The sequence below is a fragment of the Streptomyces ipomoeae 91-03 genome, from assembly GCF_000317595.1.
Taxonomy (GTDB): Bacteria; Actinomycetota; Actinomycetes; order Streptomycetales; family Streptomycetaceae; genus Streptomyces; species Streptomyces ipomoeae.
In genome coordinates this window covers 1-46,913 of the sequence record NZ_AEJC01000271.1, presented here as the reverse complement: position 1 = coordinate 46,913, position 46,913 = coordinate 1, and the positions used below count along the sequence as shown (strand labels likewise).

The 46,913-nt window shown below is 69.5% G+C and carries 33 protein-coding genes, 3 tRNA genes and 2 pseudogenes; 21 read left to right on the top strand and 17 right to left on the bottom strand.

Annotation, left to right across the window (positions count from 1 at the left end):
• Window positions 1–395 precede the first annotated feature (395 nt).
• Window positions 396–2,576, bottom strand: coding sequence for a molybdopterin oxidoreductase family protein (locus STRIP9103_RS17900; protein WP_009314034.1), 2,181 nt, complete (start codon window positions 2,574–2,576; stop codon window positions 396–398).
• 378 nt (window positions 2,577–2,954) lie between these two features.
• Between STRIP9103_RS17900 and STRIP9103_RS17895 the strand changes: the two genes are divergently transcribed.
• A complete protein-coding gene (locus STRIP9103_RS17895; protein ID WP_234022228.1) occupies window positions 2,955–3,455 on the top strand; it encodes a hypothetical protein in 501 nt (166 codons plus the stop codon).
• Window positions 3,456–3,494: 39 nt separating this feature from the next.
• Here STRIP9103_RS17895 and STRIP9103_RS17890 read toward each other — a convergent pair whose 3' ends face one another.
• Window positions 3,495–4,106, bottom strand: coding sequence for a SanA/YdcF family protein (locus tag STRIP9103_RS17890; RefSeq protein ID WP_319285615.1), 612 nt, complete (start codon window positions 4,104–4,106; stop codon window positions 3,495–3,497).
• A 397-nt stretch (window positions 4,107–4,503) separates the two neighbouring features.
• Here STRIP9103_RS17890 and STRIP9103_RS17885 point away from each other — a divergent pair, with 397 nt between their 5' ends.
• From STRIP9103_RS17885 to dnaG, 4 genes are all read left to right on the top strand, one after another.
• Complete coding sequence (locus STRIP9103_RS17885) at window positions 4,504–5,367, top strand: sirohydrochlorin chelatase (protein ID WP_009314000.1); 864 nt, start codon at window positions 4,504–4,506, stop codon at window positions 5,365–5,367.
• Between the two features lie 144 nt (window positions 5,368–5,511).
• Entirely contained in the window at window positions 5,512–6,828 is a 1,317-nt protein-coding gene (locus tag STRIP9103_RS17880; protein WP_009314037.1) for a deoxyguanosinetriphosphate triphosphohydrolase, read from the top strand.
• 104 nt (window positions 6,829–6,932) lie between these two features.
• Entirely contained in the window at window positions 6,933–8,198 is a 1,266-nt protein-coding gene (locus STRIP9103_RS17875) for an NAD(P)/FAD-dependent oxidoreductase (RefSeq protein ID WP_009314002.1), read from the top strand.
• 149 nt (window positions 8,199–8,347) lie between these two features.
• A complete protein-coding gene (gene dnaG, locus STRIP9103_RS17870) occupies window positions 8,348–10,249 on the top strand; it encodes a DNA primase (protein WP_009313989.1) in 1,902 nt (633 codons plus the stop codon).
• Here dnaG and STRIP9103_RS17865 read toward each other — a convergent pair.
• Together STRIP9103_RS17865 and STRIP9103_RS17860 are read right to left on the bottom strand one after the other, a co-directional pair.
• Window positions 10,220–11,236 (bottom strand): nucleotidyl transferase AbiEii/AbiGii toxin family protein, encoded by a 1,017-nt coding sequence (locus STRIP9103_RS17865; protein WP_048820482.1) that lies wholly within the window; start codon window positions 11,234–11,236, stop codon window positions 10,220–10,222. The genes dnaG and STRIP9103_RS17865 overlap by 30 nt on opposite strands.
• Entirely contained in the window at window positions 11,233–11,859 is a 627-nt protein-coding gene (locus STRIP9103_RS17860; RefSeq protein ID WP_199790548.1) for a hypothetical protein, read from the bottom strand. The genes STRIP9103_RS17865 and STRIP9103_RS17860 overlap by 4 nt, the downstream gene beginning before the upstream one ends.
• 139 nt (window positions 11,860–11,998) lie before the next feature.
• On the opposite strand from STRIP9103_RS17860, the gene STRIP9103_RS17855 reads away from it, so the two are divergent.
• Window positions 11,999–13,366, top strand: a complete 1,368-nt coding sequence (locus STRIP9103_RS17855; protein ID WP_048820481.1) for an RNA polymerase sigma factor — start codon at window positions 11,999–12,001, stop codon at window positions 13,364–13,366.
• Between the two features lie 356 nt (window positions 13,367–13,722).
• On the opposite strand, the gene STRIP9103_RS17850 is transcribed toward STRIP9103_RS17855, so the two are convergent.
• The 4 genes from STRIP9103_RS17850 to STRIP9103_RS17835 all read right to left on the bottom strand — a co-directional run bounded on the left by STRIP9103_RS17850 (window position 13,723) and on the right by STRIP9103_RS17835 (window position 19,449).
• Window positions 13,723–15,660, bottom strand: a complete 1,938-nt coding sequence (locus STRIP9103_RS17850) for an ABC transporter ATP-binding protein (protein ID WP_009314004.1) — start codon at window positions 15,658–15,660, stop codon at window positions 13,723–13,725.
• The gene (locus STRIP9103_RS17845) at window positions 15,660–17,393 is read right to left on the bottom strand and encodes an ABC transporter ATP-binding protein (RefSeq protein ID WP_009314001.1); all 1,734 of its coding nucleotides are present in this window, start codon (window positions 17,391–17,393) and stop codon (window positions 15,660–15,662) included. Before STRIP9103_RS17845 ends, STRIP9103_RS17850 begins: the two co-directional genes overlap by 1 nt.
• A gap of 226 nt (window positions 17,394–17,619) precedes the next feature.
• The gene (locus STRIP9103_RS17840; protein ID WP_009313988.1) at window positions 17,620–19,074 is read right to left on the bottom strand and encodes an FGGY family carbohydrate kinase; all 1,455 of its coding nucleotides are present in this window, start codon (window positions 19,072–19,074) and stop codon (window positions 17,620–17,622) included.
• Window positions 19,075–19,143: 69 nt separating this feature from the next.
• Window positions 19,144–19,449 carry a hypothetical protein gene (locus STRIP9103_RS17835; RefSeq protein ID WP_009314019.1) on the bottom strand — a complete coding sequence of 102 codons (306 nt, stop codon included), beginning with the start codon at window positions 19,447–19,449 and terminating at the stop codon, window positions 19,144–19,146.
• Between the two features lie 175 nt (window positions 19,450–19,624).
• On the opposite strand from STRIP9103_RS17835, the gene STRIP9103_RS17830 reads away from it, so the two are divergent.
• From STRIP9103_RS17830 to STRIP9103_RS53120, 5 genes and pseudogenes are all read left to right on the top strand, one after another.
• Window positions 19,625–19,697, top strand: a tRNA-Asn gene (locus STRIP9103_RS17830).
• A 5-nt stretch (window positions 19,698–19,702) separates the two neighbouring features.
• Window positions 19,703–19,775, top strand: a tRNA-Asn gene (locus tag STRIP9103_RS17825).
• 178 nt (window positions 19,776–19,953) lie between these two features.
• Window positions 19,954–20,030 (top strand) — tRNA-Ile (locus STRIP9103_RS17820).
• 233 nt (window positions 20,031–20,263) lie between these two features.
• Window positions 20,264–20,449, top strand: a complete 186-nt coding sequence (locus STRIP9103_RS17815) for a type II toxin-antitoxin system VapB family antitoxin (protein WP_234022229.1) — start codon at window positions 20,264–20,266, stop codon at window positions 20,447–20,449.
• Window positions 20,446–20,672: pseudogene (locus STRIP9103_RS53120) on the top strand (PIN domain-containing protein); the annotation flags it as partial. The gene STRIP9103_RS17815 and the pseudogene STRIP9103_RS53120, both read left to right, overlap by 4 nt.
• 147 nt (window positions 20,673–20,819) lie before the next feature.
• On the opposite strand, the gene STRIP9103_RS17810 reads toward STRIP9103_RS53120, so the two are convergent.
• Complete coding sequence (locus tag STRIP9103_RS17810) at window positions 20,820–23,234, bottom strand: ATP-binding SpoIIE family protein phosphatase (protein WP_009314033.1); 2,415 nt, start codon at window positions 23,232–23,234, stop codon at window positions 20,820–20,822.
• Window positions 23,235–23,595: 361 nt separating this feature from the next.
• Here STRIP9103_RS17810 and STRIP9103_RS17805 point away from each other — a divergent pair, with 361 nt between their 5' ends.
• From STRIP9103_RS17805 to STRIP9103_RS17795, 3 genes are all read left to right on the top strand, one after another.
• A complete protein-coding gene (locus STRIP9103_RS17805; protein ID WP_009313994.1) occupies window positions 23,596–25,080 on the top strand; it encodes an APC family permease in 1,485 nt (494 codons plus the stop codon).
• Window positions 25,081–25,807: 727 nt separating this feature from the next.
• Window positions 25,808–26,068, top strand: a complete 261-nt coding sequence (locus tag STRIP9103_RS49965; protein WP_141586526.1) for a hypothetical protein — start codon at window positions 25,808–25,810, stop codon at window positions 26,066–26,068.
• Window positions 26,069–26,205: 137 nt separating this feature from the next.
• A complete protein-coding gene (locus STRIP9103_RS17795) occupies window positions 26,206–27,270 on the top strand; it encodes a LacI family DNA-binding transcriptional regulator (protein ID WP_048820479.1) in 1,065 nt (354 codons plus the stop codon).
• On the opposite strand, the gene STRIP9103_RS17790 is transcribed toward STRIP9103_RS17795, so the two are convergent.
• From STRIP9103_RS17790 to STRIP9103_RS17775, 4 genes and pseudogenes are all read right to left on the bottom strand, one after another.
• Window positions 27,233–28,630: a glycoside hydrolase family 32 protein gene (locus tag STRIP9103_RS17790; RefSeq protein WP_009314022.1), complete on the bottom strand. Its 1,398-nt coding sequence runs from the start codon at window positions 28,628–28,630 to the stop codon at window positions 27,233–27,235. The genes STRIP9103_RS17795 and STRIP9103_RS17790 overlap by 38 nt on opposite strands.
• A 5-nt stretch (window positions 28,631–28,635) precedes the next feature.
• Window positions 28,636–29,496: pseudogene (locus STRIP9103_RS17785) on the bottom strand (carbohydrate ABC transporter permease).
• Window positions 29,497–29,549: 53 nt separating this feature from the next.
• Window positions 29,550–30,533: a carbohydrate ABC transporter permease gene (locus tag STRIP9103_RS17780; RefSeq protein WP_009313991.1), complete on the bottom strand. Its 984-nt coding sequence runs from the start codon at window positions 30,531–30,533 to the stop codon at window positions 29,550–29,552.
• Window positions 30,530–31,939 (bottom strand): extracellular solute-binding protein, encoded by a 1,410-nt coding sequence (locus tag STRIP9103_RS17775; protein WP_009314017.1) that lies wholly within the window; start codon window positions 31,937–31,939, stop codon window positions 30,530–30,532. Before STRIP9103_RS17775 ends, STRIP9103_RS17780 begins: the two co-directional genes overlap by 4 nt.
• A gap of 296 nt (window positions 31,940–32,235) precedes the next feature.
• Between STRIP9103_RS17775 and STRIP9103_RS17770 the strand changes: the two genes are divergently transcribed.
• Window positions 32,236–33,729, top strand: a complete 1,494-nt coding sequence (locus STRIP9103_RS17770) for a glycoside hydrolase family 32 protein (protein ID WP_408995609.1) — start codon at window positions 32,236–32,238, stop codon at window positions 33,727–33,729.
• Window positions 33,730–34,272: 543 nt separating this feature from the next.
• On the opposite strand, the gene STRIP9103_RS45230 is transcribed toward STRIP9103_RS17770, so the two are convergent.
• A complete protein-coding gene (locus tag STRIP9103_RS45230) occupies window positions 34,273–35,394 on the bottom strand; it encodes a tyrosine-type recombinase/integrase (RefSeq protein WP_009313995.1) in 1,122 nt (373 codons plus the stop codon).
• On the opposite strand from STRIP9103_RS45230, the gene STRIP9103_RS17760 reads away from it, so the two are divergent.
• The 6 genes from STRIP9103_RS17760 to STRIP9103_RS17730 all read left to right on the top strand — a co-directional run bounded on the left by STRIP9103_RS17760 (window position 35,382) and on the right by STRIP9103_RS17730 (window position 43,484).
• A complete protein-coding gene (locus STRIP9103_RS17760) occupies window positions 35,382–36,611 on the top strand; it encodes a hypothetical protein (protein ID WP_009314036.1) in 1,230 nt (409 codons plus the stop codon). The genes STRIP9103_RS45230 and STRIP9103_RS17760 overlap by 13 nt on opposite strands.
• 81 nt (window positions 36,612–36,692) lie before the next feature.
• On the top strand, window positions 36,693–37,895 hold the full coding sequence (locus tag STRIP9103_RS17755) for a cytochrome P450 family protein (protein ID WP_009314028.1): 1,203 nt from the start codon (window positions 36,693–36,695) through the stop codon (window positions 37,893–37,895).
• A gap of 522 nt (window positions 37,896–38,417) precedes the next feature.
• On the top strand, window positions 38,418–38,723 hold the full coding sequence (locus STRIP9103_RS49960) for an ATP-binding protein (protein ID WP_141586534.1): 306 nt from the start codon (window positions 38,418–38,420) through the stop codon (window positions 38,721–38,723).
• Complete coding sequence (locus STRIP9103_RS17745; RefSeq protein WP_048820476.1) at window positions 38,713–39,516, top strand: response regulator transcription factor; 804 nt, start codon at window positions 38,713–38,715, stop codon at window positions 39,514–39,516. Before STRIP9103_RS49960 ends, STRIP9103_RS17745 begins: the two co-directional genes overlap by 11 nt.
• 630 nt (window positions 39,517–40,146) lie before the next feature.
• Window positions 40,147–41,184 carry a LacI family DNA-binding transcriptional regulator gene (locus tag STRIP9103_RS17740; protein WP_009314018.1) on the top strand — a complete coding sequence of 346 codons (1,038 nt, stop codon included), beginning with the start codon at window positions 40,147–40,149 and terminating at the stop codon, window positions 41,182–41,184.
• A 1,202-nt stretch (window positions 41,185–42,386) separates the two neighbouring features.
• Entirely contained in the window at window positions 42,387–43,484 is a 1,098-nt protein-coding gene (locus tag STRIP9103_RS17730) for a M4 family metallopeptidase (RefSeq protein ID WP_048820475.1), read from the top strand.
• Between the two features lie 334 nt (window positions 43,485–43,818).
• Here STRIP9103_RS17730 and STRIP9103_RS17725 read toward each other — a convergent pair whose 3' ends face one another.
• From STRIP9103_RS17725 to STRIP9103_RS17715, 3 genes are all read right to left on the bottom strand, one after another.
• Entirely contained in the window at window positions 43,819–44,232 is a 414-nt protein-coding gene (locus STRIP9103_RS17725) for a PIN domain nuclease (protein ID WP_009314031.1), read from the bottom strand.
• Window positions 44,229–44,492, bottom strand: coding sequence for a type II toxin-antitoxin system VapB family antitoxin (locus STRIP9103_RS17720; protein WP_009314038.1), 264 nt, complete (start codon window positions 44,490–44,492; stop codon window positions 44,229–44,231). Before STRIP9103_RS17720 ends, STRIP9103_RS17725 begins: the two co-directional genes overlap by 4 nt.
• A gap of 24 nt (window positions 44,493–44,516) precedes the next feature.
• The coding region (locus STRIP9103_RS17715) for a hypothetical protein (RefSeq protein ID WP_009313992.1) at window positions 44,517–46,913 on the bottom strand (2,397 nt) is incomplete at its 5' end.

Genomic DNA, 46,913 nt, shown 5'->3' with positions numbered 1-46,913 from the left:
CCGACCCACAACGCACCCGCAGGCGAACAGCGGCGCAGCCGCTACTACTAGGGGCGCGAGGCTCTGCCATATGCGGCTCCGTCGCGCGGACGCGACAAGCCACGAACCCACCCGCACCCGCCCCACCCCAGAACCCCCCGACCCACCGAAGGCACCCCGGCCAAACCGCCGGAGGCACCCGGCACCTGGCGACGGGCTGACGCACCGGCACGGCCCGCCCCCCCATGCCCCCCAGGCGAACAGCGGCGCAGCCGCTACCAAAGGGGGCCGCAAGGCTCTGACATATGCGGCTCCGTCGCGCGGACGCGACAAGCCACGAACCCACCCGCACCCGCCCCACCCCAGAACCCCCCGACCCACCGAAGGCACCCCGGCCGAACCGCCGGAGGCACCCGTCACTCGCCAACCGCCTCCACCCGCACCGCACAAGCCTTGAACTCCGGCATCCGAGACGTGGGATCAAGCGCAGGATTCGTCAACGTGTTGGCACGCCCCTCACCCGGCCAGTGAAACGGCATGAACACGGTGTCCGGCCGAATCGCCGTAGTGATCCGCGCGGGTGCCACCGCCCGGCCCCGCCGGGAGACCACGGCGACCGGATCCCCCTCAGCCGCCCCCACCCGCTCGGCCAACCGCGGATGCAACTCCACGAACGGCCCAGGCGCCGCCGCGTTCAACTCATCCACCCGCCGAGTCTGCGCCCCCGACTGGTACTGCGACACCACCCGCCCGGTCGTCAGCAACACCGGATACTCCTCATCCGGCTCCTCGGCCACCCCCCGATGCGACACGGCGACAAACCGCGCCCGCCCATCCTCCGTGGCAAACCGATCGAAGAACAGCCGAGGCGTCCCGGGGTGAACCCCCTCCACAACAGCCCCGTCACCAGACGCCGACCCGCCGCCAGACGACGCCCCGTCACCAGGCGCCGCCCCGTCACCGCCCGCCCCCGCCGGACAAGGCCAGAACACCCCGTTCTCCTCGACCAACCGCCGATACGTGATCCCCGAGTAGTCGGCCACCCCACCCGCACTGGCCCGCCGCAACTCCTCGAAGACCTCCTCGGGATCGGTGGCGAACCCCTTCTCGACACCCAGCCGAGCGGCCAGCTCATGCATGACTTCGAGGTCACTACGAACCCCCTCCGGAGGAGTGATCGCGCGCCGCCGCAGCAGCACCCGCCCCTCCAGATTGGTCGTGGTCCCCGTCTCCTCCGCCCACTGGGTCACCGGCAGCACGACATCGGCGAGCTCCGCCGTCTCCGACAACACGACATCGCACACAGCGAGAAAGTCCAGCGACCTGATCCGCTCCTCGACATGCGCGGCCCGCGGCGCCGACACGACGGGGTTGGACGCCATCAACAACAGCGCCCGGATGTCCGTACCCAACGCGTCCAGCAACTCGTACGCACTCCGCCCGGGCCCCGGCAGCGAGTCGGGGTCGACCCCCCACACCTCGGCGACGTGCCGCCGCGCCTCGGGGTCGACGAGCTTGCGGTACCCGGGCAATTGGTCGGCCTTCTGCCCGTGCTCACGCCCACCCTGCCCGTTGCCCTGCCCGGTGAGGCACCCGTACCCGGACAACGGCCGCCCGGCCCGCCCGGTCGCCAGGGTCAGATTGATCCAGGCGCTGACCGTGTCCGTGCCCTTGGACTGCTGCTCGGGCCCGCGCGCGGTGAGCACCATCGCGTTCTCCGGCTCACAGAACATCTGTACGGCCGCCCGGAGCTCGGGAACGGACACCCCCGTGATCCGCTCCACGTACTCGGGCCAGTGCGCCATGGCCGCGGCCCGAGTCTCCTCCCACCCGACCGTACGTTCCTGGATGTACGCCTCGTCCGTACGCCCTTCCGCGACGACGAGATGCAACAGCCCGAGCGCCAGCGCGAGATCGGTCCCGGGCCGAGGCGCCAGATGCAGATCCGCCTGCTCGGCGGTGCGCGTCCGACGCGGATCGACGACGATCAACTTGCCGCCGTTCTCCCGCAGTTCGGTCAGGTACCGCAAAGCGGGAGGCATGGTCTCCGCCAGGTTGGACCCCACCAACAGCACACACCCGGTCTTCGGGATGTCCTCCAGCGGAAACGGCAGCCCCCGGTCCAGCCCGAAGGCCTTGATCCCGGCGGCAGCCGCGGAGGACATGCAGAAGCGCCCGTTGTAGTCGATCTGCGAGGTGCCGAGCACGACCCGCGCGAACTTGCCGAGGGCGTACGCCTTCTCGTTCGTCAGCCCACCGCCGCCGAACACACCGCACGCGTCCGGACCATGTTCCGTACGCGTGCGGGTGAGCCCTTCGGCGATCCGGTCGAGCGCCTCGTCCCAGGAGGCGGGCTCCAGGACACCGGCCCGCCGGACCAGCGGCGTGGTCAGCCGCACCCGGGACGACAGCACGGCCGGCGCGGTACGCCCCTTGCCGCACAGCGCGCCCCGGTTCACCGGAAAGTCCGTACGCTCCGAGACCACGACGACATCGGCCCCTTCGGCCCCGTCGGCCCCCTCTGTGGCGGGCGTCAGGTTCATCCCGCACTGCAGAGCGCAGTACGGGCAGTGCGTGGGCGTGGCGGAGTTCGGCATACCGCTCAGCGTGCGTCGACCGTGTTACGCCCCGGAACGCACCCCGTTACACGACCGGGACGGGGACCTCCCGCCGCGGCCGACGCCGACGTGAGGACCGAAGCCGCCGGGGCCACCCGACCCACCCGACCCACCCGCGCGGCTCAAGCCGTGAGGATCCCGCTCCCGCTCCCAACGGTGAACGAACGTCTCACCGATGTCCCGATTCTGTCACCGTCCCCGGCCGTCGAAGCGCTTACCGTCCCCCCGTTCGTTCGTGCGTGCTAAGAACTACGGGCGTCACTGACATGGGGGTCCGTGAGCCCCCATGGAGCGCACGTCCTGTCATGTGGCCCATGAGGGGCCGTAGGGGGAAGAGGTACCACCATCGTGAACCGTATGCGCACCACCGTCGCAGTCCTGGGTGCCGCCGGCGCTCTGACCGCCGCCCAGCTGGGCCTCGCCGGCGCCGCGTCCGCGTCGACCGTGTCCTCGCAGGCCACCGCCAACTGCCCGATCAAGATCACCTACCTGACGAAGTTCTACGTCGACCAGAACAACTGGGTGACCAACGGCGGTCTCAAGTTCGGTCTGAAGAACTCCAGCAAGAAGCAGACGTTCAAGGACGTCAGCCTCAAGGTGCAGAACACCAAGAACCTCCGCTTCGGCAAGGCGACCGTGACGACCAAGCCGATCGGCCGGATCACCCAGAAGACGAACCAGACCGTCAAGATCGCCGCCAAGACGCTGAAGCCGGGCAAGAGCGCGGCCTTCAAGGTCAGCACGCACATGCTGCGGACCGACAAGTACGAGGTGAAGTTCACCGTGTACGGCAAGACCGCGAGCGGCAAGAAGTGGGGCTGCGCCGTGGACCAGGGCACGTGGGGCACCGTCCACTAAGGACCCATCGCCTCCACGAACCACAAGGCTCCCAACGCGTCAGCGGCCCGAGGCGAGCGCCCGCTCGACCCCCGGTTCCTCCGGCCCGAGGAACCGGGGGTCCGGCTCGAACAGGGCGTCGAGGGAGGCCTTGCCCGCGGCGAACAGCTCGCGTGTGGCGCCGTAGTACCAGGTCGCGTCGTGCCGGTCCTGCACCCCGACGCCGTACGACTCGACGCCGGCCTCCTGGCACAGCGCGACCGCCCGCCGTATGTGGAAGGCCTGGCTGATGAGCACCGCGCGGTCGACGCCGAAGATCTTCTTGGCTCGGACGCAGGAGTCCCAGGTGTCGAACCCGGCGTAGTCGCTCACTATCTGCCGGTCGGGCACCCCGTGCTCGGTGAGATAGGCGCGCATCGCGTCCGGCTCGTCGTACTCCTCACGGCTGTTGTCCCCGGTGACCAGTACGACGTCTATCCGGCCCGTCCGGTACAGCTCCACGGCCGCGTCCAGTCGCCGCGCGAGATACGGCGACGGCTCGCCCTGCCACAGCCCCGCGCCGAAGACCACGGCGACATCGCTGCGCGGCACATCGGCGGTCGTCCGCAGCCGCCCGTCGGCGGCGGTGAACATCCACGTCGCGGGCAGCAGCCCCAGCACACACAGCAACATGACCACCTGCACACCCCGCCGCCGCCCCGCACGCGTACGAGGCAGCCGGGGCAGCCGGACGAAACGCCTGAACCGGCGCACCCTGCTCCCCGCCTCACCCGCTCCCCGCTTCACCGCGCTCCCCACCCCACGCTGATCCCCCGCTCTCCGGACCGTTCGCCGCCCGCCATGTGTCCTGGGTGTTTCCGATGGGCTCGACAGCGCCCGTCTTCCCGACCAACGAAGACGTCGTACGCGGTGATCCGGTTCACCCGACAGCGTGATCAGTCTCACTCGACCAGGTCGAAACCGCAGGTCACGTAGGTTCACACCCCTCCAGGGCCCACCGTGATCCCCTGGAAAAGGCCCGTGATTCCAGTGCAACGGGGACGCAACCTCCCCCCGGCACCATCGATTCATGACGGCGACGACGAGCAAGTCGAACGCGGACCTCGACAGTACGGCGCACATCATGAACCGGATCACCGACCAGCTGGCCAGCCAGCTCAGCCTCGTCTCGCTCAACGGGACCCGGCGCCCCACCCCGCCCGAGCTCGTTCTCGTGGCGCACGGCAGCCGCGACCCGCGCGCGCTGGCCACCGTAAGCGCCCTCATGGACCGTGTCCGCGAGCAGCGCCCCGGTCTGTCCGTGCGTCTCGGCCACATCGAGCTGAACGAGCCCCTGCTCCCCGACACCCTCGCCGATCTCGGCGACCGGGAGGCCGTCCTCGTCCCGCTGCTCCTCAGCCGGGGCTACCACATCAAGCAGGACATCCCCGAGATGGCCGCCGTGTCGCAGGCCCGCACCCGCGTGGCCGCCCCCCTCGGCCCGCATCCCCTCCTCGTGGACACCCTGCACACCCGTCTCGTCGAGGCCGGCTGGCGCACCCGTATGACCGAGGCCGAGCGCCGCACCAGCGCGGTGGTCCTGGCCGCCGCCGGCTCCCGCGACCCCGAGGCCGCCGTCGACGCGGGCCACACCGCTCGCCTCCTCTCCACCCGTCTGGGCGTCCCCGTCCTCAACGCCTACGCCTCGGCCGCCACCCCCACGGTCCGGGAAGCCGTACGCGCCCTGCGCGCGAAGGGCCGCCACCGAGTGGCAGTGGCCTCCTACTTCACGGCCCCCGGCCGCTTCGCCACGGAGTGCGCGGAGGCGGCCCCGTGGATGGCCGCGGCCCCCTTGGGTGCCCACGAGTCGATGGCCCGCCTGGTGCTGCACCGCTACGACGAGGCCCTGACGACCCCGGAGATGACAAAGGAACGAGCTCTGGCAACGGCGTAGGTCACCTTGTGGCCGGAGGGGAACGGCTTCGCCGTAAGGGGCGCGGGGCTGCGACCGGCCACAACGAACCCGCACTCGCCCGATTCACGAACCCGGCAGACGCGTAGGCACCCATTTGTCACCCCCTCCGCTTACTGTCGAGACATGGAAGGCACCGCACTCGCCCCTCACGAGAACCACACCCCACCCTCCGGCTACGACCCCACGTCAGTGGCCCGCTGGGCCCCAGAGCCCGACAAGCGTCCGGGCCGCACCGCCTTCCAACGCGACCGCGCCCGCGTACTGCACTCGGCGGCCCTGAGAAGACTCGCCGGCAAAACCCAAGTGGTGACGCCGGGCACCCGGAACCAGGCCTGGGACGCCAGCCCCCGCACCCGGCTGACGCACTCCCTCGAATGCGCCCAGGTCGGCCGGGAGCTGGGCGCGGTACTCGGCTGTGACCCGGACCTGGTGGAGGCCGCCTGCCTCTCCCACGACCTCGGCCACCCCCCGTTCGGCCACAACGGCGAACAGGCCCTGAACGAATTCGCCGAGGACTGCGGCGGTTTCGAGGGCAACGCCCAGTCCCTGAGGCTCCTCACCCGCATCGAACCCAAGCGCTTCGTACGGTCCCCGGAGTCGGACGACCTCATGAGCGTCGGCCTGAACCTCACCCGCGCGACCCTGGACGCCGCCACCAAGTACCCCTGGCCCCGAGGCGTCCACCCCACCGACCCCAAGTCGCCCAAGTTCGGCGTGTACGAGGACGACCGCCCGGTCTTCGACTGGGTCAGACAGGGTGCCCCCGACGGCCGTACGACCTTCGAGGCGCAGGTCATGGACTGGTCCGACGACGTGGCGTACTCGGTGCACGACGTCGAGGACGGCCTGCACGCGGGCCATATCGACCCCAACTGCCTGCACGCGGAGCCGGAACGGCAGGAGGTGTTCGCGGTGGCGCGCGGCCGGTATGTGCCGGCCGACACCGACCCCGCCGAACTCGCCGAGGCCCTTGACCGCCTCCTCGACCAGGAGTGGTGGCCGCACGGCTATGACGGAACGGCCGTCGCGCAGGCCCGGCTGAAGGACGCCACCAGCCAACTCATCGGCCGCTTCTGCCTGGCCGCCGAGGCCGCCACCCGAGAGGCATACGGCGGCGGACGCCTCACCCGGTACGGCGCCGCACTCGTCGTCCCGCGCGGGACGCGCCTGGAGTGCGCGGTCCTCAAGGCGGTCGCCGACCGGTATGTGATGCAGCGCGCCGAGCAGGAGCGGCTCCGCGCCGACCAGCGGATCGTCGTCGCCGAACTCGCCGAGGCGCTGACCGCCCGCGCGCCCGAAGGCCTCGAACCGCAGTTCCGCGCGCTGTTCGACGTGGCCCTGGACGACCGTGCCCGTAAGCGCGTGATCGTCGACCAGATCGCCTCCCTCACCGACATCTCGGCCCGCACTCTGCACGCGAGACTGATGGGGCGGAAGTGACAAATACGTGACCCTGCGTGGCCTGATCGGGTCACTACCTCTTCCCGCATCACGCTCTGTGCGGGACGCTCGCATGTGGACGCACCCTTAAGAGGAGGCATCAAGTGGTCGACGCGGATCAGACATTCGTCATCGTCGGAGGCGGTCTCGCCGGCGCGAAGGCGGCCGAGACTCTCCGAGTGGAGGGCTTCACCGGCCGCGTGATACTGATCAGCGACGAACGCGACCACCCGTACGAGCGTCCCCCGCTCTCCAAGGGCTATCTGCTCGGCAAGGAGGAGCGCGACAGCGTCTTCGTCCATGAACCGGGCTGGTACGCGCGCAACGACATCGAGCTGCACCTGGGCCAGACCGTCGACGCGATCGACCGCACGGCGAAGACCGTCCGCTTCGGCGACGACGGCACCCTCGTCCACTACGACAAGCTGCTGCTCACGACCGGCGCGGAACCGCGCCGCCTGGACATCCCGGGTACGGGTCTCGCCGGCGTCCACCATCTGCGTCGTCTCGCCCACGCCGAGCGCCTCAAGGGCGTCCTCGCCGCCCTCGGCCGGGACAACGGCCATCTCGTCATCGCGGGCGCCGGCTGGATCGGCCTGGAGGTCGCGGCGGCGGCCCGCGAGTACGGCGCGGAGGTCACCGTCGTGGAGCCGGAACCGACACCGCTGCACGGCGTGCTCGGCCCCGAGCTGGGCAACCTCTTCGCCGAGCTGCACCGCGAGCGCGGCGTCCGCTTCCGCTTCGGCGCGAAGCTCACCGAGATCGTCGGCCAGGACGGCATGGTGCTCGCGGCCCGCACCGACACGGGGGAGGAGCACCCCGCGCACGACGTCCTCGCGGCGATCGGGGCGGCGCCCCGGGTCGGCCTCGCCGAAGCCGCGGGGCTGGAGCTGGCCGACCGGTCACAGGGCGGCGGCATCGTGGTGGACGCCCAGCTCCGTACGTCCGACCCCGCCATCTACGCGGCCGGTGATGTCGTGTCCTTCCCCCACGCCCTCTTCGACACCCGGCTGCGGGTGGAGCACTGGGCCAACGCGCTCAACGGCGGGCCGGCCGCGGCGCGCGCGATGCTCGGGCGGGACATCACGTACGACCGGGTGCCGTACTTCTTCTCCGACCAGTACGACATGGGGATGGAGTACTCGGGATGGGCGCCGCCCGGGTCGTACGACCAGGTGGTGATCCGGGGGGACGCCGGGAAGCGGGAGTTCATCGCGTTCTGGGTGCGTCAGGGGCGAGTGCTCGCCGGGATGAACGTGAATGTGTGGGACGTCACGGAGACGATTCAGAAGCTGATCAGGTCTCGGGCGGCTGTGGACGTGGAGGCGCTTTCGAGCCCGCAGGTGCCGTTGGAGAGCCTGGTCGCCTAAGGGGTCGCCTGCTTGGGATGCCGGGCGGCTGCGGGCCGTGTGTGGCCGGCCGTGCCCACGCGGCGGAGCCGCATGAGGTCACGCCCGCGCCCCTTCAGGGGCGCTCCTGCGGCCCCATGGCTGTCGGTCCGTCCCCGTAGAATCACCGCGTGGCAGGACGGATCAACGACGAGGACGTGAAGGCGGTACGGGACGCGGTCCCGATCGACGCCGTGGTGTCCGAGTACCTCCAGCTGCGTAGCGCGGGCGGGGGGAACCTGAAGGGGCTGTGTCCCTTCCACGACGAGAAGTCGCCATCCTTCCAGGTCAGCCCGAGCAAGGGGCTCTTCCACTGCTTCGGCTGCCAGGAGGGCGGCGACACCATCACGTTCGTGATGAAGATCGACCACCTCTCCTTCTCGGAGGCGGTCGAGCGCCTGGCCGCCCAGGCCGGGATCACCCTGCGCTACGAGGAGGGCGGGTACAACCCCTCCCACCAGCGCGGCGAGCGGATCCGGCTGGTCGAGGCGCACAAGCTCGCCGCCGAGTGGTACGCGGAGCAGCTGGCCGTCAGCCCCGAGGCCGACACCGGCCGGATCTTCCTCGCCGAGCGCGGCTTCGACCAGGCGGCGGCCGTCCACTTCGGCGTCGGTTACAGCCCCCAGGGCTGGGACCACCTCACCCGCTACCTCCGCGGCAAGGGCTTCACCGACAAGGAACTGCTCCTCTCCGGCCTCTCCCAGGAGGGCCGCCGAGGCCCCATCGACCGCTTCCGGGGCCGTCTGATGTGGCCGATCCGCGACATCGCGGGAGACGTCGTCGGCTTCGGCGCCCGCAAGCTCTACGAGGCGGACAACGGACCGAAGTACCTGAACACCCCCGACACGGCGATCTACCGGAAGTCCCAGGTCCTGTACGGCATCGACCTCGCCAAGCAGCACATCGCCAAGACCAGCCGGGCCGTCGTCGTCGAGGGTTACACGGACGTCATGGCCTGCCACCTCGCCGGGGTGACGACGGCCATCGCGACCTGCGGTACGGCCTTCGGCGGCGAGCACATCAAGATCCTTCGCCGGCTGCTGATGGACAACGGCTCGGCGCGGGTGATCTTCACCTTCGACGGCGACGCGGCCGGCCAGAAGGCGGCCCTGCGCGCCTTCGAGGACGACCAGAAGTTCGCCGCCGAGACATACATCGCGATCGCGCCGGACGGCATGGACCCCTGCGAGCTGCGCCTGGCCAAGGGCGACGAGGCGGTCGCGGAGCTGGTCGAACCCCGTACGCCGCTCTTCGAGTTCGCCCTCCGCCAGATCGTCGTCCGCTACGACCTGGAGACCCCCGCCGGGCGCGCCGCCGCCCTGGACGAGGCCGCGCCGATCGTGGCCCGCATCAAGAACAGCGGTGCCCAGCACGAGGTCGCCGTGCAGCTCGCCGGCATGCTCGGCATCCTCGACACCCAGTTCGTCGTCAAGCGCGTCGCCCAGCTCGCCCGCTGGGCCCGCGAGCGCGGCGGCAAGGGTCCCGCGCCGGCCCCACAGCGCCCCGCACAGCCGTACGAGTCCTCGCCCCGGCCCCCGTCCGGCCCGGCCCTCAACCTCCGCAACCCGGTCTACGCCACCGAGCGCGAACTCCTCAAACTCGCCCTCCAGCGACCCGAGTTGGTCGCCCCCGCGTTCGACGCGTACGGGGTCGACGAGTTCACCGCCGCCCCGTACGCGGCCGTACGCCAGACGATCATCGAGGCGGGCGGCGTCGAGTACGGCGCCCAGGACCCGCAGGAATACCTGATCCGGGTCCGCGAGGCCGCGCCGGACGACGTGGTGCGGGCCATGGTGACCGAGCTGGCCGTCGAGCCCATCATGCGCAGGACGGTCGACGAGGAGTACGCGGGCGCCCAACTGGTCACCGTCCGCCGTCGGGCCGTCGAACGCCGGGTGCGCGACGTCCAGAGCAGCTTCACCCGCCTCACCACCCACGGCGACCCGGCCCAACTGGCCGCCGTGCAGAACGAGTTGTGGGTCCTCCAGCAGTACGACCAGGCGCTACGGGAGCACGGGCCCGCCGCCCTCTGAGCGCTGCTCGAACGTCGGCGTCACCGCCCGCACCAGCCGCTCCGCGAACTCCCGCTCGTCGTCGGCGAACTGCGGGTACTCCACGACGAAGTGGTTCCACTCGACGTACCCGACCCCCTCGACCACGTCCTCCAGCAGCACGTTCTCGCGGTACGGGTAGGGCCACTCGCCCGACAGCCGGAACACCTCGTGCAGCAGCTCGTAGGGGAGTGGATGGCGCTCGGCGAGGAGGACGGCGTCGTAGAGGTCCTTGCCCTGCGCGTACGTGTCGTTGATGATCCACATCAGCTTCCAGGCGAGCGAGAGCGCCGGTGTGGCCGCCTGCACGATCGCCCCTCCCGGCAGCTCCACCGGCTCCGGCTCCTCGGGCAGCTTCTCGTTGAAGACGAAGTCGAGCTGGACATGGCCACCGGGCAGACCCGGCGCGGACCACGGCAGCACCATGCGCCGGCCCGGCACCCGCTCATAGGTCCAGATGTCCTCCACGACCGCCCCCGCCGCGGAGATCCCCAGCTGCGGCCCGTGCGCGGACGCCAGGGCCTCGGCGGCCGTCGCGATCCCGTCGAGCATCCGGGCCGTCCGCTCGTCGTCGATCGCCCAGGTATGCGGTACGACGACGAAGTCCAGGTCACCGGGCTCGCGGGCGGCGTCCGGGAACCACGTCGACATCAGCACGCTGCCGCGCAGCACCAGCGCGTCCACCCACGGGGAGTCGGCGATCGCGGCCAGGACCAGATGCAGCGCCCGGCGCCTGGCCGTGCGCCAGGCGTCGCCGCGCGCCGGGTCGGTGAAGGCGGGGTCGGTGGCCCGGTAGGCGTTCTCGTAGTGCTTCAGCGCCGGGTCGAAGACCGGCCGCTGCACCACGTCGTCGCCCGGCACGGGACGCAGTGTCCGCGGCAGCTTCTCCGCCGCGCGGATCTCGTCGTCCAGCGGCTCCTTGGGGATCTCCGCGCTCGCCCAGCCGAAGCCGTCCCATCGCCCGCTCATCCCCGTACCCCCCGTGTCACCGTTTCCTCGATCCATCCGTCGTCCACCGACTCGTCGCTGTCATGGAGCACGAACTCCCGTTCCACAGCCACCACGTGAAGCCCGTCCAGCTCTGCCAGCAACTCCTCCAGCGCCCGCCCCGCCCCCGTCGCGTCCACGCCGCGGCACCGCTGCGTCACGAACCGCTCGTGCCGTCCGCCGCCCCGGATCCGCCGCGCGTTCCAGGACAGATGCGCGCCGTGCGGGACCACGCGGGAGGCCAGCGCGCCGAGGTCGGTGTCCGCGTCGAGCAGCAGCTTCACATGGTGCTCGAAGTACTGTCCGCCGCCGCAGGGCCCGTCCGGCACCTCCGGAGCCCACGGCGTCGACTCGATCTTGACCCGCACCGGCTCGAAGCCGTCCTCCCGCAGCCGTGCCGCCACCTGCCGCGCTCGCGCCGCTTCATGGGCGTACGACGGGGAGCCGGCCAGGGTGAGCATCGGCTGGGTGCGCATCCGGCCCCGGGCCAGCTCGATATGGGTGAGCTTGAGGCCGACCGCGTCCGCCCAGCGGAAGAGTCGTTCCGACTCGGCGGCGTCGGCGCAGCGGACGGTCACATGGGTTTCGTACAGAGAAGCGGACACCAGCGGATCGTGCCAGATCACCTCGGACCCGGGCACGTGGGTTTCCGCCCGCACATCACCCGCTGGTCACGGACCGGACGCAAAAAGTCACCGCACGCCCCTCGTGGCGGCTGTGTGTCGTACTCCACACTGGGTTCCGGTGCCTGAGTCCTCGGAGCGCGGCCGACCCGTCCCCCATGGGTCCGAGATCCCCGCGGTTCCGCTCGATGAGTACGGGATGGACGGCGGAGAGGCCGCCCGTGCCATCCCCGACATACCGCTGCCGTACGCCTCAGCAGCGACATTCCTGGAGGTCGCCCCCGTGCAGACCCAGACCCTCATACAGAACGACATCAGTACCGCCATCAGTACCGACGGCGCGGAGCCGGACGCGGAGACCGACGTCATCACCGCGGTGCCCGCCCAGAGCCGCGCCGCGCACCACCCCGAGGCGGCGCCGGACGGCCGGCCCGACCTCGACGAGCCGCCGCCGGCCGTGGTGGAGGACGCGGTGGTCGACGCCGCGGTGGTCGAGGACGTCGCGGTGGACGCCATCGAGACCGTCGAGCCGCCCGAGTCGGCGGAGGCGCCGCGGAGCCGCGCCGCCGACACCAGCGGTCCCTCGTCCGACCTGTTCCGTCAGTACCTCCGCGAGATCGGCCGTATCCCGCTGCTCACCGCCGCCGAGGAGGTCGAGCTCGCCCGGCGCGTCGAGGCCGGCCTGTTCGCCGAGGAGAAGCTGAGCAACACCCCCGACCTGGACAGCGAGTTGGCCCTCGACCTGGACCGCCTGGTGGTCATGGGCCGCATGGCCAAGCGCCGCCTCATCGAGGCGAACCTACGGCTCGTGGTGTCCGTGGCCAAGCGGTACGTCGGCCGCGGCCTGACCATGCTGGACCTGGTCCAGGAGGGAAACCTGGGCCTCATCCGAGCCGTGGAGAAATTCGACTACGCCCGTGGCTACAAGTTCTCCACCTACGCCACCTGGTGGATCCGCCAGGCCATGTCCCGCGCCCTCGCCGACCAGGCCCGCACGATCCGCGTCCCCGTCCACGTGGTCGAGCTGATCAACCGGGTCGTCCGCGTCCAACGCCGCATGCTCCAGGAACGCGGCCACGAACCCACCCCGGAGGAGGTGGCCGCCCACCTCGACCTGCTCCCCGAGCGCGTCAGCGAGGTCCTCCGCCTCGCCCAGGAACCGGTCTCGCTCCATGCCCCGGTCGGCGAGGAGGACGATGTGGCCCTCGGCGACCTGATCGAGGACGGCGACGCCGCGAGCCCCGTGGAGTCGGCGGCGTTCCTGCTGTTGCGCGAACACCTGGAAGCGGTCCTGTCGACCCTCGGCGAACGCGAACGCAAGGTGGTCCAACTCCGCTACGGCCTCGCCGACGGCCGCCCCCGCACCCTGGAGGAAATAGGCCGCATCTTCGGCGTCACCCGGGAACGCATAAGGCAGATCGAGTCCAAAACCCTCAACAAACTGAGGGACCACGCCTTCGCAGACCAACTGAGGGGCTACCTGGACTGAGACCCCGCCACCCCTTCGACCCCGCGGCGCCTTCGACCCTGCGGCGCCTTCGACCCTGCGGCGCCTCAGAATTCGGTCGAATCGGTGCGTTGGCGACCGCGGGTGGGTGGGGGCTGGTCGAGCAGTTCCCCGCGCCCCTGAAGACACGGCCCTTCGGGCCGATGAAAAGCGGGGCGCAGCCCCTGCTTTTCAGGGGCGCGGGGAACTGCGCGAGCAACCACATGCAACCCGCACCCGCCTCACAACCCCAACCTCCCGAGTTCTGGGGCGCAGCGGGGTCGAAGGGGCGCAGTCCCTGGATGGGGGAGGGACGGGTAGGGGCGGCGGGGGCGAAAAGGCCCCGCGCACCCCCGCCCTCAGTCCACCTCAGCCACAGCCTCCGCGAACTGCGCCTTGTACAGCCGCGCATAAGCCCCATCCGCAGCCAGCAACTCCGCGTGTCCCCCCTGCTCCACGATCGCCCCGTTCTCCATCACCAAAATCGTGTCCGCATCCCGGATCGTCGACAACCGATGCGCGATCACGAACGACGTCCGCCCATGCGCGAGCTTCGCCATGGCCTTCTGGATCAGCACCTCCGTCCGGGTGTCAACGGAACTCGTCGCCTCGTCCAGCACCAGGATCACCGGATCCGACAGGAACGCCCGAGCGATGGTGATCAGCTGCTTCTCACCGGCACTGACCCCGGTCCCCTCGTCGTCGATCACGGTGTCGTACCCGTCCGGCAGCGTCCGGATGAACCGATCCGCGTGCGCCGCCCGGGCCGCCTCCTCGATCTCCCCCCGGGTGACCTTGCGCGCGGTGGACGCCCCGTAAGCGATGTTCTCGGCGATGGTCCCCCCGAACAGCCAGGTGTCCTGAAGCACCATTCCGATCCCGTCCCGGAGCTCGTCACGGGACATGGAGGCGATGTCGACCCCGTCCAGGGTGATACGCCCACCGGTGACCTCGTAGAACCGCATCAGCAAATTGACCAGGGTCGTCTTCCCGGCCCCCGTCGGCCCCACGATCGCCACCGTGTGCCCGGGCTCGACCACCAGCGAGAGGTCCTCGATGAGCGGCTTCTCCGGCTCGTACCGGAAGGACACGCCCTCCAGCGCCACCCGCCCGCGCAGTTCCTCCGGCCGCACTCCGGGCACGGGGTCGGCCTCCTGCTCGTCCGCGTCCAGCAGTTCGAAGATCCGCTCGGCGGAGGCGACACCGGACTGCACGAGGTTCGCCATGGACGCCACCTGCGTGAGCGGCATCGAGAACTGCCGCGAGTACTGGATGAAGGCCTGCACGTCGCCGATCGACAGCGCGCCCGACGCGACCCGCAGCCCGCCCACCACGGCCACCAGCACATAGTTGATGTTCGACACGAAGAACATCAGCGGCTGCATGATCCCGCTGTTGAACTGGGCCTTGAACCCGGCCTCGTACAGCCGCTCGTTCTCCTCGGCGAACTGCTTCGCCGACTCCTCCTGCCGCCCGAACACCTTGACGAGGGTGTGCCCGGTGTACATCTCCTCGATATGGGCGTTGAGCTTGCCGGTGGTCCGCCACTGCGCGACGAAGTGCGGCTGCGACCGCTTGCCCACGCGGGTGGCCACCAGGAACGACACCGGTACGGTCACCAGCGCGACCAGCGCCAGCAGCGGCGACACCCAGAACATCATCACCAGTACGCCGATGATGGTGAGCAGCGAGTTGATGAGCTGCCCCATCGACTGCTGCAACGTCTGCCCGATGTTGTCGATGTCGTTGGTGGCCCGGCTCAGTACCTCACCCCGCTGCCGCCGGTCGAAGTACGACAGCGGCAGCCGCGACAGCTTGGCCTGGAGCTCCTCGCGCATCCGGAACATGGTCAGGTTGATGGCCCGGTTGGAGAGCCGGGTGGCCGCCGCCATCAGCAGCCCCGCGGCCAGGAAGATGCCGAGGGCAACCAGCAGCACGCCGCCGACGGCCCCGAAATCGATGCCCTCGCCGGGGGTGAAGTCGGTGCCGGACAGCATGTCGGCGACGCCGCCGTCCCCGCGCTCCCGCAGCCCCTCCAGCACCTGGGCCTTGGTCTGGCCCGCCGGCATCTGCCGCCCGACGACCCCGGCGAACACCAGGTCGGTCGCCTTGCCGAGGATCCATGGCCCCAGCACCGAAAGCTCGACGCTGAGCACCGCGCACGCGATCATCGCGTACATGGTGAACCGCTCGGGCCTGAACTGCGCGAGCAGCCGTTTCCCGGACCCCTTGAAGTCCATGGAGTGCTGATCAGGACCGCCTCTGGCCCCCGCCATCCGTGCCAACGGCCCGGCCATCAGGCTGCCTCCGCTTCCGTGAGCTGGGAGAGAACGATCTCCCGATAGGTCTCGTTGTCCGCCATCAGCTCGTGGTGGCGCCCGGTGCCGACGACCCGCCCCTCGTCGAGGACCACGATCCGGTCGGCGTCCCGGATGGTCGCCACCCGCTGGGCGACGATCACGACGGTCGCCTCGGCGGTCTCCAGCGAGAGTGCCCCCCGCAGTGCGGCGTCGGTGGCGTAGTCGAGCGCGGAGAAGGAGTCGTCGAACAGATAGATCTCCGGCCGCTGCACCAGCGTCCGCGCGATCGCGAGCCGCTGCCGCTGCCCGCCCGACACATTGGTGCCGCCCTGCGCGATGGGGGCGTTGAGCCCGCCCTCCAGCCGCTCGACGAAGTCCTTGGCCTGCGCCACCTCCAGCGCGTGCCACAGCTCCTCGTCGGTGGCGTCCGGATTGCCGTACCGCAGGTTCGTCGCGACGGTCCCCGAGAAGAGGTACGGCTTCTGCGGCACCAGCCCCACGGTTCTGGCGAGCAGCTGCGGATCGAGCGTGCGTACGTCGACGCCGTCCACCAGCACCTCACCCTCGGTGACGTCGAACAGCCGGGGCACCAGCCCGAGCAGAGTCGACTTTCCGCTTCCCGTGGACCCGATGACGGCGGTCGTCTCACCCGGCCGCGCCGCGACGTCGATCGACTTGAGCACCGGCTCCTCGGCCCCCGGATAACGGAACCCGGCACCCCGGATCTCCAGGAACCCACGCCGCCGCAGCTCCCGTACGGGCGCGACGGGCGGCTCGACACTGGTCTCGGTGTCGAGCACCTCCTGGATGCGCTCGGCGCACACCTCCGCGCGCGGCATCATCATGAACATGAAGGTGGCCATCATCACAGCCATCACGATCTGCATGAGATAGGCCAGGAACGCGGTCAGCGCCCCGATCTCCATCCCGCCGCTGTCGATCCGATGCGCCCCGAACCACACCACCGCGATCGACGAGACGTTGATGACCGTCATCACGATCGGGAACATCAGCGCCAGCATCCGCCCGGTCCCCAGCGACATCTCCGTGAGGTCGGCGTTCGCCTTCCGGAACCGGTCCTTCTCGTAGTCGTCCTTCACAAAGGCCCGGATGACCCGATTGCCGGTGATCTGCTCGCGCAGCACCCGGTTCACCGTGTCGAGCCGCTCCTGCATGCTCCGGAACAGAGGGCGCAACCGGCGCACGATCAGGCTGACGGAAATCCCGAGCACCGGTACAACGGCAAGGAGCACCCCCGACAACGGCACATCGAGCCCGAGCGCCAGCACGATGCCGCCCACGCACATGATCGGCGCCGACACCACCAGGGTGAACGTCATCAGCACCAGCATCTGCACCTGCTGCACATCGTTCGTCGTCCGCGTGATCAGCGACGGCGCCCCGAAGTGACCGACCTCACGCGCCGAGAACGACTGCACCCGGTCGAACACGGCTGCCCGGATGTCCCGGCCGACCGCCGATGCCGTACGGGCGCCGTAGTACACCGCGCCGATGTTGCAGACGACCTGCACCAACGAGATGCCGACCATCAGCGCCCCGAAGGACAGGATGTAGCCCGTGTCACCCTTCACCACACCCTGATCGATGATGTCCGCGTTCAGCGTGGGCAGGTAGAGCGTGGCGCACGTCTGCACGAACTGCAGCAGCACCAACAGGGCGATGGGTTTCTTGTACGGACGAAGATGACTTCGCAACAGACGTATGAGCACGCGAGCTCTCTCGGATTCGACGACGAGTGACGGGATGCACCAGCACCCATCGTCGGACACTCCACCCGCGTTACCTCAACCGAATTAGCCCAACAGGCTTAGGAGCCATGGACGCACCCCCACACCGCCGAGGCGCGGGGAACCGCGCGACCAGCCACGATGAGCCCCCACCCGCACGACGACACAAGCCCGGCAGACGAGAAGGCGATTCATACCCCCCGCTTACCTAGGAACGAAACGCCCCAGGGTGAGTCTGCTCACGAACGGCGACATACTGCTGCCGAACCGCCTGCCCCACGGCCAACTCGTCCCCCGGCTCCAACACCTGCCCGACCGCCCCCGGCCACATCGGCGGCGTACGAGGATCAAGCGTCCCCTGAGTCACCCCCAACGCCCACGCGGCCTGTCGAGCGGCACCCACGGCCGCGTAGTCCGCCGGCTGAGGCACGACGACCTGCACCCCGAACAGCGCGGGCGCAGCCGCCTGCACCGCGGGCAGCTCCGCCGCCGCCCCGAGCAGAAAGATCCGCCGTACGTCGACGCCCCGCCCCCGCAGCACGTCCAGCGCGTCGGCGAGCCCGCACAGCATCCCCTCGAACGCGGCGCGAGCCAGATGCTCCGGCCTCATGGACTCGCGACGCAACCCGGCCAGCGTCCCCGCCGTATGCGGCAGGTTCGGCGTCCGCTCGCCCTCCAGATACGGCAGCATCACCAGCCCGTGGGAGCCCGGCGTCGACTTCATCGCCAGCTCGGACAGCCCCTCCAGATCGGGCATGCTCAGCAGCTCGGCGGCCCCCCGCAGGGTGCGTACCGCGTTGAGCGTGGTGACGACCGGCAGATGCATACCCGTCGCATCCGCGAGGGACGTGATCATCCCGGTGGAGTCGACGAGCGCCTCGTTGTGGACGGCCATGACGGACCCGGAGGCCCCCAGCGACACCACCGCGTCACCGAGCCCGATGCCGAGCCCGAAGGCGGCGGCCATGGTCTCCCCGGTGCCGGCGGAGATGAGGAGCCCCTCCGGCGTCGTACCGGCGGCGTCCGAGGGCCCCAGCACCTCGGGCAGCATGACCTGGTGCCCGAGGGCCATCTCGACGAGATCGGTCCGGTACTGCCCGGTCGCCGCGTTCCAGTACCCGGTCCCCGAGGCCCCGCCCCGGTCCGTCGTCCTCCTGACCGGCCGCCCCAGCAACTGCCACACCAACCAGTCGTGGGCCTGCATGAGCACAGCCGTCCGCATCGCGGCATCCGGTTCCGTACGGCTCATCCAGCGCAGCTTGGTCACCGGCTGCGCCGCCCCCGGCACGCACCCCACGGCCTGCGCCCAGGCGCCCCGCCCGCCGAGCGCGTCGATGAGGTCGGCCGCCGCGACCTGGGCCCGCTTGTCACCGCCGACCATCGCCGGGCGCACGGTGTTGCCCTGTGCGTCCAGCGCGATCAGCCCGTTCTGCTGGGAGGAGACGCCGATCGCCTGCACGCCTTCGAGCAGCCCGCCGCCGGCCGCCTCGCCCAGGGACAGCAGCCACGCCTGCGGATCGACGTCACAGGGGCGCCCCCCGCCCTCCGTCGGCTCCAGCGGGTGCGGGGCATACCCCTGCCTGAGCACGGCCCCTGTGTCCGAGTCACAGACGACAATGCGCGTAAAATCGGGCGAACTATCCAGCCCGGCGACTATCCCCATGGCAGAAATTCTGCCCCACGGGAAGAGGTGGGAGTGCCGCGCGACGACCCCGCCGCCGCGACCGCGGACCTATGTGTCGCTGGTCCCCCAGTCGTCCGCGCCCTTGCCGTTCACATTGCGTTCGCGCAGTGAACGGACCCGCCCGGCGACCGAGTCCGGCACCCGGTCCCCGACCTTCTCGCTGACCACGTGGTACGCCTTGCCCGCGAACACCCGGCCCTGCTGGGCGGCGGACTCCGCGGTGTTGCGCACGGCCGGGTTCTGGGCGACCTGCCGGGCCGACTTCTTCAGCTGTTCGTAGCGCTCCCGCCCGGCCCGTGTTCCCAGTACGTAACCCAGGGCCAGTCCGGCAAAGAACGTGAGTCGATAGCGCATGGGCGGCCACCCTTCCTTGCGTCTGTGTCGGTCCTTGCGGCGCCCTCGGTGGGCGTCGGGCGTGGAGGGATACCGATTGGCGGAGCACCCCTCAGCTTGCGCTAATGTATGTGTCGCAGCGAACGCACGCCCCCTGGCGAATGCCCAGTTAGGTACGTTCGATGCAACGAGGCATTCCTCCGTAGCTCAATTGGCAGAGCAGCCGGCTGTTAACCGGCAGGTTACTGGTTCGAGTCCAGTCGGGGGAGCTCGGTCCTCCGTAGCTCAATTGGCAGAGCAGCCGGCTGTTAACCGGCAGGTTACTGGTTCGAGTCCAGTCGGGGGAGCAGCCTGAACGAGGACCCCGTCGGGGTCCTTTTTCATGTCCGGGGGGAACCGCGGGGGCAGCGGCGTAGTCCTCAAGGTCAAGAAGCGCACGCGAAGGCCGACCATCCGAAGCAGGAGATCGTATGAGCGGCTATGCTGCGGCAGACGGCGCGCACAAATGTGCGCGACGCGCCGTACGGGGCGGTAGCTCAGCCGGTTAGAGCAGCGGACTCATAATCCGTCGGCCGTGGGTTCGAGTCCCACCCGCCCCACCACTCGCTACGCGAGAAGAAACCTTCTGACCAGCAGCTTGGCTGGCGGGTAAGCGGGTTGAGGGACGCTGGCAGCGTGTCTCGGTGGGCATCTTCATGATCGACAGGGCGGATTCGGACGCAGGTTCCGATCAAGTCGGGCATGGGGTTCATGGGGTGATTCGCGTGGGGATGCGATGGCCCCGCCGAGGAAGCCTGTGTCGGAAACGGTCGACGACGAGGCGCTGGCCGAGGCCATGCGGCTCATGGGTGCCACGACGAAGAAGGAGACCGTCAACGCGGCTCTTCGGGACTACGTGGCGCGGATCAAGCGGCTTGAGGCCGCAGAGAAGCTGGCCGCGCGAGGTTCGCGTGGCGAGTTCGAGAAGGCCGCAGCGGCGCGTGACGCCGAGAAGCGTGCCCGACGCGAGGCCTTCGAGTGATCACGTATCTGGTGGACACCTCGGCTCTGTGGCACCTGTTCCGCACCCCAGGCGCGCTGCGTCCCTGGGAGGGACACATCGCCGCCGGAGTATTCCACCTCTGCGAGCCGGCACGAGCCGAATTCCTCTACTCGGCGACCAGCCCGTCTCATCGAGTTGAGTCGACACCGCCCAGTACAAACTGACCCAGCGGGGCCGGCATCGGGCGGCTGGAGCGATTGATGACGGTCTGGCCGCTCGGGGTTGCGGTGGGTGCGGTCCTTGCCCGGGCCGAGGCGTCTGGTCAGTAGGCCTGGGAAGAGGTGGTGGACGCGTCGGCCGCCGTCGCTTCCGCCGCCGTCGCGCGACCGGCAGCCGTCGTCCCGCTCGCTCACGGACCGTTCAGGCGGCTTCCGGGCGACTCTGGGACGGGGGGGGCCGAACCGAGCCGGACCTCGGTCCAGATTGTCTTTCCGTCGCGGGTGTAGCGCGTGCCCCAGCGGGCCGTCAGCTGGGCGACGAGGTACAGGCCCCGGCCGCCTTCGTCGTCCAGTCCGGCCCGCCGCAGGTGCGGAGACGTGTGACCGCTGTCGGAGACCTCGCAGATCAGGACGCGGTTGCCGTCGCGCAGCAGCCTCAGGCACAGCGGAGCGCCGCCGTACCGGATCGCGTTGGTCACCAGTTCGCTGACGATCAACTCCACGACGAAACCGACCTCGTCGAGATCCCAGGCGGAGAGCTGCCGCAGACACAGTGCCCGGGCCCGGGCCACCTCTGCCGGCTCGGCGGGGATGGTCCACGCGGCCATGCTGTCCTTGGTCAGCGCCTGGACCCGGACGAGCAGTAGTGTGGCGTCGTCCTGCGCCCGGTCGCGGCTACGCCGGTCGGCGATGGCCTGGCAGGCCTCCGCCGGCGTGATGCCGCGGCGTTGCAGCACACGGCACAGATCGGCCACACCGGCCTCGATGTCCCCGTACTCGTCGTTGACGAGCCCGTCGGTGAACAGGGCGAGCATGCTGCCAGGAGCAAGCCGGACCTCCGCGGACTCGAACGGCAGGTCGGCGATGCCGAGCGGCGGACCGACGGGCACCGCCACGTGGTGCGCGCTCCCGTCCGGCGCGACGACCACCGGGGTGAGATGGCCGGCGCTCGCCGTCGAGCAGACCTGGGAGGCCGGGTCGTACACGGCGTACAGGCATCGCGTACCCAGCGCCGGGTCCTCCGCCGGGTCGCCGTCCTCGGGATGGATGCCGATCCGGGCTTGGGCGACCAGGTCGTCGAGCCGGGTCAGCAGTTCGCCCGGGTCGAGATCGAGTGCCGCCAGGGCTCGGACCGTGGTCCGCAGACGACCCATGGTCGCCGTCGCTCGCAGTCCGTGGCCGGCCACGTCACCGACGACCAGGCCGACCCGGGCCCCGGACAGCGGGACCACGTCGTACCAGTCGCCGCCGACACCGGCCTGTCCGGCCGCCGGCTCATAGTGGTGGGCGATGCCCACGCTGGCCGGCTGGGGGAGTCGGTGGGGCAGGAGGGCGTGCTGCAGCGCCAGCGCGGTGGCGTGCTCACGTGCGAAGCGCCATGCGTTGGTGATGCACACCGCCGCACGGGAGACCAGTTCGCCCGCCAGGTCGCGGTCCTCCGGGGCGAACGGATCCCGCGGGGCCAGCCGTGTGAACGTCGCCCGGCCGAGCAGCGTGTCCCCGGACCGCAAGCTCAGGACCAGCCGGCGTTGACCTTCCGTCGGCCCTGACGCGTACTGCGGAACGGGAGTGTCGACGTCGGCGGTGTCGCGCTGCGCGACACACCGCAGTGGTGCGGGCTGGGCGGCGGGGCCGGCCGGAAGGTCCTCGCCGAGCAGGACGGAGTCCGCGAGCTCGACCCTGACCTCGTCGGCGAAGCCGGGCACCACCACCTCCGCCAGTTCCTGGGCCGTGCGCGTGGCGTCCAGCGTCCTGCCGATGCTGCTGGCCCGGCTCAGCAGGGCCAGCCGCTGCCGGGCCTCGTAGCGGGAGGTGATGTCGAAGGCGGCCTCACAGACCCCGAGCGGATGGCCGTCGGAGTCCTCCAGACGAAAGTACGAGTTGGACCAGACGCGCTGGTGAGCGGGGTCCGCCGGGGTGGGGCTGCGGTAGTGGAGATCGGTCACCGGGGTGCTGGTCCGGAAGACCTCGGCGATCACGTCCTCCAGCGGACCTAGGTACCCTGGTGTGATGACCTCCCCCTGGGGCAGCAGGTCGCTGACGTACCGGCCCTGAGTCTGTGCCGGTGTGAAACCTATCTGCTCCTGCTGGGCGCCGTTGATCCAGGCCACACGCGCGTCGGGCCCGTAGACCGTCAGGATGATCGACGACCGTGTGACGAGGCCGTCCAGCACCGACTGGGCCGTCATCCAGTGCTGGAGACGGTCGGCGGGAATCAGCAGCACCAGCCAGAGCGCGCCGAGGTCGCGGTGGTCCAGCCGGCTCACCCGCAGGGCTGTGGGCACGGTGCCGCCGTCGCGACGGCGCAGGTTCCGGATCTCGGTGTGACCGGGCTGCCGGGCGCGATCCGCCGACAGGCCCCCGTCCTGCGGCACCAGGCCGATCAGACCGGGGACGTTGCCGTCGGATTCGAGGGCGTCCACGTCCGCGAGCAGTTCGCGGGCGGAGCGGCCCAGGACCTCGGCGGCGGAGAAGCCGAACTGTTGCTCCGCCGAAGTGTTCCAGCCGACGACAGTCTCCCGGTGGTCCAGTACCGCGATGGCCGCCGTGACCGTATCGAAGGGATTGTCGTGTGCGAACTGCGCCGCTGGGACGAGTGCTGTCATGGAGGCCTGCCAGGGGTGGGTGTCCCTGGCAGCCAGGCTACCCCCGGCGCCTGGCATGCGCTGCGAGGCGCCGGGCTGCCGGTCGGACAGTCTCCGTCACTTCCCGCGCATATCGCACGGCTCACGGATCACGGCCCGGATCCCGGCACTGGAGGGTTCCTCCGGTCGGCCCACACGGTCGCTGGTCGCTGTTCTCGCACGCTCGCGGGCATCACCGTCGGCAAAACGTTCCGCGGTTCCCGTGCGGCGGCCGACATCGAGATCGCCGCAATCGTCGGCCGAACGTGGTCGGCTCCGTCCGTTCGATTTAACATGAGAACCAGAAGGACGCTGCCATGAGAAGCAACTCAAGGTCATTAAGGTGAAACGTCGGCTTCCGTGGTCGGTGACCGGCGGCGCCAGCAGTGAGTCCCGCGCGCTTTCGGGCCACATGGGCACCAGAGCCCTCACCCTGACCGTTCTCGCGTTCTCGGCCCCGATCTCGGTGGTGAGCGCCTACCTCCCCTACAGCATCTCCTTCGGGGGGAAGGGCGCGGCTTTCGCCTTCGCCGCCGCGACGGTCGTCCTGCTGTTCTTCGCCGTCGGTTACGTGACCATGGCCAGGCACGTGCCCAAGCCCGGTGATTTCTACTCCTTCATCAGCACCGGACTCGGCAAGGTCGTCGGACTGGGTGCGGGCCTCCTGGCCGTCACCACCTATGTGGTGCTGCTCGCCGGCGTCTACGCCCAACTCGGCGTCACGGTCCAGAACCTCATCGTCAGCCTCGACGGACCGAACACCCCCTGGCTGGTGTGGACGGTTCTGGGGTGGGCCGTCGTGAGCGTCCTGGGCTACCTGCACATCGAACTGTCGGCGAAGATCCTCTCGATCGCCATGGTCGTCGAAGTCGTGGTGGTCATGACGTACGACGTGGCGGTGCTCATCGCTGGTGGTGGTGGTCCGGACGGGCTCACGGCACGGCCGCTGAGCCCCTTCGAGTTCACCAGGGGCGACGTGGGTGTCGCGATACTCTTCGCCATCCTGCTCTTTCTCGGCTTCGAAGCCACCGCCCTGTTCCGCGACGAGGTCCGCAACCCGAACAAGACCATCCCGCGGGCGACCTACACCGCGGTCGTCTTCGTCGGCCTCCTGTACCTCCTGTCCTGTTACGCGCTCATGTCGGCGTACGGGGCGAAGGCCGTCAGCGTGGCCACGAACGCGCCGACGACGATGTTCCCCGACTCGATCGGGCACTATGTCGCTCCCGCCTTCACCCAGCTGTCCTATCTCTTCGTGACCACGTCGGTCCTGGCCGCGCTGCTCGCCATCCACAACGTGGTGGCGCGGTACGTCCACAACCTGAGCTGCGACAGGGCGCTCCCCGGGTATCTGGCGGACGTTCACCGCCGGCACGGTTCACCGCATCGCGCCTCCACGCTGGCCGCGATCGTCACCGCTGTCGTACTGCTCGCCTTCGTGGTCGCCGGCAGCCAGGGGCCGTCGCTCTACGCCGAGCTGACCGGTCTCGGGGCGGCCGGCATCCTGCTCCTGATGACCATGGTGAGTCTGGCGGTCATCGTCTGGTTCGGCCGCACCGGTGTCCCGGCCGGGGAGAACTGGTTCAAGGTGTTTCTCGCTCCCGGTATCGCCGCGGCCTCACTGGGCGGCACGGTCTTCCTGGCGCTGACCCACTTCGAGCTCATCGTCGGCGGGGCGCCGGGCCAGAACCTGTGGCTCGTGGGTATTCCGCTGGTCGGCTTGTGCGTGGGGATCGCCCTCGCCCTGTACTTCCGGTCGCGGCGCCGGCACGTCTACGACCGGCTCGGCAGAGCCGACCGGGGCATCGACCTCACCGACGAGACCTGACCGAGCCACCGTCCTGCGCCGGGCGCCGCCCGCCTGCGCCGGTTTGACCACCGCCTCGCGCAGTTCGTCGGCGGTCATCGGGCTCCGGACCCTACGGGACAAGGTGGTCGACGGCTCGGCCCCGCTCATCGACGCCGACGCCGACGCCGACGCCGAGCCCGCGCTCGACCTGGCAGCGACGGGCCGGTCCGGAAGATCGGGACCCTGCGCAAGCGGCTCGTCTGAACCTGCACCGCACACGTTCGCGCCGCTACCGGTCGGCCGTCACGGACGGCGGCGCTGAGAGTTCGGCCAGGGGCATCGCAGATCCGCCGTTGACCAGCCGCTCCCCACCGTTCCGCCGGCGGCAGGTCAGCACAAGCCACCGTATCCCGTCGAGGTCTGCCGATCGGCAGAGGTGACAGGCCCGTTCGGCAGATACAGGTGGCGCGGAATGCCCCCCATTCTGCTGCTCAACAGATCTAACGCGCCCGCGGCGGTCAACGCCGTGCCGGTGCGACCGCGTCAGGACCGTCACGGACTTGACCGGTCTGCGCCGAACATGAGTCCGCGACTCGTGGTCCGGCAGCGCAAGCAGGAGGCCCGTGGCGACCTCGGGCGTATCAAGAACCAGCGTTGGAGGTTTCATAGCTCGGTGGTGAACGATGTGCGGCCGGCGATCGTATCCCGCATCGTGCGGGAGGCTCAGGCTCTGGCGTCTCCGGGCGCGCGACCGATGGAACGGGTCGTGCGGGAGACAGGGCTGCTCGGCTTGGTCGCGCTGGTCACATGGGTCTCGGTCACACAGTGGATCAGTTCTGAACTGGTGACGCCCCGGCTGGTGATGGGCAAGGACCGCGCGCTGACCCTTGACGCCCGCACCGCCAAGCCCGTCCGCGTCACCGCGCCCGACGCACGGGCACGTCTGCGCAGCGCGCAGATGCTCACACGACTGAGGGGCAGGCTGCGGGTCACACACTGCGCGACCGAGACATCACGGTCTCGGTGAGCGGCCCCGGCGTGCTGCAAGGACCTACGTCTCGGCTTTCCCTGGAGGCTCCCATAACCACCACCGAGACGAACGGGAGTGGCGACGTCGCCACGGGTAGGCTTTGTCCGATCAGGCAAACTCGGCGGGGACGAGGCATGGGCGGGGTCGAGAAGGCGCGGGGTGGCGGGGCTGAGCGGGCGACCTCGCGGGATGTCGCCCGGCTTGCCGGGGTGTCGCACACGGCCGTGTCCTTCGTCTTCAACGGGCGTGCCGAGGGCAACCTCTCCGCCGAGACGCAGGAGAAGATCCGCAAGGCAGCCACACAGCTCGGCTACCGGCCGAACGCGGTCGCCCGTGGCCTGCGCCGACGTCGTACCGCCGTGATCGGTCTGGTGACGGACGAGATCGCCACATCGCCGTTTGCCGGGCGGCTGCTGCGCGGGGCTATGGACATGGCGTGGAACAGTGAGCATCTGGTGCTCACCGTCGACTCCGGGCAGGACCCCGTCGCCGAGGACGCGGCCGTCGCCGAACTGCTCGACCGGAGGGTCGACGGGATCATCTACGCCGCGCTGTCGTTGCGCCGCGCCCGAGTCCCGGAAGGGCTGCACCGCACGTTCGCCGTGCTTGCCAACTGCCTTCCCGAGGACGGCTCTCTCCCCGCCGTCATCCCCGCCGAGCGGGCCGGTGGCCGCAGTGCCGCGCGCGTGCTCCTCGACGCGGGCCACCGCCGTGTCGCCCTGGTGGGTGGCCTGGACGACATCGCGACCGCGGAGCGGCTGCGCGGCTTCCGGGACGCGCTGCGAGCGGTGGGGCTGACCGCCGAGAAGGACTGGATCATGCGGACGGGAGGGGAGATCGCCGCAGGGTACGAGGGAGCGTTGCGGTTGCTGGACCGTGTTCCCGCCGACCGGCGGCCCACGGGGATCGTCTGTTACAACGACCGGGTCGCCGCCGGCGTCCTCCACGCCGCCGCGCGCCTGGGCCTCGACGTGCCCGCCGATCTGTCCGTCGTCGGTTACGACGACCAGGAGCACATGGCCGCTTTCCTCAGCCCGCCCCTCACCACGGTCGCTCTGCCCCATCGCGCGATGGGAGAGGCGGCCGCCCGCCTGCTCCTGGACGCCATCGACAGCGGGACCGCGCCGTCCGTCACCACCCGGCGGCTGGAGTGTCCCGTCGTCATGCGGGGCTCGGTGGGACCAGCGCCCAGCCCGTGACCTCGACGTCCGTCCCCGACACGGCCAGCTCCGCGACGTCGTCGCCGCGTCGGTACACCCGTTCCGTGGCCATCGCCCGGTCGCCCGCGAACAGCTCCAGCAGGGAGCCGTCCACGAGGATCCGTACGGTGAGGGTCTCGCCCGGCGAGGTCGGCAGGACCAGGGGGGCCGTGCCGTCCGGGCGGGCGCGTGGCCAGGCCGTGCGGTCCAGGGTCACCGCGCCGGACGCCGGGTCGAGTCGCACGGTCAGTTCGGCTCCGGACGCGGCCCGCAACAGACTCAGCGTCGCCGCCGACCGGGCGGTCACCAGCAGGTCGTAGGAGAGGGGGAGCGGTCGATGCGGTCCGGGTGTGGCCGTGAACGGGACGGCCGCTCGGAGTAGTTCGAGCTCCGCGGCCGGTACGACCCGCAGTGTGCCGTCCTCGTGGGTGTCCATCACGCGTGGTGCCGTGAGAACTCCGGACCAGCCCGCGCGGTCCACCTCCTCGCGAGGGCGTGACTCCCAGGACCAGCCCCAGAGCAGGGCGCGGCCGGACTCCGTGTCGTGGAGGACGGAGGGGGCGTAGAAGTCACGGCCGAGGTCCAGGGGACCACCCGTACCGGCCACGAACCCCAATCCACCGTCCCCCTTTTCTACCAGACGCCCTGTGAGGTACGCGGTGCTCAGCGGGTCGCCGTCCCACAGTGCCACCGCCAGCACCCAGTCGCCCCCGGGTGTCTCCCACAGTTGCGGGCACTCCCAGCCGATCGCCCGCGTACCGAAGGCGCGGGCCGCCGCCGCGTCCCGGCCGTCCAGCAGGACCCCGGCGAACCGCCACGCGTACAGGTCCTCACAGTCGTACACCAGGACGGACGGGGTGCCGTCGGCGTGGCCGGCGCCCACCAGCGCCCAGCGGCGTCCGGCGAAGCGGAAGACGAACGGGTCTCGGAACATCGTCACGTCCAGTCCGGCCGGCGGGCCGGCGACCACCGGCACCGGGAGTTGCTTCCATTCCTGAAGGCCGTCGTCCTCGGCCACGGCGAGACAGATCGCGCTCAGGCCCCGGTGGTCGTGGTCGATCCCGGAGTACACCGCTGTCGGTACCCCACCGTCATCCACCACGCAGCCGGACCAGCAGCCCGCCTCGTCCGGGCCGCCGGGCGTCGGCCGCAGGGCGATCCCGTGGTCGTCCCAGTGGGCGAGGTCGGGGCTGGAGGCGTGGCCCCAGTGGACGTTCGCGTGGACGGGGGCGTCGGGGTTGTGCTGGTAGAAGAGGTGGTATCGACCGCCCCAGCGGAACGGCCCGTTCGGGTCGTTCATCCAGTTGGCCGACGGGCGGACCCTGAAGCACGGGCTGTGGGCGTCGGTCGACCGGCTCACGGAACTCAACGATTGACTCCTGCGGAGGTGATGCCCTCGCGCAGAGGGCGCTGGCCGACGACGAACACGACGACGGCGGGGAGCATGGAGAGGACGACCCCGGCCAGGACGACGGAGATCGAGCCGGTGCCGAGGTTGCCCTGGAGGGAGACCAGGCCCAGGGGCAGCGTGAGGTTCTCGGTGGAGGTCTCGAGGATCAGCGGCCGGAAGAACTCGTTCCAGTGATAGTTGAAAGCCAGTACGCCGACGATGGCGAGGCCGGGGGCCGCCAAGGGGGCGTACACGGACCGGAAGACGCGCCACGGGCCCGCGCCGTCGATCATCGCCGCCTCGCCCAGGTCCTTCGGCATGCCCAGGAAGTACTGGCGCATCAGGAAGGTGCCGAAGGCCGTCGGGAAGGCCGGGACGATGAGGCCGAGCAGGGTGTCGGTCAGACCCATCGTCTTCAGTTCCAGGAAGACCGGGACGATCGTGACCTGCAGGGGCACCATCATCGTGGCCAGGACCAGCGCGAACAGCGGCTTTTTGAAGCGGAATTCGAGGCGGGCGAAGGCATAGCCCGCCAGCCCTGCGGTGATCATCTGACCGACCGCGATCAGCGCGGTCACCAAGGTGGAGTTCAGTGTGTAAAGTCACACGTCGATCTGGTCGAACACCCCGCGGTAGGCATCGACGGTGGGGTCCGCCGGGATGATCCTCGGCGGCAGGTCGAAGGACTCCGCCGGCGTGCGCAGTGACGTCGACACCGTCCAGATGACCGGGCCGAGCGTCAACAGGGCGCACAACGCCAGGCCGGCGATCCGGGCCCAGGGCGCCAGACCGTGCCGTACACGCGACACGGTGGGGCTCGTGCGGGAACCAGGCATCGAATCCGATGCCGAACCCGAGAGGGAACTCGTACTCATCTGACTCACCCGGCTCACTGGTAGTGGACGTAACGCCGGCTGAGCCGGAACTGGAGTGCGGTGACCGCCATGATCAGGACGAAGAGCAGGACGCCCACGGCGGACGCCTCGCCGAAGCGGAGCTGCTCGAAGGCCGTCTCGTAGATGACCATCACGACTGTGCGGGTGGAGTCGCCGGGCCCGCCGGCCGTGAGGACGTACGGCTGCTCGAAGACCTGGAGGGCGTTGATGATGCCGACCACGGACGCCACCAGCAGCGTGGGCGACAGCAGAGGCAGGGTGATGGCGAGGTGCTTGCGAACCCCGCTCGCGCCGTCCAGCGAAGCCGCCTCGTGCACCTCCTTCGGGATGTTGTTCAGCCCGCCGACGAACAGCAGGAACGAGAAGCCGAACTGCTGCCAGACGTACGCCAGGACCACGGCCGCCATCGCCCCGTTCTCCGAGGTCAGCCACGGGACCGAGGGGATACCGACGGTGCCGAGGAGCCAGTTCACGGGACCGAAGTCCTGGTTGAACAGGTACTTCATCACCACCGAGATGGACGCGGCGGACAGCACCAGCGGGAAGAAGAACGCCGAACGGAACACGGACCGAAGCCACTTGGGCATCCGGCCGTTCACCGTGATCGCCAGCACGAGCGCGATCAGCAGCTGCAGCGTGACCGCGAGCACCATGAAGACGAGCGTGTTGCGGAAGGAGACGAGGACCGTCGAGTCGGTGAGGATTTCGCGGTAGTTGGCCGCTCCGGCCCAGCGCGGGTCCTCGATCACGTCCCACTGGAAGAGGCTGAGGACGACCGAGCCGACGATCGGTACGACCGTGAAGACGACGATGCCGACGACGGTGGGCGCGAGGAGCAGTACGGCGAGCAGGCGGGCGCCCCGGGTGCGGGTGGTGGTGGCTGTGGACTCGGACGCCTCACGAGTCTGACGGGCCCTGCGGCTCTTGCGGGTACGGGCGGACTCCGGTCGTACGGGCCTGATCTCAGTGTTCGTCACACTCCACGCTCCATTGCCTTCTCCAGGTCCCCCTGCAGCCGACGCAGCGCGGGACGCACCGCGCCGGGGCTCGCGAGGGCGGTTCCGGTGTGCTTGATCAGCAGCTGCTCGACCTCGTTGACCTGCGGCGGGGCCGGGATCGGCCCGGTGGTGGGGATCTTGTCGAGGGTGTCGTAGAAGACCTGCCAGTGGGCCGGGCCGGTCTCCCGGTAGCGGGCCGCGTCGACCATGGAGCGGCGGGCCGGAGTGGTCTGGTTGGCTGCGAAGAGCTGGGTCATCACATCTTTGCGGGCGGTGTACTTGATGAACTCCCAGGCCTCGTCCCGCATCTTCGAGGTGCGCAGCAGCGCGTACCCGGCGGCGCCGAACTGGTGACGTCGCGTACGCCAGCGCGGGAAGTACCGGACGTCGTATTCGGTCGGTTTCATGCCCGCCTGATGCAAGCCGCCCGCCCAGAAGCCGCCCGCGGGTGTGACACCGACGCGGCCGGTGGAGAACACGCCGACGAGGTTCCGGCCGTCGCCGCCCTCGGGCCGGGTGCACAGGTCCTCCTGGATGAGGGAGGAGAGGTAGTCGTAGACCTCCACGACGCGGTCGGAGTCGGCCTGGGGTGTTGTCCACCGATAACCGCCGCCCCGGCCGCGCCGCTCCGCCTCGGGATAGAAGGAGTTCCAGAGCCAGTCGCCCCCGGGAGCCTTGGACTCGGTGAGGAGGTTGGTGCCGTTGGCGAAGAGCCAGGGGACCACTCCGCCCCACAGACGGTTGGTCCAGAAGTACGGGGTGAACCGGGATCCGTTGCTGCGTTTCATCGCACGGAGCAGCGCCGTGAAGTCGTCGCGGGTCCAGTCGTCGTCGGGGAGGTCGGCGCCCGCGCGTTCGAGGACCCGGTTGTTGAGGTAGATGTCGGCCGCGTTGAACTCGACCGGCAGCTGGTAGAGGCTTCCCTCGTACATCATCGACTCGACCAGCGAGGGATGGACGTCGGCGAAGTACTCGCGCAGTTCGGCCGCGTCCCGCTTCGCCCACTCGTCCAGCGGTACGCCGAGCCGCCGGGCGAAGAGCTGCACGCCCTCGGTGGCGACGTACACGAGGTCGGGTGCCGTGCCCGCGGCGATCTGGGTGAGGATCTTGGAGAAGAAGTCCGACCAGTCGTAGGCCTGTACGGGGTTGATATGGATCTTGATGTTGGGGTGGACCTCGCGGAATCCATCGCGCAGGGCGCGTTGTGCCTCGGGGTTGAAGGCGGAGCCCAGGGTGGCTATGACGAGCGAGCCGTCGTCGCGGCCGGGGATGTCGGCGGCGGTGAGGCGGTCCCAGCCGGCCGCGACACCGGCGAGAGCGGCGGCTCCGGCGCCGTACGCGCCGTAGCGCACCAGGGCCCGGCGGGAGAGGAGCGAGTCGGTCATCGACGAGCCTAACTCGTGTTAGTCGCAGTGTGATTCCACGATGATGAGAAGCTCGTTGCGGCTCTGTCAAGGGATGTGGGCGGGTGGGAAGTTACATGAACGGGCGGTGCGCGAAGGCTTGACCTTTAACGAGTTAGGTATACGGTTCCGGCCACATGAGTCGCGTTCCGACGACGACGTCGGGGAAGGGAGCCGCACGATGCGTGGCATGAAGACGGGTTCGCCGGGTCCAGGGGGGGACTCTGTCCAGGCGGTCGCTGCTGGCGGCCTCGGCCGTCGGCGCCGCCGGTGCTCTGCTGCCGGACCTCGGGAGACCGGCGGTGGCGGTGCCTCGTGAGGCGACGGCCGCGTGCACGGGCAGCTACCGCGCCGAGTACCACTTCACTGTCCCCGACCAGTGGATGAACGACCCGCAGCGTCCGATCTGGATCAACGGCGAGTACCACTACTACTACCTCTACAACCCCGACTACTCGACGGGCGGCACGACGGCCGGCACCACCTGGCGCCTGGCCACCAGCACCGACCTCGTCTCCTTCACCGACCGAGGCGTCGCCGTGCCGAAGGACACGACCCCCAACAGCGATGTCTGGTCCGGCTCGGCGGTGGTCGACACGGACGACACGGCGGGCTTCGGCGCGGGCGCGGTGATCGTCATCGCCACCATGGCTCCCGACGAGATCACCCAGGCGCAGTACCTGTACTACTCGACGGACGGCGGCCGCACCTTCACGAATTACGGCACCGCCCCCGTCCTCCCCAACCCCGGCGTACGGGACTTCCGTGACCCCAAGGTGTTCCGCGACGAGGAGCGCGGGCGGTGGGTGATGGCGCTCGCCGAGAACGACAAAGTGGGCTTCTACCACTCGGCCGACCTCAAGTCGTGGACGTACGTCGGCGGCTTCATCAAGGGCGGCATCGGCGTCCTGGAGTGCCCCGATGTGTTCCGCATCAAGGCGGAGGACGGGACCTGGAAGTGGGTACTGGGTGTCAGCGCCAACGGCAAGGGCTCCGGGCTGCCGAACACGTTTGCCTACTGGACGGGTTCCTTCGACGGCACGACCTTCACCGCCGACGGGGCCGATCCCCAGTGGCTGGACCACGGCTGGGACTGGTACGCGGCGGTCACCTTCGAGAAACGTGACGCGAACGGGGTCCTGGACCCGGCCGCACGGTACGCGATCGGGTGGATGAACAACTGGGACTACGCGAACACCACGCCCACGATCGAGTGCGACGGCTTCAACGGCACCGACTCGATCGTACGCGAGGTGCGGCTGAAGCTCGCTTCATCCGGTACGTACTACCTGGCGTCCCAGCCGGTGACGGCCCCGGACGACCATGTGGCACGCACGGTGAACCTCGGCGACATCACGGTCGACGGCACGCGACTGCTCGACTACACGGGTACCGCGTACGAGCTGACCTGTGACATCACCTGGGACCAACTGGTCGGCGCCGGGCTTCAGCTGCGGCGGTCGTCGGACGGTGGGCGGCACATCGACGCGGGGATCTACGGCGACTACGCCTTCGTCAACCGTGGTTACACCGTCAGCCCCGACACGTCCGGCCGCTGGCAGGAGAGTCGGACGCCCTTCGACCTGTCCGCCCGGACGGTCCGCCTGCGGATCCTCGTCGACCGCACGTCCGTCGAGATGTTCGTAGGCGACGGCCGCTACGTGCACTCGACCGAGGCCTTCCCCGACCCGTCCGACACGGGACTGGCGCTGTTCACGATCGACGGGCAGGCGGTGTTCCGGAACGTGGTGATCCGGGAGTTCACGGTCTGATCCGACGGGGAGGTGGCCGGGGCGGCCGAGAGGTTGCCGACGACCGGCGCGCCAGGGCTCTCTATACCGAGGCAAGCTAGACATCGGCACCGCGGAAACGGGCACGGGATTCCACGCCCTCACATGTGGTGGAGCCTCGCCCGTCGGTAGGGGAATCCGCCGCGGGCGAGTTCGAGAGGTCCTATCCAGCTGGCGAGATCACTCTCGACGCCGTCGGTCTTGCTCCTTGCGGCCTCATTGAGGCCGCGTTGAGGCCGCAAGGACAGGAACAGACTGACAAGGGCTGACCGGCCCCAACACGGATAGCCGCATCTGACCTGCGAAAACGTCATGGATGAGCATGGATCGACAAGGGCCGCCAAGATCCTCAAAGGACTCATAATCCGTCGGCTGTGGGTTCGAGTCCCACCCGCCCCACCACTCGCTACGCGAGGAGAATCGATCTGACCAGCCACTTTGCTGGTCAGGGCGAGTGTCTGAGGGTCCTGGCGACCCTGCGGTGATCATGATTTCATGATCGTCTGGACAAAGTCTGGACGCAGGTCACGCGGCGCGTGGACGAGCCCTCTTCTGCCTGTTGTTGCGGCCGACAGGCGAGGGGCGCGAGGTGTCCCAGCCCGCGATGCTCGGCGTCTCCGTTCGGGCGAGCGTGAAGCGGAGGAGGGCGAACTCCTGGCGCTGCTCACCCTGGTACTGGTCATTGAAGTTCTCGATCCGGACCAGCTCTAGATCGTTGCTCGTGCAGTGATCGCGCATCCATTTCACGGCGGCATTGGCGGCGTCGTCCTGGCCCCGGCCGGCGAGGGTAACCAGGCCGAGGAGATCGGAGTCGGGCCGGGTCTGGGCGCCTGCAGACCAGTTCTCACCCGCCTGGCGCGCACCGTGGGCGAAGAAGACGGCGAGGTCGCCCTGCCAGGCCGTCTCAGGGATGTCCAACGGCGTGTGCACCTCGAAGGGCACTTCGCGGGGGACGACGGCTATGACCGACTCGGCCTCGGCGCGCATCATCTCGGGCAGCACGCTGGTGTACGTGTCGGAGGTGATCTGGCGCGAGGAGTGCCCCAGCTTCCCCTGGACCACCTTGATGTCGTTGCCGGTGAGCAGGGACAGCGCGGCGGCGAGGTGACGCAGGTCGTGGAGGCGGACCGGCGGCAGGCCGGACAGTTCCACGAGGCGGGTGAAGCGTCGGGAGATCCAGTCGGGGTGCAGCGCCTCACCGTTCTCGTGCGTCCACACACGGCCGGTTTCGACGTAGGCGTCACCCCATTCCTGGCGCTTCTGTTCCTGCTTCGCACGGAAGCTCACCAGGTTGTCAGCGGACTCCAGGCTCAGCGACACGGTGCGGACGCTTTCGGCCTTCGGCGCCTCGCCGTACAGCTTGTAGGCGACTTCCACGATCTGCTGGGAGAACCGCAGCCAGAGGGCGTCGATGCTGACCTCCGTCCAGGGCAGCGCGGCCATCTCACCGCGGCGGGGGCCGAGGAAGATGAACGAGTGCCACAGCTCGTAGAGCCAGTCGTCCTTGACGAAGTCGAGGAACTGGCCGGTCAGCTTCGGTGTCCAGACCATGACCGGGCCGGGCTTCTCGCCGGTGCGCTTCCAGTGCTCGACGCGCTCGGGCGTCCGGACGAGCGGCTTCGGCCGGGTGACCGGTGGCAGCTCCACGAGCTGCGCCCAGTTCCCGGCGAAGGCGGATTCGCCGGGTTACGTACGAACTTGGTCCGATCGGTCCGGCCAGTCGGCGCGGCGCGGCGAAGGACGGCAGCGCGATACGCGAGTACCTGTCCGCCGACGGTGGCGAACCCATTCTGGTCGCGGGCGACACGCTCAGCGCCGACACAGGATTCGTCACACGAGCCTATCCGTGGGCGCCCAACCGGCCGTCCTCGTGGACGTGCTACCTCACCGACGCGGAATGGAACCTGGACGACCTCAAGCACGCCGACCTGCTGTACGACCTGCCACTGCACAAGGCCCGCTATCGGGTCCGCTCGGACGGCGAAGTCCTTGACCGGCTCGACCTGCGGGTGGACTTCATCCCCGTCGTCCATATCGCCAACAGCATCCCTGCGAGCGGCGAACACTGGGGCAAGCCCACCGTGGCCACGGTCCTCCAGGCTCTGGACGAGCTCTCCGCCACCGACACCGACAGCTCCGGAGCGTCGGCCACGACCGGCTCACCGATCATCGGCCTTGCCGGGGCTCGACTGCCCATCGACCGGGGGACGGGGCAGCCGCTTCCGGTGAAGGTTCGCGCCGGGACGGTGTGGCAGCTTGACGACAACGGCCGCATGGACGTCCTCGACACATCCGCTCAGCTCGCCGAACTACGGGCCCGTGTCGACCACCTCCTCGACCGTATCGCAGCGAACAGCCGCCTCACCTCCTCTGGCCTGGGAACACTCGACCCTGCCGCCGTTCCGTCCGGGTATGCGCTCCAACTGGCGCTCGGCCCGCTCGATTCGTTGGTCAGTTCGATGCGCTTGGCGCGCGCCCACAAGTACCAGCTGCTGTTCAAGATGGTGCAGCGCCTTCACCAGGCCGGCCATGCCCATGGCTGGCCCGTCGGAGAGTCCCTGTTCTCCCGACTGGCCTGGGGACCGCACGCCCCCACCGACCGGGCCGCCGTCCTGGAGGAGGTGGTGAAGGGCTTCACCGCGGGCGTCCGGTCGTTGGAGACGTCGATCCGCGTGTTGATCGACGCGGGTTATCCGATCGAGGACGCCCAGGAAGAGGTCGAGCGGATCCCAAAGCGCGCCTTCGATGCGGCCGCTCGCCCGGCCGACGCCATCGGCGACAACGGCGTGGTGCGCGCGTATCTGGGCTTGCCGAAGGCCGACTCCGAGGTTCCGCCCGTGCCAATCCTTCCCGTAGACGGGTGATGAGTGGACCCATGGCGGGCGGCAGAGTTCGACCTCGGGCTCCGCCATGGCGGTAGGCCCCGTCTGTCTAGGGTGGGGGCCATGTCGACCACAACGCCCAGCGAATCGCCCCTGGTTGATCACGCAGAGCTGATCGCGGATCCGTACGCGGTGTACGCGCGGCTTCGCGAGGCGGGGCCCGTCCACCGCGTCACCGGAACGGACGGGCTTCCGGCTTGGCTGGTCACGCGCTACGACGACGTACGCCAGGCCCTCGCCGACCCCCGGCTCTCCCTCGACAAGCGCAATGCGACGCCCGGCGGTTACCACGGGCTCGCGCTGCCGCCGGCGCTGGACGCGAACCTGCTGAACATGGACCCGCCGGACCACACCCGCATCCGGCGCTTGGTATCCAAGGCGTTCACCCCGCGCCGTATCGCCCTGTTGCGTGAACCCATGAGGAAAACAGCTGATTTACTGCTCGATGCCATCGCACCGCATGGTCATGCCGACCTGATCACCTCGTACGCCGCGCCGCTGCCGATCACTGTGATCTGCGAGCTGCTGGGCGTGGCCCCGCATGACCGGCAGGACTTCCGATCCTGGACCGATGCCCTGATAGCCCCGGATCCTGCGCAACTGGACAAGGCGAAGGGAGCCGTTCGGTCCATGCTGGCCTTCTTTACCCAGCTCCTCGCTGACAAGCGGGCCGCCCCCGCCGACGACCTGCTCTCCGCCCTCATCGCCGTACGCGACGACGAAGACCGGCTGAGCGAGGACGAGCTGATGTCCCTGGCTTTTCTGATCCTGTTCGCCGGGTACGAGAACACCGTCCACCTGATCGGCAACGCCGTCCTGGCCCTGCTCAGCCACCCCGACCAACTGGCCGCGCTCCGAGCCGATCCCAGTCGGCTGACCAGCGCGGTCGAGGAGCTGGCCCGCTACGACGGTGCTGCCCCCCTGGCCATCCGCCGCTTCCCTACCGAGGACATCACCATCGGCGGGGTCACGATTCCGGCCGGTGAGACCGTCCTGCTGTCTCTGGCCGCCGCACACCGCGACCCGAGCCGCTTCGCTGACCCCGACCGGCTCGACCTAGGCCGCGACGCCACCGGGCATCTCGCCCTCGGGCATGGCATCCATTACTGCCTGGGCGCACCCCTGGCCCGCATGGAGACGGAGATCGCTCTCGCCGCGCTCTTCGAACGATTCCCTGGGCTGGCCCTCGACGTTCCGCTGGATGAACTGCGCTGGCGGCCCTCGATGCGAGCGCGGGGCCTGCTGAGTCTTCCCGTGCGCTACTGACGTCGCGGCGGCTCCTCGAACGTCGCGAACTTGCAAGTGTCTTGGCCGTGAGGGAGCTGTCTCTCGAACCCTGGTTCCGCCGCTGTTCGGCAGGGCTGTCCTCACCGTGAACAGCGGCCCCGGCTCGGGTGTGAACGGGAGAGCGATTGAGACGAAGGCGACCTCTCCCGTCGCTCGCGACCCTCGGTCTCCTGGGCCTGCTCCCCATCGTCCTGCCGGTCGCGAGTCCCCTGCCGTGGTCGCTGAGCCTGCTCTCTCTTGCACCAATGGGCGCGGCACTGCTCGTGCTGGCCCGTGCCCGTCGCGCACCACTTGACGTCGACGATGCCGCCGAACTGCTCGCCGTAGTGGTCCGGAGACAGGGGGAATCAGAGATGAGTCAGCTCTGAGGCTTGGTCGCCCGACTCGCTGTGCGCTGCGCTGCGCGCGGCGGCGGCGCTGTACGCGGCGCGGACCGGAGGTGAGCCGAAGGTTGAGGTCCGGGCGCCGCAGGCGCTTTCCGGGTACAGCAACAACTACGTGATGGCGGTGCTGTTGCCGCTGCTGGAGAACGCCGTGGAGGCGGTGCCGACGGATGGCTCCGTAGCTGTGCACGTCCGGCGGACCGCCCAGGGCTTCCGTCTGTCCGTGGCCGACGACACGACCGAGACTGGCCTGCCCGACACCATCTACCACGTTGGATACACCACCAAGCAGGGGCACGACGGCCTCGGCCTGCCGTCCGTGCGTCGGCTCCTCGCGCTGCGGGAGGCGCGCATCAGCCACGGGGTCGCGAACGGCCGGACGACGTTCACGATTGATCTTCCTCGGGGCGCAGGTGAGTCTTGAGATTCTCGTCGTTGATGACAGCGCGCCGCTCGCCGAGGAGACGGCGGCGCTGATCCGTGTGGGTGCCCGGCTTGAAACGGGTTTCGCGAGTGACTCGGCCACGGCGCTGGGCCTGGTCGAGAGGCATCCGATCCCGGTCGTGGTCCTCGACCAGAGGATGGGCCCCGACCTTAGCGGTACGGAGTTGTTTCAGCGTCTGCGCGCGGTGCGACCCGACGCCCGCGCCATCATGCTGACCGGCGAGGCCGGTGCGGACGAGGTAGGGCAGGCGCTCGCCCTCGGATTCCACGACTACCTGCCCAAGGGCCGCATCGCCGAACTGCCCGGAGTGGTGCTGTTACAGCATCTCAAGGGCCGGGTCGCCGACCTGGAGCAGCGTACCGAGGCGGAGAACGTCCTCCTGTGGCCGCGTCGGCGGCCGTGGTGGCGCAGGCGGCGTGGTGCCGAGATCCGGCTGATCAGCCGCAGAGTCGTGGCCGATCGCTTCGTCGACCCGGCCGGCTGGGTGACCGTCGTCCAGGTCAACGCGGGCCAGGAGCACCGCATCGCCTCCCAGGTCACCCGTACCTCCTCGATCGTGGTCGAGGAACAGAGCCGGCGAACCCTGCAGACGAATGTCGGTCTGAAGACGCGGTCGCCTGGTGAGATCACCTCCGCGCTGCAGACGGTGCTCGGCGACATGTCCCGGCGGACCCGCACCGTCGACGACAGCACCACGGACAGTTCGGATCGGTCGGGGCGGGGGGGCGCTTCGCTCACCCCCGTGCGCCTTGTCCGGTGGCCCCTTCGGTAGCTGTTGTGCGTTGGTTCGCCGTTCCCGGGCGTCGTTGCGACCGGTGTTCGCGGCAACGTTCTGGCGATCGGCACGTTCGGCGCCTCGTTGCCGCGGGCTCACCCTCGATCCACGCCTCGCCGGAGGATCTGAACCTCGATCCGACGGAACACTTCTCGTCAGCTCCGACCATCCCCACTGGGAGGAGGACAGCCCCGGGGATGCGTCGTGGACCGACTGAGCGAAGTTCCACCGCTGCTCGGCTTCTGCCGCCGAACTCTCAGTCGGCGCCACCAGGGCTGCGGGTCATCCGGCTCCACCGGTGCGTCCGGCAGCGCCGAGAAGACGCCGGCCTTCGCGTGCCAGCCGCGGAACACGCCACGGAACACCGGGTGGGGCTCGTGCGGTAGAGGGCCCCTCAAAGAAGCCACTGTGCTCTCCTTCGCTCGCTCCGTTACCGTTAACGTGACCGGTAACGGGATTCTTGCCCATGGCACGAGATTCCGTCAACGCCCGCCGCCGGACGGCTCACGATCCGCCGGTGGCGTTCTGGCGCCGCCTCGCTCTCGTGGCAGTGCCGGGCTGGTGATGGCGCGGCAGGCCGGTGAACCTGATTGACTTGGACACAGGGCGGCACAGGAACAGAAGTGAGTGGGCAGCGTGGCCGGACAGCGGGAAACGGAAAACCAGCGGGCGCGGGGTGTGAGAACCGCCAAGCGCGTCACGCTCCGCGACGTTGCTCAGGCGGCAGGCGTGTCCCATCAGACCGTCTCCCGGGCGATCAACGGCAAGGGGGAGATCGACCCGGCGACTCAGCAACGCGTGCTCGATGTCGCGAAGCGGCTGCGGTACCGGCCCAGCCGGTTCGGCCGGGGGCTCGCCCGCCCGGACGTCGTATCCGTCGGGCTCATCGTCCCCGACGTGGTCAACCCCTTCTTCCCGGAGTTCGTGGCAGGAGTGATCGCGGCCGCGGACGAACGCGACTGGCAGGTGCTCGTGGCCAGCACCGAGAACGACCGGTCCCGGGAGCTGGCCCTGGTCCGCTCACTCGGCCAACAGGTCGACGCTCTTGTCGGCTACATCAGCCATCCCGATGCGCAGCTCGAGCCGTACGTGGGCACCGTGCCGCTGGTCATCGTCGATCGCGGGCTGGACTCGTCGAACCACGCGTTGGTCCACATCGACACCGCGGCCGGAATCCGGGCCGGGATGCAGCACCTCATCGACCGGGGGCACCGCCGGATCGGCATGATCGACTGCGAGTGCGTGAGCGCCCCGCTGGTCCGGCGCCGCACCTTCCTCGAAGTCGCCGGCGAACACGCGCTGCCCGTCGACGAGGGCTGGATTGTCATGGGGGAGCAGTCCCCGGCCGGGGGCGCCGCCGCGTTCGAGGCGCTGTACGCCGCGCGCCCGGACCTCACCGCCGTGGTCGCCTTCAACGACCTGGTCGCGATCGGCGCGCTCCGGGCCGCCCGCCGGCTCGGCGTCCAAGTACCGGACGACTGCGCACTGGTCGGCTACGACGGGCTGAGCGTCGTCGATCTGGTCGACCCGCCACTGACCACCCTCCACCTCGACAAGCGACGGCTGGGCGAACTGGCTATCCACCAAGTCGACCAACTCCTCGCAGGCGAACTGCCACCCCCTATCGTCCTGACACCGAGCCTGCATGTCCGCGGCACGACGTGACCCGTCTTTGACCTCGATCCGTCAGCGGGGTTCGGTCGCTGAGTGGCTCGGTCGTTCGCCCGTGATGTCCCCTGACGTCGGGGGGCGGGCCGTCGCGTGACGCTGCGGCTGCGCAAGGTTCCACGGGCCCGGGGTGGTGCGGGTCTCCTCCGTTCTGGTCTTCGTCGGGACGGGCCGGACCGCCCGCCAGGTGACGGCGGGAAGTTCATGGAGTCGCTGCCGGCAGGTGGTGAACCCGTTGGCCCAGGGCCACGTGGCCTCGATGCGGAGCCGGCGGCGGCGGGCGTGTTTCGAGGCGATGGACATGGAGATCGCGCCCAGCAAATGCCGGGAGCCGGACCCTCTCCTCGGCCATGTGCTGGATGATCGGCTCCACGCGGAGCAGCTTGCCGTGCGTCGGCGGAAAGGCCCGCCCGGACCATTTCGCCGATGACATGGCGGCTGAGAGGTCGTGGGTGATCCCACACGGTTCTCCGCGCCGAGGAAACCACCGATGACGTTGGCCATGTCACGCCGCCACCGGACGGGTCGATCGACCCCTCGCACGGGTTGCCTGTCACGCTCAACGAAATATGCGCGGCCCACACCTCCGACAACCATTGACACCCTGGTTGAAGTGGGCCCCTACCGAGCCCGCCGATCTCCCGGGCCTTGGACAATGCCGCCGCGTTCTGTCGATCAATCCGTGACTTACGTCATGGAGAGGGATTGACGGTGTGAGCCAACGAGCCGTGCTTCGGCATGCCGCGCCGCGCAACCCCCGCCCAGGGAGCGGAGCCGGGTGAAAACTCGCCGGAGACCTGCAGGGACCATCCCCGCGGATGCGGGGAGCAAGGGAGCGTGCCTCTCAGTTCGCGCCCCCCACGTCCATGCGGTGCGAGAGCCCCAACTCGCACTGAGTTGCCGGCTCTCGGGGACAGGTGGACATTGGTGTGAGGAGTATGGAGTTACCGGCTCCGCCCCTGCCTACAGGGCGAGCATGGGTGTTGGACCAGCCCCGTTGCCAGGCATTGCGCCTCGACGACCCAGCCATCACGGGTGACGCTCCTGGCCCCTTCAGCGGATGCGCTCGCATTGTTGGAAGTTGAGAAATCAACACCCTCACGGACACGCCGATGCACGGCAACTCTACGGATCGTCGGCAGGGACCAAAACGCTCCTTTACCGCCCGCTTACCGTCCGCACTGATGGGAGTACGCCTCATGGCTCATGAGATCCGCAGCCATACGCACAGGGCCCTGGTTACTACGCCTTGCGCCATCGTGCCTCCGTATCTGCTCGCTACGTTGGCACGGGCGCAGTACGCACCCGCCCAGCGCACTCTCGTGTTCGACGCGACGGAACGCGCCCAGCGAGAGGTGAGGGCACAGACTGGTCGACCCTGGCGGATGGGCGCCCCTGTCACCCCTGGCCGCACCATCTGCGACGCCCAGCACCTGCCGTACCTGCCAGGCGTTCGTGTAAGGGGGGAAGGAGACCATCCCGTACCGGACTCTTCGGTAAACAACACCTACGAAGGTCTCGGAGCCACCTTCGATTTCTATCTGAAGGTATTGAAGCGTTTCTCCCTCGACGGAAACGGCCTCCCGCTACTGGCCAGCGTCCACTTCCTCGAGAACTACGACAACGCCTTCTGGAACGGCGAGCAGATGGTTTTCGGTGACGGGGACGGCAACATATTCGGCGACTTCACCAGATCTCTCGACGTTATCGGCCACGAGCTCGCTCACGGCGTCACCCAGTACACCGCCAACCTGGAGTACGCAGGCCAGTCGGGAGCTCTGAACGAGCACCTGTCCGATGCCTTCGGTTGCCTGGTCGAGCAGTACGCCAAAGGGCAGACCGCCGCGCAGGCCGACTGGCTGGTCGGGGAGGACCTGCTGCGCCCCGGTGTGGCCGGAGTCGCACTGCGCTCGATGAAGGCGCCAGGTACCGCGTACGACGACCCGATGCTCGGCAAAGATCCGCAGCCTGCCCATATGCGCGACTACGTGCACACATTCTTCGACCACGGCGGCGTGCACATCAACTCGGGTATTCCCAACCACGCCTTCTACCGCGCCGCGACCCAACTCGGGGGCTACGCCTGGGACATCGTCGGCCGAATCTGGTACGACGTGCTTGCCGGTGGAGAGCTCCGTCCCAACGCCGGCTTCGCGTCGTTCGCTGAGCTGACGACGAACGCCGCCGGCGCTTACGGGCCCGACGCGCAACAAGCGGTGCTCAGCGCGTGGGATGCGGTAGGACTGTATGTTCCGCACCCGTCTCGCGTTCTGGTCGGGGGCCTCAACCTCGTATGACGTCGTCCTCGGGGCGAGGTACTGCTGCCACTGCGGGGGCCGCTCCCGCATTGCCCGCAGCAGGCACCTTTCCGGCCGCCACAGCGCACGATCACGGTGTTCAAGAGCGGGAAGGACGTCGCGAGCCCCAAGGACTCCGCGAGCAATGTGAGCGCCTGGCCGCACCATCACCGCAGATCTGATTTCCACCGAAAAGTGCGTTGCGGGACCCTACACGTTCGACTTCCAGAAGGACTTCTGAACGTTGCTGGCTATGCGGCCTGCGTCGAGTTCCGGGCTGGAGGCGCGTCACGGCGGAGCGCCCGGCCGGCGCTCACCCGCGAGCGGGCGGGCTCTACTGTCTGACGTCGATCGTGCGGACCGGTTGCCCTGTCGTACGGGCGATGGTCTCGAAGTCGCGGTCGTAGTGGAGCAGGGTGAGTCCCGCTTCTTCCGCGGCGGCGGCCACCAGGAGATCGACGGGGCCCGCGCTGCGATGCTCCCCCTTGGCGGTCAGTTGCTCTTGGACGGTGCGGGAGCGGCGGTAGACGCCGTCCGGCATGGGGCACCATGTGTAGTGGGCGTCGAGTGCCGCCTTCAAGCGGGCGCGGTCTGCGGTCGAACGGGCCGAGTGGAGGACTTCCAGTTCGGTGAGGTCGCAGATCGCGACGAGGCCGGCGCCGATCCTGTCGTCCCATTCGGCCGTGTTCTGGCGGAGCAGGACGCGGGCGAGGGCGGAGGTGTCGATGAGGTAGTCGGCGACGGTCACTCGTCCGCTCCGATGTCGCGGTCGTCGGTTGCCGAGCCCGTGCTCATGGGGCGGTACGCGCGCTTGTCCAGCAGCAGATTCATGTCGAGAGCGCCGTCGGCCGCCAGTTCACGGGCTTCTTCAAGCGCGCGCAGACGCCGGTAGCGAGCCGTGACTTCTCGCAGTGCGGTGTTGATGGTGTCGCGCTTGGTGACGGTGCCCAGTTCCTTGGCCGCTTCCTCCAGTGCTTCGTCGTCGAGGTCGATGACCGTCCGACTCATGATGACCTCCTCCGTCGGAATGTATCAATCAGAGTGTACCAAGATACAAGATCCTTTATATGGCTGCTGCTGATGTGGATGTGTCGGGGCGGAGGCGGTGTCGGGCCGGTTGAGACTTCCGTTGAGCCAGGCGGCGGTGAGTTCTGCGGCGATCTGCTGGTTGGTCGCGCCGTCGCTGACCATGCGTACCAGTGTGATGTCGGGTTCGGTGAGCTTGTGGTGTGCTCGGCGGAGTCTCGGTACGGGGATGTCGCGCTGTTGTGCGGCACGGGTGACGGCGGTGCGGAAGGGGCGTCCCAGGCCGAGGGGGTGGGCGTTGCGTATGGCCTCGGTCAGCCAGCGCCGGGGGTCGTCGGCGATGTGCGTCAGGCACATGCTGGAGGCGACGCTCAGGTGGACGTCGCCTCGGCGTTGGATCGAGCGGTGGGCGGTCAGTGCGCTGTCCGCGTCGTGATGTGCGACGCCCCGCGCGATGAGCAGGGCCTCGTGGGTCATGGGTGTGGCGGCTTCCTCGTGCAGGGTTTCCAGTTCCTCCAGGGCCTGCTGGACCTTCTGCGGCAGCTCGTGAAGGGCGGCGAGGGACAGGATGCGCAGCAGTAGCCGTTCGACGCCGGCGAGCCGGCCGTTCTTGCGTGCCTGCCGCGCGTCGCACCAGGCTTCCTCCAGCGCCTCCTTCTTCTGGCCCGACCAGTACCGGAGGGCCAGGCGGGCGCGCGCCGCCAGAGGGTGGGTGAGGGTGTCGGGGACCAGGTCGAGCCACGCGCGGGCGCGTGCGATGTCCCCGCGGGTGCAGTGGATTTCCGCGGCCAGCGCCCGCGGCAGGTGCGGGACGCCTGCCGCGGGGTGGGTCCGGCTGCGTACTTCGATGCGGCGGGCGGCCGTCAGCGCGGCGTCCCAGTTCCCCGTCAGGTAGTCGCGGACCATGCCCTGGTACTGGACGGCGATGCCATCGGGGGCCGCGACGTACCGGTCGCCGAGGACGGCGCCGAATGCGGCGGCCAGGTCTGCGTAGGCGGCGGCGTGGCGCAGCCGGTCCATGGCCTGGTCGTCGAGTGCGTCGGGGGGCAGGTTGTGCCGTGCTCGGCTCAGTTCTGTGTGGCTGCCCACCGCGGCGGCCACCAGACGCAGTTCGGTGGGTGAGGGCAAGGGTGTGCGGCGGTGCCCGGGATCGGTGTCCGGGGTGTGGCGGGCGGCCGTCGTCGCCGGGGGTGTGAGCGGGCCGATGCCGTACAGGCCGCCGAGGGCCGCCAGCCGGGCCGCGGCGGGAAACCGGTCAGCCGTCCCGCCGGAGCGGGGGTGGATGTCATCGGCGCGGGGGGTGCGGTGTTCGTGAAGTGCCGCCCATGCCCATGCGGTGGCAACGCTCGACAGGCCGGCTGGTTTCTCGACGTCGTCGGTGTGTTCGGTGTGCGGTGTGTCCAGGAGGGCGAGCAGCGGCTCGCCGAGCGCCAGGAGCCCGTCGTGGTCGCCGTGCCGCAGACTCAGGCTGCTTGCCTCGTGGAGCACACCAGGAGTGCGCGGGTCCTGTGGTGTGAGCCGGTGGAGCGCGGCTGCGTAGGCGCGGGCCGACCGGGGCCAGTTGGTCCTGGCCTCCTCGCGGGCCGCGGCCAGCAGCAGCGGCACCGAGAGGGAGTCGGCCAGGCGCGGGCCGGAGGCCGCGACGCGATCGGCCAGCCTCGGGTAGCCGCGGCCAGTGGCTTCGGCACCGAGCTTGTCCGTCAACCGCGTGACGTACCGCGCGGAGTTGCCCTGAACGTCGCGCCGGCTGGGCAGGGCCCGCAGGGCCGCCGCGAGCGCCGGGACGGCGAACGACAGGCGGTCTTGCGGGTCCGCAGTCAGGATCCGGTCCGTGATCAGGCGGTCCAGCGCGTGCTCAAGGGCTCGGGCGCCGGCCGATGGCGTTATCCTGAACGCGTCGTCGACGTGCACGTCGGCGTGGTCCAGAACGCGGGCGGTGACGATCGCCGCCTCGACGATGCCGGGGTACGGGGGCGCGTGGGGCCGGCCGAACCCGAGCAGGAAGGCTTCCTCGGTGGTCAGTCTCAGATGTTTCTCCGCACGGGTGAGGCACATCCGGCCGTCGAGTTCCAGCAGGTCTTGTCCGTCCAGGGTGTCGAGGATCGACAGCATGGCGCGCGGGTTGCCTGCCAGCGTGCCCAGGGCCCGTGACGCGGCGGTCGCCACCGCGGGGTCGGCCGGGTGGCCGAACCGCCGGGTGACGTGGAGGTCGACGAGCTTGGCGACGTCGGCCGGGCGCAGAGGGAGCAGTTCGAGGACTTCGTCGGCCGCGGCCGCCAGCTGGGCGCGACCGGAATCCCCGGCGGGCCAGGGCCGGCCGGCCATCACCACGGGTACGCCGCGCGGGCGGAAGACCCGCAGCAGCAGCCCCAACGCGTCGGCGGCAGGCCGCGGCATACGGTC

Coding starts and splice junctions, on each gene's coding strand:
- STRIP9103_RS17885 (WP_009314000.1), top strand. CDS start 4,504: ATGACGGCGACGACGAGCAAGTCGAACGCGGACCTCGACAGTACGGCG.
- STRIP9103_RS17810 (WP_009314033.1), bottom strand. CDS start 23,234: ATGACAGCACTCGTCCCAGCGGCGCAGTTCGCACACGACAATCCCTTC.
- STRIP9103_RS17840 (WP_009313988.1), bottom strand. CDS start 19,074: ATGGGGATAGTCGCCGGGCTGGATAGTTCGCCCGATTTTACGCGCATT.
- STRIP9103_RS17720 (WP_009314038.1), bottom strand. CDS start 44,492: ATGAGTCGGACGGTCATCGACCTCGACGACGAAGCACTGGAGGAAGCG.
- STRIP9103_RS17900 (WP_009314034.1), bottom strand. CDS start 2,576: ATGCCGAACTCCGCCACGCCCACGCACTGCCCGTACTGCGCTCTGCAG.
- STRIP9103_RS17895 (WP_234022228.1), top strand. CDS start 2,955: ATGCGCACCACCGTCGCAGTCCTGGGTGCCGCCGGCGCTCTGACCGCC.
- STRIP9103_RS17880 (WP_009314037.1), top strand. CDS start 5,512: ATGGAAGGCACCGCACTCGCCCCTCACGAGAACCACACCCCACCCTCC.
- STRIP9103_RS17730 (WP_048820475.1), top strand. CDS start 42,387: ATGGCTCATGAGATCCGCAGCCATACGCACAGGGCCCTGGTTACTACG.
- STRIP9103_RS17775 (WP_009314017.1), bottom strand. CDS start 31,939: ATGACCGACTCGCTCCTCTCCCGCCGGGCCCTGGTGCGCTACGGCGCG.
- STRIP9103_RS17850 (WP_009314004.1), bottom strand. CDS start 15,660: ATGGCCGGGCCGTTGGCACGGATGGCGGGGGCCAGAGGCGGTCCTGAT.
- STRIP9103_RS49960 (WP_141586534.1), top strand. CDS start 38,418: ATGGCGGTGCTGTTGCCGCTGCTGGAGAACGCCGTGGAGGCGGTGCCG.
- STRIP9103_RS17815 (WP_234022229.1), top strand. CDS start 20,264: ATGCGGCTCATGGGTGCCACGACGAAGAAGGAGACCGTCAACGCGGCT.
- STRIP9103_RS17755 (WP_009314028.1), top strand. CDS start 36,693: ATGTCGACCACAACGCCCAGCGAATCGCCCCTGGTTGATCACGCAGAG.
- STRIP9103_RS17890 (WP_319285615.1), bottom strand. CDS start 4,106: ATGTTGCTGTGTGTGCTGGGGCTGCTGCCCGCGACGTGGATGTTCACC.
- STRIP9103_RS17835 (WP_009314019.1), bottom strand. CDS start 19,449: ATGCGCTATCGACTCACGTTCTTTGCCGGACTGGCCCTGGGTTACGTA.
- STRIP9103_RS17865 (WP_048820482.1), bottom strand. CDS start 11,236: ATGAGCGGGCGATGGGACGGCTTCGGCTGGGCGAGCGCGGAGATCCCC.
- STRIP9103_RS17795 (WP_048820479.1), top strand. CDS start 26,206: ATGGGCGGGGTCGAGAAGGCGCGGGGTGGCGGGGCTGAGCGGGCGACC.